Origin of the sequence: Mucilaginibacter sp. (assembly GCF_041088075.1) — a bacterium.
In the GTDB taxonomy this organism is placed as follows: Bacteria; Bacteroidota; Bacteroidia; order Sphingobacteriales; family Sphingobacteriaceae; genus Mucilaginibacter_A.
Window position 1 is genome coordinate 1 of sequence record NZ_JBGCVY010000069.1, and the last position, 57,671, is coordinate 57,671.

Here is a 57,671-nt window from a genome sequence, read left to right on the forward strand (position 1 = left end):
TCTTCCTTTGGTTTAAACGCTTCAATTTCATTTTCTAAATCTTCCTTTGGTAAAGATTTTAGTTTTTTTATCAATTCTCCAACCCTTTTTACTGAGCTGTCATTAGAAAAAATCAGATGAGGAGGAGAATAAAAAACATCTCCACCTGGTTTTTTTCTATATTTATCAAAGTACTCGTCAATTTTATTCCAGTGTAACAATGCTTCGTCTACACTGCTAACTTCTATATAAGTAAGTTCTGACAACTTTTTAACAAATAATTGTATTGGTGAAAAAAACTTTAAATCATTCTTTACACTTTCCCAAAGAGCCTCTGACAATAGCTGAATTTCCTTAATTATCATTATATTTTAACTTGTTTGTATCGACTACAAACGTACCGTTATAAACATCCTTTTACATTAACATTATAAATTTAATTAAACTTTTACGCAATTTCTTTCTAAATCATCCCGCCCAACCTTCTCTGTCCAAACTTCTAAATTGTATCGCTTCGGCCAAATGCTCAATCTGGATGTCTTCTGTTCCGGCCAGATCGGCAATGGTGCGGGCAACTTTTAAAATTCGGTCGTAAGCGCGTGCACTTAAACCTAATTTTTCCATGGCTCTTTTCAGGAGAATTTGTCCGGCTTCGCTAATTCTACAAACTTGCCGTACCATTTTGGATTCCATTTGTGCATTGCAATGCAAATCCGGTTTTTCGGCAAAACGCTTTTGCTGTATTTCCCGGGCTTTGATCACACGTTCGCGGATAACTTCACTTTTTTCGGATAACCTTTCCGAAGATAACTCGGAGAAATTGACCGGCGTTACTTCAACATGCAAATCAATCCGGTCTAACAACGGGCCTGAAATTTTGCTTAAATATTTTTGCACGATGCCCGGGCCGCAAACGCATTCCCGTTCCGGGTGATTGTAATAGCCGCAGGGGCAAGGGTTCATGGAAGCCACCAACATAAAACTCGAAGGATAATCTACGCTCATTTTTGCGCGGGAAATGGTTACTTTCCGTTCTTCCAGCGGCTGGCGCATCACTTCTAAAACGGTTCGTTTAAACTCCGGCAATTCATCTAAAAACAAAACGCCATTGTGTGCCAAAGAAATTTCGCCAGGTTGCGGGTTTCCTCCGCCGCCAACCAAAGCCACATCCGAAACGGTATGGTGCGGAGAACGAAACGGGCGCACAGAAACCAAGGCATCGGCAGCGGCAAGCTTTCCGGCCACCGAATGTATTTTCGTGGTTTCTAAAGCTTCTGACAGGCTTAGCGGCGGCAGGATCGAAGGCAAACGTTTGGCCAGCATCGTTTTTCCGGCTCCGGGCGGGCCAATCAAAATTAAATTATGACCGCCGGCTGCCGCAATTTCCAACGAGCGTTTGATGTTTTCCTGTCCTTTTACATCTGAAAAATCCGCTTCGTACAAACTGATACTGCGGTAAAATTCGTCGCGCGTGTTCACCACTTCTTCTTCCAGCGGCTTGTCGCCGTTTAAAAAATCAACCACTTCGGTAATCGAACTCACCCCAAAAACCGCTAAACTATCTACAATCGCCGCTTCCCGTGCATTTTGTTTGGGCAGGATAAAACCTTTGTAACCTTCTTTTCGGGCTTGGATTGCAATGGGCAAAGCGCCACGGATGGGCTGCAATCCGCCATCTAACGATAATTCGCCCATAATGAGGTATTTATCCAATTCATCAGGAACAATTTGCCCGGAAGCCGCTAAAACGCCAACAGCAATGGTCAAATCATACGAAGAACCTTCTTTGCGGATATCGGCAGGTGCCATGTTCACCACTACCTGCTGTTTGGGCATGTGGTAATTGCAGTTTTTTAAGGCGGATTTTACGCGGAAATAGCTTTCTTTAATGGCATTATCTGGCAAGCCAACCACGTAATATTTGGTGCCGCCGGTTATGTTTACTTCAACAGTAATGGTGGTGGCCTCGATACCGTAAACAGCACTGCCAAAAGTTTTTACAAGCACAGGAATTTAGGATAAAAATTTCCTGAAATTAATTATAAATTAAATAAAAGCAAGTTTTAGAAGAATTATATTGATAAAAGAAGTATCGGAAACAGAATCAGAAAAAAGCCAATGCTTCTTTTACCACATAAAAAAAGCCGAAACTTTCGTTCCGGCTTTTGCTATTTTATCGGCCTTGCTTGGGCATGTTCTTCATCATTTTGGCCATTTGCGCGGGGTTTGAAAACTGCTTCATCATTTTACGCATATCGTCGAACTGTTTGATCAAGCGGTTCACTTCTGCCAGTTCGTTGCCCGATCCTTTTGCAATCCGCATACGGCGGCTTTGGTTAATGATGTCCGGGTTTTCTTTTTCTTTCGGCGTCATGGATTGGATGATGGCTTCGATAGATTTAAAAGCATCATCCTGAATATCAATATCTTTCATCGCTTTTCCAACGCCGGGGATCATGCCCATCAGGTCTTTCATGTTGCCCATTTTTTTGATCTGCTGGATCTGGCCGTAAAAGTCGTTAAAGTCGAACTTGTTTTTACGGATTTTCTTTTGCAGTTCGGCCGCTTCTTTCTCGTCGAATTGTTGCTGTGCGCGTTCTACCAAGGAAATCACGTCGCCCATTCCCAAAATCCGAGACGACATCCGGTCCGGGTGGAAAACATCCAGCGCTTCCATTTTTTCTCCCGTTCCAATAAATTTGATCGGTTTGTTGACGACGGATTTGATAGACAAAGCTGCACCGCCGCGTGTATCGCCATCTAATTTGGTTAAAACGGCGCCGGTAAAATCCAAACGGTCATTAAAAACTTTGGCGGTGTTTACGGCATCCTGACCGGTCATTGCATCCACCACAAACAAAATTTCGTTCGGGTTCAATGCTTTTTTTACCTGCTCAATTTCCACCATCATGGCTTCATCCACAGCGAGACGGCCGGCGGTATCTACAATTAAAACGTTGTTTCCGTTTTGTTTGGCCTGCGCCAAACCTTCCAAAGCAATGGCAACCGGATCTTTCGATTCTAAATTAGCATAAACGGGGACACCGATTTGCCCGCCCAAAACTTTCAGTTGTTCAATTGCAGCCGGACGGTAAACGTCATCCGCAACCAGCAGCGGCTTTTTGCCTTTTTGTGTTTTTAGGAAAAGTGCCAGTTTGCCTGAAAAAGTGGTTTTACCGGCACCGTTTAAGCCGGCAATCAAAATGATGGTTGGGTTGCCTTGAAAAGTTAATTCAGCCGTAGTCCCGCCCATCAGTTGCGTCAGTTCGTCGCTCATGATTTTGGTGAGCAACTGGCCGGGAGAAATGGAAGTCAGAACGTTCTCGCCCAAAGCCTTTTGCTTCACATCATCGGTAAAAGCTTTGGCAGTTTTATAGTTAACGTCGGCATCGAGCAAAGCTTTGCGGATTTCTTTCATGGTTTCGGCCACGTTGATTTCCGTGATCGAACCTTGTCCTTTTAAAACCTTGAATGCGCGGTCGAGTTTATCCGAAAGATTATCAAACATCTTTTAAAATCAATTTAATTGGAACACAAAGTTAAGGGTTTGATGCCATCAATGCCAGTATAATTAATTAACTTTTAAAACATAAAAAACAATTTTAGGAAATTTAACTTACTTTTAAGAGCCTGTTTCCATTTCTACCATAAATATTCCCGATACTTCTTTTATGCCTATAAATCTTGTATGGTTTACAAAACCGGTACAAGAAAATATTTGGTTTAATGATTTTTATGCGGTAAAAGAAGCATCGCAAATAATCAAAAGCTCATAAAAAGTTTCTAACTGTTTTTTACCTTAATTATGAATAAACTATTTACGCTTGTTCTGTTGCTAATTTTAGGTATAAAAGCCAATGCACAAAATACCGATAGTTTAAAATTAAAGGTATTTATAGATTGCAGGACCGGATGTGATCTTGATTTTATTAAAACAGAAATCCCGATTGTTGATTTTGTGTTGGACAGGCTTGCCGCAGATGCGCATGTTCTTGTTACTACGCAACCTGTTGGAAGCGGCGGCACGCAATACCAACTGAACATTTACGGACAGCACCGGTATAAAAATACAAGCGACACGCTTACGTTTGCCACAACTGCCAATGCCACGGCTTCGGAAACCCGGCAAAAACTATTGCAATATTTGATGTTTGGCCTGTCTCCGTTAATAGCAAAAACGCTTTATTCTAAAACCGTTAAAATAACGATGAAAGACGAGGCAAGCGCCAATACTGTAGTTGCCGAATCTGTTAAAAAAGACAAATGGAATTTATGGGTTTATAACGTTTCGGCAAGCGGTAGTGTAAGTGCCGAACAAATTTATAAAAACAATGTGTTGAGCTCTAATTTTTCTGCCGACCGTATCACCAATAAATTAAAGGTACATTTTAACCTGAATGGCAACTTACATAATTCTATTTTTGATTACGATACTGTTAAATATACCGTAAAAAACACAGACTACAACTTTTACCATTACCTTTCAAAGTCTTTTAGCCCGCATTGGAGCTTTGGCTACCAAACAAGTTTTTCTAATAATACATTTAATAACATTAAACGTTCGCTATATTTTGGCCCGGCCATTGAGTTTAATGTTTTTAAATACAAAGATGTAAACGACCGGTTTTTTGTTCTCCGTTATGGCCCTGATGTTACCAATAACCATTATTACGACACCACAATTTATAACAAACAAAAAGAAACCATTTATGGCCACCGGTTTTCGGCAGCACTTATTTTGAACAAAAAATGGGGGACTTTTACCAGTGGCATTTATTACCGTAATTATTTTTTGGGCGGCAAGCTAAATTCAAAAGGTATAAATGCCAGGGCAGATGTAAAAGTAACCGGCAGCCTTTCTTTTTTTGTATATATAGATGCCAACATCATACACGACCAGATAAACCTGGTAAAAAGCGGGGCAACAGAACAAGAGGTATTAACCAGGCAGCGGCAACTGGCCTCTAATTATAACTATAATACTTCTTTCGGGCTAAATTTTCGGTTTGGCAGCATCCTGAACAATTTTGTTAATCCGAGTTTTCAAAGCTATCATGGTTTTTGATTGGCTTTAATGGCGATGCTTCTTTTACTGGGTAAAAATTGGTATAATTACGCTACCTGAAGGAAGGAAATTTATAAGTAACCCCTAATGCCAAACTTTGGTAGGCTTGTATCCTGTCTGAAGTATTCGGATCGTAAAGCAAAGTTCCGTTAAGCGTTACATTAATCAACCTGTTGATTTTGGCAGTCAGCGTGGCATCAATACGGTGTGTCATTTTAAATGGTGTATCGTAAGGAATAAATATCAGGTAACGCGCCTTTAAGTTCATGTTTTGGGCAATGTCTTTATCAATATTAGAAACGATTTGAAAAGCAAGCTGGTTTAAAACATGCCTGCCGGGAAGTACGCCATAATTGTTGGTTGCCTGGATATTTGGGTCCAGCACAAAAGTCTGGCGGGCCGTGCCCGTGCCAAAACGGGCGCTGAAATAAGTAACCGGTTTATACTCAAAACCCACAGATTCGGTCAAATAGCCGGGCGACATAAACCTGGAAATGAGCGTAGGCGCAACGTTTACATCGCTGGAATAATTAAAACCTTCATCAAACTGCGATTCAAAACTGAGCGAGCCGTAAAAATTCCAGTGTTTGGAAAAAGCAATGGAAACTTTATTGTCCCAAAAAATGCGGTCGTTGGTTTTTCGCTGTATCTGCCCGCGGTTTTTCAATTTTCCGTAAAGCAAAATAAGTTCCGAGGTAAAATCTTTCCCTTCTTTGTTGTACTCGGTTTTATAATCAAAATTAGTCCCTACGGCGATAGAACTGATCCCGCCGCCACTCCAGTTGTTGCTAAAAGCAGATTGGTTGAGGTTGAAGCCGAAGATGATGTTTTTGCGCCAGTAGCTTACTTTGTAGTCCAGTTCCGGTACCGGGATATATTCCGGCCGCAGGTTTAACGGCTGGATATGTACCGGCAAAATATTTTTTCCGGGTTCGATGCGGTAACGGTTGAGCTGGTTGGTGTCAATTTTAACGGTATCGGTCCTCACCGTATCGGTTTTAACCGTGTCTTTTCTAACAGTATCAATCCTTACCGAATCTACTTTTTGGGCAATTGCTTTCTGAAAAACAAGCGATAAAAGAAGCATCAATACAAAAACCGGAAGCTTGCGCATAAGGCACAAAGAAAAGCAAAAAAGGTTTTTCTCCGAAGAAATTTTCAACCCAAAAACATTTAATTTTTAAAATACCTGATCCAGGAAAAGGGTTTTCTCCGCTGCAAATAATCCGAAAAAATATCATTGGCATAAGCTTCCCGCTCAAACACAATGTTCATGTAAGCTTCGTGGTGATTGTTGAAGATGGTTCGGTTGTACAAATAATTGATGAGGTAAAAGAAGTAAAAAGGCAAAACCAACAACTCGATTTGCTGCCGCAGATGGATGATTTCGTGGCGGATGATCACTTCATCAAACTTTGAAGATGCTTCTTTTACCAGTATAAAAGGGAACAAAGCCATGCCATTTGCCGGCAGTTTCGGAACGGTTAAAACCGGATATTGCCACTTCATTTTATCGTATCGGATGGTTGTAAAGGCACCAAAAAATAGTTTGACGGGTTGCGCCTGAACCGGTTGTAGCTTGATTTGATGTAGGAAATGAAATCGTAATCGTTCAGCATCACCACCAAATTGTAATCGGGCCGGTAGCGGTACATAAAATTAGTCAACTGTTCTCCTTTTAACCCGGTAATGGAGCCAACAATGATTGGGTTAAAACGGTCATCCACCACTTTTGCTTTGTAATCGCGGTCAATAATTTCCCGCAGCTTGGTTGCATTCCGGCCGCGCCTGCTCAGCATATTGTAAATGGCATCAATCCCAATCCCGGCACCGTTGCTGCCCACCGTTAACAAATCTTTATTGGCCAAAGCGCCATAAGCCTGGCCAAATTCTTTTTTATTGGCGTCGCGTTGTTTTTCTGCCGTTAGTGCCGAATCTCTAATGGTTACTTCGCGCAAAATGATGCTGGAACGTTTTAAATAAACCGGCAAAGTTTGCAGCACGGTAACCTTTACGGTGTCGTTAAAATAACCGGTTTTGGTAAAGATGAGCACATCGTTTAAACGGACGTTGACGGTAAACTCGCCTTTTAAATTGTTATAAATATTGGCTTTTGTACGCGTATTGACAACAAAAACCTTGGCAATACGCTCTTTGGTATTGTGATCAAAAACAATTCCCTGGATTTGCTTTTCCTGTGCGTAAACCTTTCCGAAGAATAGAAAAAAGCAGAAAAGCCATAGCAAATATCGGATCATTATAATACAAAACTACCTTACTGAAATGATATTTTGCATCGCCTTAACATTTATTAACCTATTAATGCGCGATGATGAGCTGCTGGCCGATTTTGATCTGGTCGTCGCCGATGGAATTCAAAGCTTTCAGTTCATCAACCGTTAAATTAAACCGTTTGGAAACATTGTACAGCGTATCGCCTTGTTTTACCTGGTACATTTTGTTGAGCGGGATATATTGCGGTTTTACAGCAGCAGGCGTTGCAACTGAAGTGATTTGCTTTAAAGAATCTTTGCTGTTTTTACCGATGTTTTTATTGATTTGCGCCAATACGCGGTCTTCCCGTTTAATTTTCTGGTAATCGGTTTCGCTCATATCGTACTGATCCAGGTTGTATTTTTTGATCAGGTTGATCAAAAGCTGCGGATATTGCGGGTTGGTGGCATAACCGGCCGCTTTTAAACCTTTGGCCCAGCCTTCGTAATCGTTTTTGTCCAGCTCGAACAAGGGCGCGTAACGCTTTCTTTTCAAAAATTCAGAATGATCGCGGAAGGAACTTTCAGGGTTATCATAAACGCGGAAACAATCGTTGATCTTGTCGTCGTTTTTAAAATAAGATTTCCCTTTCCAGTCCGAAGTGCATTTGATGCCGAAATGGTTATTGGCCACAACTGCCAGTTCGCCGTTTCCGTTTCCCGATTCGAGCAGGCCCTGCGCCAAAGTAATACTGGCCGGGATACCGTAAGTATTCATTTCCTGAACGGCAATACTCCGAAAACGGTCTATGTACTGGCCAACATCGCCAAAAGTAGTGTAATGGGCAATGGCTTCATTATTAAGCTTTTGTACTTCTTTATTGTTGCGCGTTGCCTGATGGCTGGTAATCCCTTTTTTCCTGGATTTGCACGAAACGATGATCACCAGCAGGATAAAAAATGCCCATTTTTTATACATAAAAACAGTATTGAGTGGGCAAATATAAATTGTTTTTGGAAACCGGATAAAGCATCAGCCTGCTTAAACGTAATTATTGTGCGGCAAGTTCGGGCTTTTCGTCTAAACTGTTTAACTGGAATTTTTTAATAAGCGAAAGTACCTGTGCAGACCACCTGCTGCTGCTGGCGTAGCCGCCACGCTGGATGCCTTTTGCCCAGCTTTTGTAATCAAAAGAATCGAATTTATCGGCCAGATGGCTAAATTGTTTTCGTTCGGTCATCATCCGGGCAAAATCTTCAAAAGACTCCAGAACAGAATCGTATTTTTTGTAAGAACGCCTTCCTTTCATGCCAAACTGGTTGTTTGATTTTTGCGCCAGCTTGCTGTTTCCGCTTGCAGATTCGTGCATGGCGATGGCTAAAGTAACGCTGGCCGGGATTCCGTAATCGTGCATGATACTTATGGCAGCATCTTTGTACTTCTCAATATAAGATTGTGAGGTGTTTTGGGCTTTTGCAAAAAAGCAGGCAAGGAGCATTAACGGAAGCAAGGCTTTCTTCATAATTGTTTTTTTCGGATGATCATTAGTCCGTCCCTTATCGGCAGGATTAAATTTTCTACCCGTGAGTCCACAGTTATTCTATCATTAAATTCCCGGAGTAAACGTACGTCGTTCTCCTGGTTTTCCGGGTTCAATATTTTACCTTTTCGTAAAATATTGTCCACAATTATTAAACCACCGGGTCGGATATTGTCGAGTATTAACTCGTAATATTTGTAATTATTGCGTTTATCGGCATCAATAAACGCAATATCGAATATTTTATGCGATAATACAGCGAAAATATCAAAAGCTTCACCAATATATAATCGAATTTTATCTACGTAACCGGAAGCCAGAAAGTTACTTTTTATGCGTTCTTCCAGTTCCGGGTTGGCTTCTATCGTATAGATTTCGCCGTTTTCGGCCAGTCCTTCTGCCAGGCAAATGGTGGAATAACCGGTAAAAGTCCCGATCTCCAATACTGCTTTTGGCTGCATTAATTTGCTGAAAAAACTAAGCAACCTTCCCTGATAATGACCTGAAATCATGTGCGGACGTAGTACTTTTAAATGCGTTTCGTGGGCAATTTTTTGCAGGACCGGCGGTTCCGGGTCGCAATGTGTTTCGAGGTAGGCTTGCAGCAAATCGGATGTGAAGTCCATCCGCCAAAGATATAAATTTCAAAATAGTAGTCAGCTTGTCTGTTTTTTGGTGCAGATGCTTCTTTTACCGGCTATTTTTTTCGAGGTACGATTGTAAAATTATGATGGCTGAAATGGTATCAATCCGCGATTTGTCCTGACGGTCTGTTTTTTTCATTCCGCTTTGTGCGATAACGGCCGAAGCCATTTTAGAAGTAAAGCGTTCGTCCATCATTTCTACAGGAACTAGCGGGAAATTCTTTTTCAAAATCGTTACAAAACCTTTGATCATCGGTGCCGATTGCGAAGGCGTGCCATTCATTTGCTTGGGTTCGCCCACCACAAATTTCTCGACTGCTTCTTTTACCAGGTATTTTTTGAGGTAATCCACCACATCTTTCGGATGGATGGTTTCCAGTCCGGTAGCAATAATTTGCAGCGGGTCGGTTACGGCAATGCCGATGCGTTTGGTGCCGTAATCAAAAGCCATAATTCGGGGCATTATTTATTTCTTTTTGAATTGAAAGCAATGATTTTTGCCCAATCAATAGAACCATCTTTCAAACAAAACTCTTGTAAAAATTCTGCTGTAAATTTATTAAGCATATGAGCATATGCAATTTGAAAATCATCATTGCTTTCTTTTGCTTTATAACCAACAGGTTCTATAATTTCTTTGTATAATTCTGAATCTCCAGAGATAAATTCCCAAAAATTTTGTCCACAATATTTAAAATAATCTGTACCGTTTTTAGGAAATTTATGTGGTTTACTATCTTTTCCATAGCAACATCCATTTACTGCATGTACAATTAGTTTTGATCCACTCGTAGCTAACGTCCTTTTTGCTTGAGCAAAATCATGAAGCATTTTTTCTTGTTGACTTTTATTTCCCCAACTTGGCCCAGATTTAATTGTAACTATAAATCTTATATTTTCATTATCAAATTCTAAATCAATTCCATTAATTCCCGATTTACGTCCGCCATAAACACTTTGATTTATAAAAATTGCTAATCCTTCCATCCAATTCCCAAAAACTGTTTCCTCTTTAGAGGATAAAAAAGCATCAACTATACTTTTAACTATTTCGCTCGCTGTTAAAACATATTTTGCTTTAAATAGATATGGATTCTTTTTCTTTAAAACCTCTTTGAGCTTTAATTCTTTTAGACTTTCTATCCTACTTTTATGAAAATATGATATATTCTGTTCAACGTACTCAATTACATCTTTAAGATCCAGTTTGTTCATATTCAGATTTTGATTCTAATAAATAGTATTGGGTAGGAATTAATTTTTCTGTGATCATTTCATAGTATTCCTTCATAATTTCAATTCCAATTGAATTACGTTTCATTCTATTAGAAACAAATAAGGTAGTACCAGAACCAGCAAATGGATCTAATACCAGATCGTTTTCTTTTGTAAAAAGCTTGATAAACCATTCTGGCAATTCTTCTGGAAATGCAGCACTGTGGTTTTTATTATTACATTCAGTAGCTAAATGAAGTACATTAGTAGGATACGCTTTATCTCTTTCTAACCAATTCGAAATGTTTTTTCCAAAGCCACTTCCAACTTTAGAATTATCTCTTTGTTTATCCGTTTCACTTAAATTTTTCAATCTGGATTTTGCCCAATTGCCCATAGGAACCATTACTTCTTCCTGATACATGTTGAACTTCTTAGTTTTATTAAATTGAAGTAGTCGTTCCCAAGAGTCTCTAAATCTATTAGGCCATTTCCCCGGATAGGAATTTTTTTTATGCCATATAAATTCTTCTGTCCATAACCATCCTTGCTTTTTCATAGCTAAAATTAACTCCATCACATAAGTACTTCTTTCTCCATCAACAACTTTTTCCTTAATATTTAAAACAAAAGTTCCTGTTGGCTTGAGAACTCGTAAAAGTTCTTCAGAAATCGGCAAAAACCATTCAACATATTTGTCTGAATGTATTCCTCCATAAGTCGATTTTCTTTGGTCAGCGTAGGGAGGAGAAGTTATTATTAAATCAACTGTATTGTCTAATATATTTTTTAGTTGATCTTTTGAATCTCCTAAATATAGTGTTGAATCTATTTCCATTTATATTAAAATATGTTCAAAGCTAACTAAAATTTTTAGCTTAGTTTATACTTCCAAAGATACTTACCAAATATCATTACTTTTTCAATACAAAGCTTTTCCTACTATTTTCTTAATTTGCAACGATGCAGTTTAAAGAAATCGTTGGACAGGAAACCATCAAGCAAAAGTTGTTAACTACGGTTAAAGAAAACCGGGTAAGCCACGCGCAATTGTTTTTAGGGCCGGAAGGTTCGGGCAGTTTGGCACTGGCGGTTGCTTATGCGCAATACATTTCCTGCGAAAACAAATCGGATGAGGATTCCTGCGGAGAATGCAATTCCTGCCGCAAATACCAAAAGCTGGTGCACCCGGATTTGCATTTTTCGTATCCGTTTTTTGCGAAGCATAAAGACGACACCGCACTCACTTTTATTGATCAATGGCGGAAAGCTTTTCTGCATAACCCGTACCTGAACCTGCATGAATGGCGTACATATCTGGAGGCCGAAAACAAACAGGCTAACATCAACATTGCCGAATGCCATCAGATTATCCGGAAGCTGAGTTTTAAGCCGTTTGAATCAGAATACAAAATCCTGATTATGTGGCTGCCGGAATATTTGGACAAAGAAGGCAACACGCTTTTAAAGATCATTGAAGAACCGGCACAAAAAACACTTTTTCTGTTGGTTGCTGAGTCGCAGGATGATATTCTGAACACCATTCTTTCAAGAACGCAACTGGTTAAAATTCCGGCATTAAAAGATGCTGATGTGCAGGCTTATTTGGAGCAACACCATCAAACCGAACATTTAGCGGCACAAATCGCTTACCTTAGTAATGGCAATTTAACGGCTGCGTTGCATATGATCAGTCGCGATGACAGCAGTTACCACGAACTTTTTGCCCGCTGGCTGCGCTTGTGCTTTACCAACGATGGTTTAAAACTGATTGAATTTACAGAGACTTTAGCAAAATTGGGCCGCGAAAACCAAAAGAATTTTTTGCAATACGGAATGTGTTTTATTCGCGAATGCGGAATGCTGCTTTCTGGTGCCGGAAGTTTAGTCCATCTACCCGAAAAAGAACTGGTTGTAGCGCAAAATATGGCGGCCAAAGTGCTTACTTTAGCAATGGTAGAAGTGATTGCAGATGAGCTGGATAAAGCGCATTATCATGTGGAGCGGAATGCCAATCCGCGGATATTGTTTTTAGATGTATCTTTGCAATTGGTTAAGATTTTAAAATTTAAAACGTTCCCGCAAGGGACTCAACATATATTGTATTAATCATGGGATGTGGAAGTTGTTCCTCAGGCGGCGGATGTGCGCCTGCGGGCTGCAAAAGTAACGGCGCTTGCCTTACCAATGGCTGCAGCAAATTAGATGTTTACGATTGGCTATCCAATATGGATATGCCTTCCAATTATAGGCCTTTTCAAATAGTAGAAGTAAAATTTAAAGGTTCGCGCAAAGATTTTTACCTCAACAACGATAACCTTTACTTAGAAAACGGCGAACTGGTAGTTACCGAAACCACAACCGGCGGTTTTGATGTGGGCCACGTTTCCATCACCGGCGAACTGGTGCGGATGCAGCTTGTAAAAAAGCATGTAAAAGAAGCAGATGTAACCAAAAAAATCTTTCGAAAAGCAACGCCTGCGGACGTTGACAAATGGAAAGCCGCGAAAGAGCAGGAGTGGGAAACCATGCACCGTGCCCGCAAACTGGCTTTGGATTTGAACCTTTCGATGAAGATCAGCGATGTGGATTACCAGGGCGATAAAACCAAAGCTACTTTTTATTACACGGCTGAAGGAAGGGTTGATTTTAGGGAACTAATCAAAAAAATGGCCGAAGCTTTTCGGATTCGGATTGAGATGCGGCAAATCGGAATGCGCCAGGAAGCCAGCCGTTTAGGCGGAATTGGTTCTTGCGGGAGAGAACTTTGCTGCTCTACCTGGCTCACTGATTTTAAAACGGTTTCTACGGCTGCGGCACGTTATCAAAACCTGTCTTTAAACACCTTGAAACTAGCCGGCCAATGCGGCAAGTTGAAATGCTGCCTCAACTATGAGCTGGACAGTTACATGGATGCGTTGAAAGATATTCCGGACGATGTGCATATTCTGCGTACCGAAAAAGGAGATGCCCGTTTGCAGAAAACGGATATTTTTAAAAAGCTGATGTGGTTTAGCTATCCGAAAGAAGAAAACTGGGTTCCGGTGCCGATAAAAGAAGTACGCGAAATTCAGCGAATTAATAAAAGTGGCGAATTAGTGCTCGATTTAGGCGAAGGAAAAGCCGCAGAACTGGCGCCAACCGTGAAAGCTTTTGATTACGAAAACGTAGTAGGGCAGGACAGCTTAACGCGTTTGGATGACCGCAGCAATGCCAACAAACGCAAAAAGAACAATAACAACCGCAACAAGCCGAAACCAACTTTGGCCGATCCTGCTGCACAAAAACCAATAATTCAGGTGGTAAAAACAGTAGTGCAGGTTAAAGCGGTGCAGCAAAATGTGCCGGTTGTTCCGGCAGAAGGCGCGGCCGTAGTGGCGCGTGAAGGCGGACCGAACCGTAGGCGCAACCGTCACCGGCCAAACCGAAACCCAAACAATCCAAACAACCCCAATCAGCAAAACAATAATAAAACAGAATGATCAGGCTGAAGTATTTTTTGAATACTGTTTTTATCGGTGTTTTTTTGGTGTTCTCGGCTTGCAACGAGCCGGGGACTTTGATTGACCAGAATACAGAAATCAGCAACCACAACTGGTCGTACACCGATAAAATTAAAACTGACGTTAAGATCACCGATAATACGCAGCCCTACAACATCTACTTTAACTTTCGCCATTCTGCCGATTACCGGTACTCCAATATTTTTGTTTTGGTGCATCAAACCAACCCAAACCATCAAACCAAAACCACCCGTTACGAATTTAAATTGGCCAACCCGGATGGCGAATGGCTGGGCAACGGCTCCGGTAATTTATACAGTTACCGCTTGCCTTTGCAAACTAATTATCGTTTTCCGGCTCCAGGAACTTACTCGTTTACTTTGGAGCAGAATATGCGGGATAACCCGTTAAAAGAGGTTTCGGATGTGGGGTTGCGGGTGGAAAGGGCGAGGTAGATGCTGTTTTTATCCCTAATTTTTCAATATTTCCATCAATTCAAAATTCAAATACAGCTTTTCTTTTCCCACCAATTCACTTTTTAAAAATCCTGCTTTCTCCAAATCATTTAAGTAATTACCAACCGTTTTTAAATTTCCTAAGCCTGCTTTTTCTAAAAAAGAACGTTTGGTATAAGGTAGTTTAAAAAGTACTTCCATCAAATCTTTTGAATAAATTCTGGGCAATGCTTTGTGTATTTCAGAACCCATTTTGGCCATCAGCAACTCTATTTTTGCAATTTGCTGCCGCCCTTTTATAGCTGTTTGTTCTACCATATCCAACATGTACATAATCCAGGTTTGCCAGTCGCCTTCTTCTGTAACCCTTCTTAAATTTAAATAATAATCACTTTTATGGTCAATAATATAATCACTTAAATATAATGCCGGCAATTCCAGCAAACCAACCAGTTTTAAATACAGCAGTAAAATAATCCTTCCTGTTCTGCCATTTCCATCAGAAAAAGGGTGGATAGCTTCAAATTGATAATGGATCAGGGCCAATTTGATGAGTGGATCAATGTTATCTTCTGCATGTATAAAATCTTCCAGTTCTTTTAGCTTTTGGCGGATGATTTCTTCTCCCTCTGGCGGCGTGTAAACAACTTGTCCGGTTGCCGGGTTAGTCAGTTTTGTTCCCGGCGTATTTCGTATGCCCGATTGGTTCTCTTTGATTAGCTGCATAATGGAAATAAAGAGATTGGTGGTTAGTATTGGCCGTTTTTCTAATTGTTCAAAGCCAAACCACAACGCATCTTTATAATGGATTACTTCTTTTACCGCTATATTTTCGGTGCTTCTATCCGTTATGGTTGCTTTAAAAAGTTCATCCTGCGTGGTAATGATGTTTTCAATGGCCGAACTTGCCTGGGCTTCCTGTAAATAAATCGTATCAATAAACAAAGTTGGATTAGGCAAATTGGTAATTGCCCCTTTCAATTCCGACAAAGCCCTGCTTGCAGCAATCGTTTTTTTTAGGATTACGGTTGTTTCTATTTCGATCTTAGGAGGTAAAGCTGGTAGATCGTTATAAGGTTTTTGAGGATGATAAGCCATTTTCAATTTTTTAACGAAGGTAAATTTCGCCCTCGTTTGTTTTTCGAGAGTAAATATAACTTTTTTTTACCCTCGAAAATTTTTCAGGAGTAAAATCTACCTTCGTTATTTTTATAAGATAATTCAATTTCAATCACTTACTTTTGATAAAATTCTTAGTAAATGAACACTATTCTCCTCGTTGCCGTTCTCGTTATTTTGCTGGTTGCTGTTTTTATCCTGCTAAAAAAAGCATCGCCCATAACTACTTTTTCTGTGGAGGATTTGAAGCGTTTGCAGGAAGAGAATGTCGCGCTTAAAATCAGTTTGGGCAAAGCGGAAGAACGTGCGGCAAACTTGCATCAGGAGAAAGAAAATACCAGCAATTTGCTGCGCGAAGAACAAGACCGTTTGATTGCCGATTTGGCCGAAGAACGCGAAAGCCACAACGAGACCAAGCAAAAATTAGATCGTGCCGATGCTTTTTTTACCGCACAAAAACAGCAATTGGAGCAGCAGAAAGTAGAAATGGAGCAAACCCGGCAGCATTTTCAGCGGGAGTTTGAAAACGTGGCCAACAAAATCCTCGACGAAAAAACACAGAAATTTACCGAATCCAACCGATCCAATATGGATTTGCTGCTCAATCCGCTTAAAGAAAACATCAAAGCGTTTGAAGCGAAAGTGGACAAGGTTTACAAAGACGAATCCAACGAACGTTTTACGCTGAAAGGAACGATTGACGAGCTGATCAAACAAACCAAAATCATCCAAGACGATGCCACCAACCTCACCAAAGCGTTAAAAGGCGATACCAAAATGCAGGGAAATTGGGGCGAAGTGATTTTGGACCGTGTGCTGGAAGCTTCGGGTTTGGTGGAAGGCGAGAGCTACACCAAACAAGGCAAAAACATGAATTTGACGGACGATTTGGGCAATCGTTTCCAGCCGGATGTGATCGTTCATCTTCCAGAAAATAAACATCTGGTTATTGATTCTAAAGTTTCGCTGATTGCTTATGAAAGGTTGGTTAATTCTATCTCCGAAGAAGAAAAAGAAAACCATTTACGGCAGCATGTGCTTTCAGTAAAAAACCATATTTCGGGTTTAAGTGCTAAAAGCTACCAGAACTTAAACGGCTTGACTTCGCCGGAATTTGTACTGCTTTTTGTGCCGATAGAATCTTCGTTTTCCATCGCCATTCAGCACGATCTGGAACTGTTTGAGTTTGCCTGGAAAAAGCGCGTTGTTTTGGTTACGCCTTCTACCTTGCTGGCTACTTTAAAAACCATTGCTTCCGTTTGGAAACAGGAACAGCAAACCCGAAATGCACTGGATATTGCCACAAAAGCCGGTTTGCTGTACGATAAATTTGTGGGTTTTACCGAAGATATGAAGAAGATTGAACAGCATATAGATGGCAGCAAAAAAGCTTACAACGATGCTTTTAACAAACTGACCACAGGCAGCGGAAACTTAACAGGACGTGCAGAAACACTTCGAAAATTAGGTGCTAAAAACAGTAAGCAATTGGATCCAAAATTATTGATTGATGAGGAATAAAGCGATGCTTCTTTTACCGGTACTTTTTTTACTTCATGCTAATAGCATCAATCTTAATAACAGAAATGTTATTGGATAGAAGTCCGCAACTATATTTCGTATTTAACAATCCATAGCTCACAATTACCGGAAGTTTATCTTTTTGAAAATCAACAGGCAAATTATCAGCATGGTAACTGGTGCCGGAACCGTCAATTTTAATCAAAAAACCAAAACCATCTGCTGCAATAGCTCCTGTAAAAATGATCGTTGCCGGAACATTTTCTGCCGTTAGCCGATCTGATTTTTTACAACTTGTACTTATAAAAATCAGTAAAACAAAGGCAATCAATAGCTTTTTCATCATCCGTTTTTTTTAAGCAATACGTGCTTTCTTGTGCAAACGCTACAAAAAACATCACTGAGCTTGTTTAAACTTATTCTTTTGCGCTTTACGCCATGCTTCTTTTATCGCATAAAAATTGGTATTGCCTGGTTTTTTGATTTGTTTTAGACCGGTAAAGGCACCAATTTTTATAGGGTAAAAGAAGCATCAACCAAAAAAATACGGCCAGAAAAAAAGTTTAAACAACTTTACTTATTAAAAGCATTCCAGCCCTGCGCTTTCAACTCGTGCACCTTGCCGGATTTTGAAACCAGATTACAGCCCGCAGCAGGCTCGGTAATGTGTCCGATGATACTGATGTCGGCATCATACCTGATCTTCTCGTAATCCGCTTGTTTAATGGTGAAAAGCAGTTCGTAATCTTCGCCGCCACTTAGCGCACAAACGGTAGGGTCGAGGCCAAACTCACGTGCAGTTTCATAAGTCATCGGATCAATCGGGATTTTATCTTCGTAAATCGTACAGCCTTTGTTGCTTTGCGTACAGATATGCAACATTTCGGAAGCCAAACCATCCGAAACATCAATCATCGAAGTTGGCTTTACTTTTAATTCTTTCAAAATCGAAATGATATCGCCGCGCGCTTCCGGTTTCAACTGGCGTTCTACAATGTAATCTTTGCCTTCCAAATCAGGCTGAATGTTTGGGTTAGAAAGATAAACCTGTTTCTCGCGTTCCAGCAATTGCAAACCCACATAAGCACCGCCCAAATCGCCGGAAACACAGATTAAATCGCCTTCTCCGGCCGTGTTTCGGTAAACCACATCGGCTTCATCGGCATAACCAATGCTGGTTACGCTGATGACCAAACCTTGCTTGGAAGAAGACGTATCGCCGCCAATCAAATCCACTTTGTATTGTTTGCAAGCCAGCAAAACGCCCTGGTACAATTCCTCCACCGCTTTCAACGGAAATTTACTGGAAATACCCAAAGAAAAAGTGATCTGGCTTGCCGTGCCGTTCATCGCGTAAATATCACTTAAATTAACTTGCACAGCTTTGAAACCCAAATGTTTAAGCGGAACGTAAGCCAGATCAAAATGTACGCCTTCCAGCAATAAATCGGTAGAGATTAGTGTTTTTTTGCCTTCAAAATCCATTACGGCAGCATCATCGCCAATGCCTTTTACCGAGGTTTTGTCCAGCAACACCACATTTTTGGTGAGATGATTGATCAGGCCAAATTCGCCTAAAGCTGCAATTTCTGTTTTTTCTTTATTATCAAACATGATTTGGATGTAGTATAATTGTGTTGATTTGGATTTATTGGATTGTGTTGATTCTTTGAATTAGGATTCGTCAGATTATTAAAATGATTTCACAGATTTTTTTTAAAATTATTTAGATTAATTTTTCTGATTCTTTTCCAAATCCTGATGCTTCTTTTATCACCTAAAAATCATTAAATCATTTTTTCGATCTATACAATCATTTTTAAAAATCGGTGTAATCATCTTTCAAAAAATCCGTGTAATCATTCTAATAATCTGACGAATCCAAATCACAATCCTAATCGTGCCGAAATTTCTAGCATCCGTTCAATTGGCACCACGGCTTTTTCGATAATGTGTTCCGGTACAAAAATTTCCGGTTGCTCATTTTTCATACATAAATAAAGCTTTTCCAACGTGTTCCTGCGCATATGCGGACAATCGTTGCAAGCACAACTGTTGTTTGGCGGTGCCGGAATAAAGGTTTTTGTTGGATTATCCCGCTTCATTTGGTGCAAAATTCCGGATTCTGTAGCCACGATAAATTCCTTCGCCGGATTGTTGATCGTATAATTTAACAAACCGGTTGTCGAGCCAATGTAATCGGCCATTTCTAAAATGGCATCTTCACATTCCGGGTGTGCTATAAATTTTGCTGCCGGATAACGCTCTTTTAACCGTGTAATTTTCTCTCTCGAAAAAATCTCGTGCACCATGCAAGCACCGTTCCATAAAACCAAATCCCGGCCGGTTTTTTTTGCCACAAACCGACCTAAATTCCGGTCCGGGCCGAAGATTATTTTTTGTTCCGGCGGCAAACTTTGCACGATTTGAACTGCATTGCTCGAGGTACAAACGATGTCGCTCATCGCTTTTAATTCGGCTGTGCAATTCACATAAGTGATCACCAAATGATCCGGATATTGCTCCTTAAACTTGGCAAATAAATGCGGCGGACAACTATCGGCCAGCGAACAGCCAGCTTTTAAATCGGGCAGCAGCACTTTCTTTTTTGGCGACAGAATTTTGGCAGTTTCGGCCATAAAATGCACGCCGGCAAACACAATTACGTCGGCATCAGTTTTTGATGCCTGCTGCGAAAGGCCCAAACTATCGCCGATATAATCAGCAATGTCCTGAATATCACCTTCTTGATAATAGTGCGCCAGTATAATTGCATTTTTTTCTTTCTTAATTTTTTCGATTTCATCAAACAAATCGAGCGACGGGTCAATGTATTCGTCCACAAATCCGTTCACTTGTATTTCTTCAAAAGTATCCATTTTTAACATTTCAATAAAAACAACTTATTCTTTAAATAAAAAAACTATGATTTGTTAGTGTGTTGGTTTCGTTTAAAAGTTACATCTATTTTTTTTGCAAAAGTAGTTGATGTATTCTTATTAACATCTTGTTCACACAATGTTTACTTTATCGTGCTGATTCACTGCTGTTTTTATCTGGCAAATTTTTTTTCGGAAGTTTTCCTGTGAATTAGTAATTGCTTTTCAAATGTTAGCGCAAGCCCGGAAAACTGTTCATAACTCAAGAGGAATAAAAACGGCATCCGCGGTTATCCACACTAATTCCCGCAAAAATATTTTTCCTGATTTTTTATCACCGCTAATTTAACATCTTTACGGCTGTTATTAACAATGCGTGCAGAACGCTGTTTTTAAGGACAATTTTTATGGGCAGAAATGTTGATTACTTAGTTATCGGTTCCGGGATTGCAGGATTGAGTTTTGCGTTAAAAGCGGCCCAACATGGTCAGGTTCTGATTGTTACAAAATCAAACGAAGACGAATCGAACACTAAATATGCGCAAGGCGGCGTAGCGGTTGTTGTGGATAAAGAGGAAGATTCGTTCGAAAAACACATTGAAGACACGCTGATTGCCGGCGATGGTTTGTGCAATGAAGAAGTGGTGAAAATTGTTGTAGAAGAAGGGCCGCCCAGGATCAAGGAAATTATTGATTACGGAACCAACTTTGATAAAACCAACCAAGGCATCTTTGACCTGGCGAAAGAAGGCGGACATTCGGAAAGCCGCGTGCTACATTATAAAGATATTACCGGTTTCGAGATTGAACGTGCGCTGCTGGAGCAAATCCATCAAAACAAAAACATCGAAATTTTAACGCATTATTTTGCCATTGACCTGATCACGCAGCATCATTTGGGCGAGTTTGTAGATCGGTCAAGCAAGGATATTACCTGTTTTGGTATTTATGCCTTGAACCATTTGACGAATGAAGTTGAAAAGATTTTGTCGAAAATAACGGTCATGGCTTCCGGTGGTGCTGGCCATATTTATTCCATTACCACCAATCCAACCATTGCAACCGGCGACGGCGTGGCGATGGTTTATCGTGCAAAAGGGAAAGTTCGGGACATGGAGTTTATCCAGTTTCACCCAACGGCTTTGTATAATCCGGGCGATTATCCGTCGTTTTTAATTTCAGAAGCTGTTCGTGGTTTTGGCGGGATTTTGAAGCGGCGGAACGGGGAGGAGTTTATGCAGGAATACGATCCTCGGAAATCTTTGGCGCCGCGCGATATTGTTGCCCGCGCCATTGATGCCGAAATGAAAAAATCGGGCGATGATTTTGTTTACCTTGATATCCGGCACCGAAGCAAGGAAGATTTGCTGGCTCATTTCCCGAATATTTATGCCAAGTGTTTATCTATAGGAATTGATATGACGAAGGATATGATTCCCGTTTCTCCGGCCAGTCATTACATGTGCGGCGGCGTGATGGTTGATACGAATGGCCAATCTTCCATCCAACATTTGTATGCCTGTGGCGAATGCTCGTCAACCGGTTTACATGGCGCAAACCGTTTGGCTTCCAATTCTTTGCTGGAAGCTTTGGTTTTTGCCCATCGGATTTATGAAGATGCCATCCAAAAAGCCAATGCTTCTTTTATGCCACTAAATATTCCGGACTGGAACGAGTTTGGCGTTGCCCAGTTGAACGAAGACATTTTGGTAACGCACAACATCCGTGAAATGCAAAAAATTATGAATGATTATGTTGGGATTGTACGATCAGATTTCCGGTCGGAACGGGCTTTGCGGCGGTTGCGTTTGCTGTATGAAGAGACCGAGGATTTCTACAAAAAAACCAAACTTTCTGTGAAATTGTGCGAATTGCGAAACTTGATTCAGGTTGCTTATTTAGTTGTAAAATCTGCCATGATCCGCAAAGAAAGCCGAGGATTACATTTTACAACGGATTATCCAAACCATGCAGCAGAATTAAAAAATACAATATTGTAACAAAAAATAGGTGCTAAAAGAAGCATCAAAACAATGAGCGGAAAACGGGGTTCGAACCCGCGGCCTTCAGTTTGGGAAACTGATGCTCTACCAGCTGAGCTATTTCCGCAGAAAAAAGGAAGAGACTATTTAAACGCATGCTTCTTTTATCGCACTAAAATTAGTGTTTGTATTTTGTCTTTACAAAAAATTAAAAAATACTTTACCGTTTTTTATGCGGTAAAAGAAGTATTGATTGCTTCTGATTTTAAAAATAATTGATTTATGCCACTTATCCTTCCTGTAAAAGATAAATTTCCGGTTATCGGTTCCGGTTGTTTTATTGCCGATAATGCCACCATTGTTGGCGATGTAACGATTGGCAGCCAATGCTCTGTTTGGTTTAATGCAGTTATTCGCGGCGATGTAAATTCAATCATCATTGGCGATCAAACCAATATCCAGGATGGCGTTGTTGTTCATTGTACCTATCAAAAAGCTGCTACGGTTATTGGCCACCATGTTTCTGTTGGCCATAACGCCATTATCCACGGCTGTACGCTGCACAATTATATTTTAGTAGGAATGGGGGCGATTGTGATGGATCATGCCGTTGTAGAAGATTTTTGCATCATTGCGGCAGGTGCCGTAGTTTTAGAAAAAACCATTTGCGAAAGCGGTTTTATCTATGCAGGAACGCCGGCCAAAAAAGTAAAAGCTGTTTCAGCAGAACAATTGCAAATGCTAAAACAGCTTCCTTTAAATTACAATTTGTATTCGAGCTGGTTTACGGATTTGTAACCGGTTTTGGAACTTCTATTGTTTCGTTCATTTCCCAGTTTGCACGCAACGAAAACTCTTTGTTATAATACCAGATTGGTTCGGGCAAAGTCCGGTTTTTGATATTTCCGGTGTCCCATTTTCCATTTTTGTTCAAGTCGTAAATTATCCTAACGTAATATTTTGCAATGGCATAATTGTTAAATGATAACGATTGGTTCCGGTTTATATGAATGCTTTTGATCGGTTTTTTATCAAAATTCAACAGTTCAAAAATATAGGCTTTAGAAGTATCCGGCAAAACAACTTTGTAAACCATGGAACCATAATTTTCGTCTTTGTTCAACTGAAAAGAAATGTTCGTTTTCCTGTTTTTGTTGCCATAAATATCAATAAAAGTACCTTCGTTCAAAACAACATCGTAGTGCTTGCCGGCCTTCCAGGGATATTTCAAAACATAGCTTCTCAACAGCGAAGTGTCTTTGTCTAAAGTAATACCATATTTAGGGACAGAATCCTCCGCCAAAGTGATTTGGGCTTCGTTGGTTGATTCTATCGGATAGTTTGCCGTTAACTGCAAATTTGTTTTTGGTTTTAGCAAACCGCCCGTTGCCGTGTTGCTGATACTCAAATTTCTTTTGAAAGTCTCGCGTTTGCCTTTTCGCAAAGTAACCGTATCCAACGCTTTGCTGCCCGATAAAATAGCAACTTTAATAGAATCAAAACCCATATCGCGCAAGTACAACCTTGCCGAATCAGCCGTTCTGCTAAATTCTACAATCTTTTGTGCGTTTAAATTTTCGTTTTGGATAATGCGCAGTTCTGGCCGTTCAATTCCTTTGTTAAACGTAAAAGACAGTTTTCCGTCTGCATCAATTTTTCGGTCTATCACCCTAAACTTTGCCGGTATTGGTTTAAAAAGCGTTAGTAGGATATTTGCTGTATCTTTTCGAAGCTGGATATCTTTTGGCAAAAGCGCGATCAGTTCGTTTTCGTTATCCAAAATCCGGTTTGGCGATGCTTCTTTTATGGCATAAATTCGGTAAGTATTTGCATGAAGATTGCTGATCTTAAAATTTCCTGCCGTATCTGTGGTTGCATAATACGAAGGCTTTTTTTTGCCGAAAAGGGCAGAGTCTTGCTTGGCGGTAAAAATAAAAGCGGTAACTTCTTTTTCCGGTAATTGTGTTTCCGAATTGATCACTTTACCGGAAATACTTAGCGAATCAATTTCAGTTCCCGTGGTAAAAACGTAAGTGAAATTTTTTAAGATGTTGTTCTCGTTTACATCACCGATCGCTTTTCCAAAACTAATAACATAGGTTGTATTTTTCCGCAAAGAATCCTTTAGATTGATCACCAAACTTTTTTGCCTGATGCGGAATTCGGGCAATTTCTCCTGTGCAGGTGAAATGGTAATTTCCTGGTATTGGTTGTTCAGTTTAAAGTATTCGTCAAAATCTAATACAATTTGTTTTGCCACAAACCTTTTCGATTTGTTTTCCGGCGTTGCTTTCAAAAGTTTTGGCGGCGTTTTGTCTCTTGGGCCGCCTTGGGGCTTTTGTACGCTTGCACAACTGTAAATGAAAAAAAGGGTGCTAAAAAAAGCACCATAGCAGCTATAAAAAAAGGACGTTTTATTTGAGGCCATTTACGTGGGCTATAATCAAAAATTTATTTTGGATGAAGGTTATCATTAAAAAAAATAAATCTCCTTTTATAGCTAATTATTTTATTAAGTAAAAATTGCTGTTTTTATGCAAAAGAAAGGTTATCTGCTAATATGAACCATCAAAACGGAAACATCAGACGGAGAAACACCAGAAATCCGGGAAGCTTGTCCTAAAGTTCTTGGTTTGATACGGATCAGTTTTTCGCGTGCTTCTTTTGACAGGGAATTTATTTCATTATAATTAAAAGATGGATTGATCTCTTTGTCTTCCATTTTTTTCATCTTGTTTACAATTTCCAATTCTTTCTCAAAATACGATTCATATTTAATCTTGATTTCTGCCTGTTCAATTGTTTTTTCATTAAAAGCAGAAAGGAAGTTTTTCAATAATGGCGATGCTTCTTTTAGCACACTAAAACTGATCTGGGGCCGGCCAATAATTGCTGATAATTTTACATTTTGGCTGATTATGCTGGTTCCGGCTTCTTCCAGTAAACCATTTACTTCTTCCGGTTTGATGGAATTTGATTTTACAAACTTTACAATCTCGTCTGCATTTTTGATTTTATCGTTTACGGCTTGCATCCGTTCATTATTGATTAAACCTATTTTGTAGCCAAGGGGAGTGAGGCGAATATCCGCATTATCCTGGCGCAAAAGCAAACGGTGTTCTGCACGAGAGGTAAACATGCGGTAAGGTTCTTCTGTTCCTTTCGTAACCAAATCATCAATTAAAACACCGATGTATGATTCGGCTCTTTTCATAATCAATGCTTCTTTTCCAGCAACATTATTATGTGCGTTGATTCCGGCAATAAACCCCTGGCAGGCTGCTTCTTCGTAACCTGTCGTTCCATTGATTTGTCCGGCAAAAAATAAGTTGTCAATCAGCTTTGTTTCCAAAGTTAATTTCAATTGGGTAGGAGGGAAGTAATCGTATTCAATGGCATAACCCGGCCGAAACATTTTCACGTTTTCAAATCCCGGAATCAATTTTAAAGCTTTATATTGAATGTCTTCAGGCAAAGAAGTTGAAAAACCATTTACATAAATTTCTACCGTGTTCCAGCCTTCCGGTTCAACAAAAATCTGGTGTCGGTCCCGTTCTGCAAAACGGTTGATTTTATCTTCTATGGATGGGCAATAACGTGGGCCAAGTCCTTTTATCCTTCCCGTAAACATTGGCGATTTTTCAAAACCTTCTTTTAGGGTTTCGTGTACTTTGATGTTGGTGTAGGTAATCCAGCAGCAGCGTTGTTCTGTTGTTTTTTGTATCCCTGTATATGAAAACTCGCCTCGCTCTTCATCGCCCCATTGCTCTTCCATTTTGGTGTAATCCAGGCTTCTTCCGTCCACACGTGGTGGCGTTCCGGTTTTCATTCTTCCGGCTTCAAAACCTAATTCTATCAATTGTTCGGTGATGCCGTAAGCCGCTTTTTCGGCAGTTCTTCCGCCGCCAAATCGCTTTTCACCGATATGGATCAAGCCGTTTAAAAAAGTTCCGTTTGTTAATACAACGGCTTCTGCCTCAATTTCAATTCCTAATGAAGTTACTACGCCGCAAGCCTTTCCATCTTTTACGATTAAAGCATTTACCGTATCCTGCCAAAAATCAACGTTTACGTTTCTTTCCAACATCAAACGCCATTCTTCTGCAAATCGCATCCGGTCAACTTGTGCACGCGGACTCCACATAGCCGGGCCTTTTGAACGGTTTAGCATCCGAAACTGAATGGTTGTTTTATCCGTTACAATCCCAGAACCACCACCCATAGCATCTATTTCCCGCACAATTTGCCCTTTGGCTACACCGCCCATAGCCGGGTTGCAGCTCATTTGTGCAATTGTTCCCATATTCATGGTAACCAACAGCACTGATGATCCTAAATTTCCTGCTGCCAATGCGGCTTCGCAACCTGCGTGCCCGCCTCCAACAACAATTACATCATATCTTTTAAACATTTCTATTTAAGTTTCACGTGAAACATTAATACTAAAAACAGTTATTAACCTTCTTTTAACTCTGTCAACATCAACCAACGCTCTAAGTAATTATCCAATTCTTTTTGATTAGATTGAATAGTTTCAGAAGCTGAGACTAAATCTTCTGCTTTAGTAGCTGGATTATTAAGAACGAGATTTAAGTCTGCTATTGTTTTTTCAATAGAAGAAATTTTGCTTTCCAACTCTTGTAATTCTTTTTCCTGTTGAAAAGCAAAAGTTTTTTTTGGTTCTGCAGATGCCGTTTTTATCGTCTTTTCTTGTGTTTTTTCCTTTTGTTTTGCAGCAGCTTCTTCCAAGCGAAAATCTGTATAATTGCCATTATAAACCTGCAAATGCCCGTTTTGGGTAAAGATAAAAAGCTGTTCCGTCAGCTTGTCAATCAAATAACGATCGTGAGAAACCAGGATAATTACGCCGGAAAAAGAAGTAAGAAAATCTTCTAATACGTTTAATGTATCCGTATCCAAATCATTCGTCGGCTCATCTAAAATTAAAAAGTTAGGATTCTTGATTAGAACCATTAAAAGCTGCAATCTTTTCTTTTCGCCGCCACTTAAATTACTGATAAAACCATGTTGTTTTTTAGGCGGAAACAGGAATTGCGTAAGCAGTTGCGAAGCAGAAAGCAGCTTTCCATCTGCCATCGTAATGTATTCTGCTACTTCTTTTATCACATCAATTACACGGTCAGCATCGTTAAAATTTAAACCGGACTGGCGATAGTATCCAATTGAAGTAGTCTCACCAACATCAATTTTACCAGCGTCAGGTTGTATTTCTTCGGTTAGTAGGTTTAAAAACGTTGATTTTCCACTTCCGTTTTTACCGGCCAAACCAATCCGGTCGCCTTTTTTAAACACGTAACTAAAATCATTGATGATGATTATTCCGTTAAATGCTTTTTTTAAATGGTTAATTTCAACAATTTTATTTCCTTGCCGCGCTGATTTGATGCTCAACTCCAGTTGCTCTTTTTGCCCGTTATTTTGGGTTTTGCTTTGCAAATCATAAAACGCATCAATCCTAGATTTTGATTTGGTACTACGTGCCTGAGGCATCCGGCGCATCCACTCTAACTCCTTCTTCAACAAGTTTGAATTTTTTTGATAACGAACCTGGTCTGCCGCTTCCCGCTCTGCACGTTTTTCTAAATAATAGCTGTAATTTCCCTGGTAAGGAAATATCTTTTGCTGATCAATTTCTAATATTTCGTTACAAACATTATCCAAAAAATAACGGTCGTGCGTTACTAACAAGATGGTTTTGTTGCCAGAAGTTAAAAAGCTTTCCAACCACTCAATCGTTTCGATATCCAAATGGTTGGTTGGCTCATCCAAAATATACAGTTCCGGGTCGCTAATCAGCAATTCGGCCAAGGCCAAACGCTTCTTTTGCCCGCCCGAAAGGGTTTTAATTTGCTGGTCTAAATGATGAACATCCAAGCGGTCCAAAATATTTTTGATCTTATATTCATATTCCCAAGCTTCCAGTTCGGTGATTTTTGTGGTAATGATTTCGATCTGGTCATAATTCTCGGGGTCGTTTTCTAGCAACAATTCATATTCTTTGATTAGTTGCTGCTGCTCGTTATCTGATTTAAAAATAAAATCGTTGATTGTTTCATCCGGGTTGAACAAAGGATCTTGTTCTAAATAACCCATCGAAAGAAACTTGCTCTTGACCACTTTTCCTTCTGTTGGCTTAAATTTTTCGGCCAGTAGTTTCAACAAAGTAGATTTCCCGGCGCCATTTGCACCAACCAATGCAATTCGTCTTCCGCTATTGATACCAAAAGTTTGTTGCCGAAACAACCAGTTATCATGAAAGGAGTGGCCGAGGTTTTCGGCTGAAATTAATGTACTCACGCTAATTTTTTTATTTGATCTGATGGATAAGTGAAAATGCCGGAACCGTTTTTTAAAGATTGATTAACCATCGCTTTGGCAACAGTTTCTGCAGAAATACTTTTATATTTTTTTAAGGAGCCAATTAATAACGGATCAACCAGTTTAAACAAATTGGTTGCAACATGCTCGGCAGTCCGTTTTTCTTGTCTGTTTCCGGTTAACAAAGAAGGCTGATAAATACAAATGCGTTTAATTGCTATCTGTTTAATATCCGCTTCGGTTTCCCCTTTTAGTTTGGGGTAAAAAAAAGACGAGTTGATATTGGCTCCAAGCGAGGAAACTAAATGCAATTGCGGCATACTGTTTTTAGCACCTATTTTTCCTAATTGTACTGGATAATCGTGGTCTATTTTTCGGTAAGTTTTTAAATCAGGTGTTTTGCTACGCGTTGTGCCTAAGCAACAAAACAAAGCGTGGCCGTTAACCTCGTTTTGATAATCGTTCAAACGATCAAAATCTACCAGTACTTGTTTAAGTTTAGGGTGCTGTACTTTTAGTTTTTTTCGGACCAAAACACTAACTTCAGCATACGCAGGATGGCCAAGCAGTTGTTCGAGCAGCAAATTTCCAACTAAACCGCTTGCTCCGGCAATTACGGCTTTGTAATTCATTAAAATATATTTACTGCAAAAGTAAGCATTCTACAAGAGGAAAACCGATCAAAAAGAAGTAATAAAATCAGCTTAAAGCCGGATCATATTTATTCCCAAAAAATGTTAATGCTTCTTTTACCACCTAAAAATTGGTGTTGGCAAATTTAAAAACAATCAAAAAACCAAATTCGCCCACCAACTTTTAGGTAGTAAAAGAAGCATGGAAAATAAGCCGTGTAAAAGTTAAACACGCGCTTAAACAAGCCTGTAAATAAAATGTAAGCTAAACCTCAACATAAATAAATAATAACCGTTAAAAGAAAATATTCCAATCAAGCAATATTAAATTCAGATACTAAAAATGGCAGAACAGGTAATCCCTGCATGGAAAAGAACTTTTGAAGAAGTGGGTTCCCAAATCCTGTTTTTCGGAAGTTTTGTTAAAAATATATTCAAAAGTGGGTTCGAGTGGTCCGAATTTATACGGCAATGTTATGAAATCGGCTACAAATCTCTAACCCTTGTTGGCTTAACCGGCTTTATCATGGGTTTGGTCTTAACGCTGCAATCTCGCCCAACTTTGGCAGATTTTGGTGCCGAAAGCTGGCTTCCCGGCATGGTTTCTTTGTCTATCGTTCGCGAAATTGGCCCGGTAATTACCGCTATCATTTGTGCAGGCCGTGTGGCTTCCAGCATCGGTGCCGAATTAGGAAGCATGAACGTAACCGAACAGGTTGATGCCATGGAAGTATCGGGTGCAAACCCAATGCAATATTTGGTGGTAACACGTGTTTTGGCTACCACTTTGATGGTTCCGATCCTCACTTTCATCTCGGATGCGGTTGCTTTGTTTGGCGGTTTTTTGGCCGTTAATATTGATGGAAAGGTAAGTTTCTATTTATATTTCACTAAATCCATTTCAGTTTTGGGCTTTAGTGATATTTTTCCGGCCACGATCAAAACTATATTTTTTGGATTGGCCATCGGTTTTATTGGCTGCTACAAAGGCATCAACTCCAACAAAGGGACAGAAAGTGTTGGCCTGGCGGCAAATTCTGCGGTGGTAACTTCTTCGTTGTGGATTTTTGTGATTGATGCGATTGCCGTTCAATTAACCAATATTTTGGCTTATCATTAATATGGCAACTCTCCTAAACCATCCTTTAAACGAAGCTGCCCCAACTTCTCCCGCAAAAGAAAACGTTGTCGAAATCAGGGGGCTAAAAAAAGCATTCAACGGTTTTGAAGTACTTAAAAATATCAACGTAGATTTAAAACGGGGCGAGAATTTAGTCGTGCTGGGGAAATCCGGGCAAGGAAAATCGGTTACGATAAAATGTATTGTTGGCTTATTAAAAAAAGACGAAGGTTCTGTTAAAGTTTTTGACGAAGAAGTATCTGATTTAAATGATGAAGAACTGAAGCAGTTGCGTACCCGGATTGGCTTCCTTTTTCAAAACTCAGCTTTGTACGATTCGATGACTGTTCGCGAAAACCTTTCTTTTCCTTTAACCCGAGTTTTAAAATTGAAGGACGAAACCGAAATAAACTCGCGAATTGAAGAAGTTTTAGAAGGCGTCGGTTTATTGGATGCCATTGATAAAATGCCTTCCGATCTTTCCGGCGGGATGCGGAAACGGATCGGACTGGCGCGGACACTGATTATGAAACCGGAAATTATGCTGTACGATGAACCCACAACAGGCCTCGACCCAATCACTTCCAAAGAAATCAGTCAGTTGATTTTAGAGATGCAAAAGAAGTATAAAACTTCTTCCATCATCATTACCCACGATATGCCTTGTGCCCAAATTACGGCCGACAGGATTGTGGTAATGAACGATGGCGAATACATAGCCGAAGGAACGTATAAAGAGCTTGAAACTTCTGATAACGAATTGGTTAAAGCTTTTTTTAATTAATAAAAATGAAAACAAATAGCGGACAAAAATTAAAATTAGGGATATTTACTTTCGTTGGCGTGCTGATTTTGGTACTCGCCATATTTTTTATCGGTAAATCAAAAAGCTTGTTCAACAACACATTTAATGTTTACGGCATGTTTAAAAACGTAAACGGTTTGCAGGTGGGCAACAATGTCCGTTTTGCCGGGATCAATGTCGGCGTAATTCAAAACATCAAAATTGTATCAGATACGGCCGTTCGTGTTGATTTGACTTTGAACAAATCTGTCCAGGAATTTTTAAGGAAAGATGTAAAGGCAACCATTGGCAGCGATGGTTTGATGGGCGATAAACTGGTGGTGATCAACCCTGGAACTGCAGGAAGCGGAGAATTAAACAACGGCGACCGCGTAACTACCGTTAACCCGATTGATGTAGATAAAATTATTGGCCGGGTAACCCGCGTTGCCGATAACGCGGAAGTTTTAACATCCAACCTTTCTGAAATTGTTTACAAAATTAACCATGGTAAAGGAAGCATCGGCAAGTTGTTGGCCAGTGATAAATTGGCCAATGATTTGGAAGGAACGGTTAGGCAAGCCAAAAGCACTTTAAAAACAGTGAAGCAAGGCACGCAAGGTTTCAGCGATAACATGGAAGCCGCCAAACACAACTTTTTGTTGAGAGGGTTTTTTAAGAAGAAAGCAAAAGCAGCGCAAAAGAAACAGGATTCCATCAAAGCCGCAAAAGAACCCAAGGAAAAACTTACATCAACAAATCCCTAATATCTTCCGGCGTAAGCGATTTGATAAAGTTTCCTTCCGTCGTGATCAACGAATTGGCCACATGTATTTTTTGTTGCTGTAAAAGAAGTATCTTTTCTTCGATGCTGTTTTTAGTGATGAATTTATAGATAATCACTTTCTTGGTTTGCCCGATCCGGTGCGTGCGGTCAATGGCTTGCTGCTCAACGGCCGGGTTCCACCAGGGATCTAAAATAAAAACGTAATCTGCTTCGGTCAAATTTAAACCAACGCCGCCGGCTTTAATGGAAATCAGAAAAATGCGCAACGATTCGTTGTCCTGAAACTTGTTGATCTCTTCTTCCCGGTTTTTTGTTTTGCCGTCGAGATACGCATAAGGAATATTCTGCCCGTCCAGTTCTTTACGAAAAAGGGTAAGTTGCCGTACAAACTGCGAAAACACCAAAACTTTGTGTCCGCCTTCCAAAGCGTTGGTCAGCATTTGCCAAACGTCATCAAATTTTCCGGAGCCGCCTTCGTAGGTTTCGTCAATCAATTTTGGATGGTTGGAAATCTGCCGCAGCTTAATCAACCCTTGTAAAACATGCAGTTTTGCTTGCGCGAAAGTACCTTCTTCGATGCTTTTTAAAAGCTCGTTCCGGTATTCCGATTTTACTTTTTCGTATTCGTCGGCTTGGTCATCGCACATTTCAGAATAAAATAAATGCTCTGTTTTCGATGGAAGTTCCGTGGCAACTTGTTCTTTCGTACGCCTCAAAATAAAAGGCTTGATCAAAACCTGCAAACGGTGCGCTTTGTCTTCATCTTTTTTCTTTTCAATCGGGATGACAAAATTGTTTTGAAAGTAAGATTGATTACCCAGCAAACCCGGATTAATAAACGAAATCTGCGTCCACAAATCATTCACCGAATTTTCAACCGGCGTTCCGCTTAAAATCAATTTGTAGCGCGATTTTAATTCTGTTGCCGCTTGAAAAGATTTGGACGAAGCATTTTTAATATTCTGGCTTTCATCCAAAATAATATATTCAAAAAAGAAATCTTTCAGCAAATTAATATCAATGCGCATGATGCCATAAGTCGTGATCACCACATCATAATTACTGAAAGTCGTTGCGTCGCGGTTACGCATTCCGCCAGTATAAGTCAGGATTTGCATTTCCGGCGTAAACTTTTTTGCTTCGTTTATCCAGTTATAAATCAAGGAAGTAGGCATAATAATCAGGGAAGTTGTTTTGCCTGATGATCCTGAATCTTCTTTACTTTTTTGCAGCAAAGCCAATGCTTGAATCGTTTTTCCCAAGCCCATGTCATCGGCCAAACAACCGCCAAAATGATATTTTTTTAAGAAGTGGAACCAATCATAACCGGCCTTTTGGTAAGCGCGCAGTTCGCCGTTAAAGTTTTCCGGCAGCGGGATTTCTTCCAAACTTTCAAAATCATTCAGCTTTTGCAGTTTCCGGTTCATCGTAACTTCGGCATGATCGCTGGCTGCCAATTCGTTTACCAAACCAATATGGTGCTTTTTAAGCTGTAACTTATCCGTATGGTTACTGAAATACAATAAGTTGCTGTATTGCGAAAACCATTTTTCGGGAATGACCGCAATCTCGCCGGAAGGCAAAACAAACTCGCGCCGTTTGTTTAAAATGTGTTGTTTCAGTTCGATAAACGGAATGGCGAAACTGCCAAAATAAACCATGGCGTAAATATCAAACCAATCGTTTCCTTCCCGTATTTCGAGGTTGATTTTCGGGCTGGCAAACAAAAAACGCTTTTCGCCTTCGGGCTGCTCAATTTCAAAACCATTGGCAATCAGCTCGTCGTGATGCTCGTTCAACCACGTAAAAACAGAAAGCGAAGCGTCTTCTTCCTCTTCCAAAGCCGCAACTTCCAAGTTTTGAAAAAGGTTGGATACTGTTTTTAGCCCTATATTTTCAAGCTCCAAATACTTCTTTTTCTCCCAGGCAATGCTTCTTTTAATGCGGTAAAAACAGTATTGGTCGTCTTTATTTTCGATGCGAACTGAAACCTGCCGGCCATCTCCATAAGGAAAAACTGCTTCTCCGTAACGAAACAAAAGCTGGATTTGTGAAACGCCGCCTTCCGTGTAAACCGGTTTTAAAATCGGTTCGGCATTATAACGTTCGCTCACAATCTCGAAACCTTGCGCATAAACCGGATACTTTTCAATCAGCGGCGCCACAAACTTTTCGTAATACGTTTTCTCCGAAGATTTCGGGATCGAAATGTAACGCTTCTCTAAAAACGGAACCAGCTTTTTGCCTTCAATGTCTTTTTCAAAATAATAAAGCACATCTTCCAGCAGCAAATACGCGGGATGGTTGCAAATGATGTCCGCATTTTTGAACATAAACTCAATCCGCTGGCCTTTGTATTTAATGGTTGGATAATAGCGTGTTTCGTTTTCGTTTCTGCGGAAGTGGAAAAGCACGGTTGCAGGTTCGGTTGCAATCGTAACAAAACGTTCGGCCGGATAACCTTCGCGGCTCATCACGCACAATTCTTTTCCGGGAAGCAAAGTCAGCGCTTCGGCCATTTTTTTTTCGATTTTTGGCCGAAGCGTATCAAAAAGATCCTCAGTATAAATCTTGGAGAAAAACTCGACCGGGCGGATTGGCTTTTTATAATATTTCAGGATGATGTGGCTCTGCTCGGTTTCCTGCAAAATACGGATCAGTTTGCGGTCGGTATCGTCCAGGTATTCGGCAAATTCTTCGGCCGTATTGGTAAAAAGGCGTTGGTGCGTTAACGAAAACTCGCCGTTTGGGTTAAGTTGGACAACATGCGGCTCGATCAAATAAGATAGATAATCATGCCGGCAAATGGCATAAATAATCTTACAAGGTTTGCTGCTGTCAACTCTTACCATACGGTCTTTATGATAACTGCCAAAAGGCGATTATGCTTGGGCAAAGGCTCCAAACGTAATCAGAATTAGCTTAAAAGAAAAATACTTTATGCAATTTTTGTGGGGAAAAAGGTCGGGAAGACCGGAAGTCTGGAAGACAGGAAGTTGTAAAGCTAAATATACGATGCTTCTTTTACCGGCATAAAATTGGTGTAAGTGAATTAGTTAAATTGAAATTTCTCCGGAGAAAACCTGAAAGGCCGGACCTTCTAAAAATATATCGGTAAAAACAGTACCGTCATAATTAAATTTTACGCTTAAATCTCCGCCCAACACTTTTATAGGGGTAAAAACAGTACCGGTTTTTTGCTGATGTTTGGCCATGGCGAGGGCAACTGCGGTAACGCCGGTTCCACAAGCATAAGTTTCATCTTCTACGCCGCGCTCAAACGTACGCACGAAAAAGCCATCTTCTATTGGTTCAACAAAATTAATGTTGATGCCGTCTTTCTTGTAAACCGGATTGTTTCGGATGGCAAAACCGTCCTGAAAAACGTTTTTTTGTTCCAAATTCTCCACCAATTCAACATAATGCGGCGAACCGGTATTTAAAACGAAAGCTTCACCATCGCGGTTTATGGTATCCACATCAATCATTTGCAAACTTACCCAATCGCCGCTTTCGGAAATTTTGGCATAGTGCGGGCCATCAACTGCCAGAAAGTTAGTTTCCCGGTCAATCAAACCTAAAAACCTGGCGAAAGCAACGATGCAACGGCCGCCGTTTCCGCACATGCTGCTTGGTTTTCCATCGGCATTGTAATAAACCATTTCGAAATCAAATGCTTCTTTTACCTGCAAAAATATAATGCCATCGGCGCCGATACCAAAACGGCGGTCGCACAAACGGGAAATCAGCTCCGGCTGTTGGTGGTTAAATTGCTGTAAACGGTTGTCTATCAGTATAAAATCGTTTCCGGCTCCCTGGTATTTATAAAAAATTTGTTTCACAATAATTGATTCTATTATTTAGCACAAAGTTGCGCTTATCTGCCTAAAAACCAACACCAATTAGGGTTTAACATTTTTTAACATTGCCATAAGTAACATTGGGTTGGTTATAACGTCAATAAGGCATTAAATTTGATTAAGTTATTTCAAATTCAGCAAGAGAAAAAACAACATATGAAAAAAGTAGGATTATCATTGATGACGGCCATTTTGGGAGGCGCTATTGCCGTAGGTGCCTACAAAATGGTTGAGGTTAAAAACACAGATGCTTCAACATTTGAAGACCGGCAAAAAGTATATTTCGCAAGTAATCATATCGCTCCGCTGGTATCATCGGCCGGAACGGTAGATTTTACACAGGCGGCAGCAGCGGTTACGCCAGCCGTGGTTTATATCCGTACTACTTATTCTTCGCAGCAAAGCGGCGGCGGTGGACAAGACCAAATGGAGCAAATGTTTGGCGATATGTTTGGCATGCGCCGCCAAAGGCCGTCTGGTCCGCAACGGGCTTCCGGTTCGGGCGTAATTATTTCTACGGATGGTTACATTGTTACAAACAACCATGTGGTAGAAAAAGCAGACAAGATTGAAATCACCACAAACGATCACCGCCAGTTTAGTGCAAAAGTGATCGGGACAGACCCAAACACGGATTTGGCTTTGATTAAAATCAACGCAACAAATTTGCCGATCGTTAAATTTGGCAATTCTGATGATGCCAAAGTAGGCGAGTGGGTTTTGGCCGTAGGCAACCCTTTTAACTTAACTTCAACCGTAACTGCTGGTATTGTTAGTGCAAAAGGCCGTTCGGTAGGAATTATCGGCAGGGGCGACAACGATGATGACGAAAACCCTTTTTCCAGCCCTAATTTAGATCGTTCACGTGCACAAACGCCGGTTTTAAACAGAGGGATTGAATCCTTTATCCAAACAGACGCGGTAATTAATCCCGGAAACAGTGGCGGCGCTTTGGTAAATACCAGGGGAGAATTGATTGGCATTAACTCTGCAATCCTTTCACACACCGGTTCTTACGAAGGTTATGGTTTTGCCATCCCAATCAACCTGGCCAAAAAAGTGTTGAACGATATTGAAAAATTTGGTAAGGTAAAACGTGGTTATGTTGGCGTGCAATTCCAAGAATTAAATCCGGATGCTGCTCAAGCATTAAATATTAAAACTACTAATGGTTTATTGGTAAACGAATTGGTTCAAGGCGGTGGCGCACAACAAGCCGGTATTAAAAAAGGTGATATCATTACCAAAGTTGATGGCAACACGGTTTATGAATCCTCTGATTTACAGGAAAAAGTTGCCCGTTTGCAACCTGGCGATAAAGTTAATTTAACTGTTTTGCGTGATGGAAAAGAGCAAACTTTTGCTGTAACCTTAAAAGCGGACAACGGCAGCACGTTGGCAAGCAATGGCAAAACTAAATCTGCCGAAGAGATTTACAATAATCTGGGTGCAAGTTTTGCCCCGTTAAGCAGTGCCCAAAAACAAAAATACCACATGAACGGTGGTGTTGTGGTTACACAAGTTCGTCCGGGACGTATGTTTGACCAGTTGGGAATTGAAGAAGGTTCTGTCATTACAAGCATCAATAAAGCACCCGTAGGCTCTCCTGAAGCGCTTGACAAAGCAATTTCTAATGTAAAAGATGGCATCCTGATCATCGCCGGTGTAAGCCCTGATGGCAGTGTGTTTACCAACCGTTACAAAATGGACAAGTAAAATATAGTGCTAAAAGAAGCATCGAAACCTGCAATGTAAAACTTGCAGGTTTTTTTGTTTTATGGCTATTTTTGCGGCAATGACTTGCGACGGGATTAACTTCTTTTTTAAACAACAAACACTTCTTTTACTGCCTCAAAAAGCAATTTACTGGAAAGACCAAAAAGCTTTGATTGTGGCCGATGTGCATTTGGGAAAGTCCGGGCATTTTAGAAAAGCCGGAATTGCGGTGCCGAATGAACTGGCGCAAAAAGATCTGGAAGTGCTTTCTGCTTTGATTGACGAACATCAGCCTGAAAAAATTTACTTTTTGGGCGATTTGTTTCATAGCGATAAAAACAGCGACTGGCATTGGTTTAGTTTATGGCGAAACAAATATGCAGCTGTAGAAATGGTTTTGATCAAAGGAAACCATGATATTATCGAGGAAAACAATTTTGCCGATTTAAATATTTTGGTTGAAGGGGAACTATTGGTCGAGCCTTTTCGCCTGGCCCATCATCCTTTAAAAAAACAGGAAATCGAAAACACGCAAGGTTACACACTTTGCGGCCACATCCATCCGGGCGTTTATTTGCGCGGAAAAGGGCGCGATGCCGTAACGCTTTCCTGTTTTGCTTTTGGTGCGGATCAGGCCATTTTGCCGTCGTTTGGAAAATTTACCGGAAGAATTGCCATCCAGCACCAGGAAACCGATCGTGTTTTTGGTATTTTAAACGATAAAGTGATTGCTTTTTGAGCCATTGAACCTAATTAAAATATCCTTTTGTCGTTTTTACACGATGCTTCTTTTACCACATAAAAATTGGTATTGCCTGTTTTTTGATTTTTACCAACGGGTAAAGGCACCAATTTTTACCCGATAAAAGAAGTATCAACCCAAAAAAGAAATATCCGGGAATAAGTTTAAACTGTTTCAATGCCTTAAATCTTCCTGCCAAAATATTTAGATTGTTTCTAAATAGCTATTGGTTGGGATATTGGCCGGATGCTTTGTTATCTTTTCGGCTATAATAAATACTTTTGTAGAAATAATAATCCTAAAATTTATTAATCAAATGAGTGGTTCTACACAAACCCTTTCTTCTTCGATAGGAAAAAAATTGATCATGTCATTAACCGGCCTGTTTTTGTGCCTTTTCCTGATTGTGCATTTAAGCGGAAATTTTCAGTTGTTTAAGGATGACAGCGGCCTGGCTTTCAATGATTACTCGCATTTCATGACGCATTTTCCACCGATAAAAGTAGTATCGTATTTGCTTTACCTCACCATCATCGTCCACTCCATTTATGCTTTGGTTTTGACCATTAACAACCGCAGGGCAAGGCCGGTGAATTATGTGATCCAGCCGAAATCGCCGAGCATTTGGTCGTCCCGGAATATGGGCATTTTAGGTTCGGTTTTGTTGCTGTTTATTGTGATCCATATGGGAAACTTCTGGTTTAGCTACCATAAAGACGAATGGTTTAAAAACCACGAAGGCCCGAAAATGCCGTTTAAAGAATATCGCACTGATCTAAAAACCGGGAAATTGGTATCGGCCAAGCAATTGCCACAGGGCGAATACGAATACGCCAAATATGTGGACGTAAATGCGCAGCAGGAAATTACCATTGCTAAAGATTTACAGGCGCAGGTCATTTTCTCGTTCAGTTCGCCGCTGTATGTGCTCTTTTACGTTATTGCGATGGCTGCTTTATCGTTCCACTTGTTGCATGGTTTTCAAAGTAGCTGGCAAACGATGGGCATGAACCACCGCAAGTACAAACCGATTGTAAACCAAATCGGGATCTGGCTTTTTGCGGTGATTATCCCAATCGGTTTTGCCGTGATGCCAATTGTTTATTATTTCACCAAAAGATAAAAACCGCATTAAGGTTTCAAAAACCACCGATGCTTCTTTTATAGCTAAAAAATTATCAAATGGAATTAAATGCCAAACTGCCGGAAGGCCCGTTAGCCGAAAAGTGGAACAAGCAAAAGTTCAACCTTAAATTGGTTAACCCGGCCAATAAGCGAAAGTACCACGTAATTGTAGTAGGAACAGGCCTGGCCGGTGCTTCTGCCGCAGCATCGCTGGCCGAACTGGGTTACAACGTTACCGCTTTTTGTTTTCATGATAGTCCGCGCCGTGCGCACTCTATTGCAGCGCAAGGCGGTATTAATGCCGCAAAAAATTACCAGAATGACGGCGACAGTGTTTTTCGCTTGTTCTACGATACGATAAAAGGCGGCGATTACCGTTCCAGGGAAGAAAACGTTTACCGCTTGGCCGAAGTTTCGGTCAATATTATTGACCAGTGTGTGGCGCAAGGCGTTCCTTTTGCCCGCGAATATGGCGGTTTGCTGGATAACCGTTCTTTTGGCGGTGCACAGGTTTCCAGAACGTTTTATGCACGCGGACAAACTGGGCAACAGCTTCTTTTAGGGGCCTATTCTTCGTTAAACCGTCAGATTCATTTGGGCAAAGTAAAAATGTACACGCGTACTGAAATGCTGGATCTGGTGGTTGCCGATGGAAAAGCGCAAGGCATTGTTACCCGTAATTTAAGGACAGGCGCAATAGAAACCCATGCTGCCCATGCCGTTTTGTTGTGTACCGGCGGTTACAGCAACGTGTTTTATTTGTCAACAAACGCCATCGGTTCCAACGTTACGGCAGCTTGGCGGGCGCATAAACGCGGTGCTTATTTTGCCAATCCTTGCTTTACACAAATTCACCCAACTTGTATTCCGGTTTCCGGCGACCATCAGTCTAAATTAACCTTGATGTCTGAATCGTTGCGGAACGACGGACGTGTTTGGGCACCAAAAACCGTAGCCATAGCCGAAAGATTGCGCAAAGGCGAAATCAAGGTAACCGACATTAAAGAAGAAGACCGCGATTACTTCCTGGAACGCAAATACCCTTCTTTTGGTAATTTGGTTCCGCGCGATGTGGCTTCCAGGAATGCAAAAGAAGTATCGGACGAAGGCCGTGGCGTGGGCGCTTCAGGAAAAGCTGTTTTCCTGGATTTTGCCGAAGCGATCAGCCGTTTAGGCGAAGATACCGTTGCTGCAAAATACGGCAACTTGTTTGATATGTATTACCAGATCACCGACGAAAACCCGTACAAACAACCGATGCGGATTTACCCGGCCGTACATTACACCATGGGCGGCCTTTGGGTTGATTATAACTTAATGACCACGATTCCGGGTTGTTATGCTTTGGGTGAAGCCAATTTCTCCGATCACGGCGCAAACCGTTTGGGTGCTTCTGCTTTGATGCAGGGCTTGGCCGATGGTTATTTTGTAATTCCTTACACTTTGGGCGATTACCTGGCTACGATCGGCCCGAAAGCGGTTGATCCAAACCATCCTGCTTTTGCAAAAACCAAAAAAGATGTGGAAGTGCGTGTGGCCAAATTCTTGTCTATGAAAAAAGGCACAAAAACAGTAAACGAATACCACCGTGATTTAGGCCATATCATGTGGGAATATTGCGGCATGGCGCGTAACGAAGCCGGTTTGATCAAAGCAAAAGGATTGATCCAGGCGTTGAAAGTTGATTTCTGGAAAAACGCTTTGGTTATGGGCGAAAACGAAGAGATTAATTTTTCTTTGGAACGCGCCGGTCGTGTGGCTGATTTTATCGAATTGGGCGAACTGATGGTGGACGATGCTTTGATGCGCCGTGAATCATGCGGCGGCCACTTCCGCGAAGAATCTCAAACAGAAGAAGGCGAAGCAAAACGCGATGACGAAAACTTCTCTTTTGTGGCAGCCTGGGAATATACAGGAGAAAACCAACCCGAAAAGCTGAACAAGGAAGACTTGTATTTTGAAAACGTTAAATTAACACAAAGAAGCTATAAATAAGTAGCAGGTAGCAAGTATCGAGTAGCAAGACCACTTGCAATTACCTGATACCGGATACCTGATACCCAATACTTTAAATATGAGTAACGGAAATATGAACCTGACGCTGAAAGTTTGGCGCCAGAAAGATGCAAAAACGGCCGGCAAAATGGTTACCTATCCGGCAAATGATATATCTCCGGATATGTCCTTTTTGGAGATGCTGGATGTGGTGAACGAAAGTTTGATCCACAAAGGAGAAGACCCGATTTATTTTGACCATGATTGCCGCGAGGGAATTTGCGGGACCTGTTCTTTGTATATCAACGGCCGTCCGCATGGGCCAAAACAAGCCATCACTTCCTGCCAGTTGCACATGCGCAGTTTTTACGACGGGCAAACCATCACCATAGAACCTTGGCGGGCTGCGGCTTTTCCGGTGGTGAAGGATTTGGCGACAGATCGTTCTGCGTTTGACCGTATCCAACATGCCGGCGGTTACGTTTCTGTAAATACAGGTGGCGTACCGGATGCAAACGAAATAGCAATCCCTAAACCAATTGCTGATGAGGCTTTTAACTCTGCAACTTGCATCCAGTGTGGTGCTTGTGTAGCGGCTTGTAAAAATGCTTCGGCCATGCTGTTTGTATCGGCAAAAATTTCGCAATTGGCTTTGTTGCCGCAAGGCCAGCCGGAGCGTTACCAGCGAGTGCAAAATATGGTGGCGCAAATGGACGAAGAGGGTTTTGGCAACTGCACCAATACCGCAGCCTGCGAAGCAGAATGCCCCAAAAGCATCAAGCTGACCAACATTGCCCGGTTAAACGGGGATTTTTTAACTGCTAAAATCTTTAAATCTGACGAAGTTCACGCTTGAACAAGAATATTAAATGTCAACAAAAAGCTCTGTCAATTTTGGCGGGGCTTTTTGTTTGATATGGATTTTGTGCTTTCTTGCTAATGCTTCTTTTACCATCATAAAATTGGACAGATCAGTCAAAATGACAAACCCCAAACCCGAAAGCAGTTTTGTTATACTATTTTTATGCCGGTAAAAACAGTACGACAAACCTCAACAAACAAAATGCAGCTTGCTTTCAACCTGAAAAAAACAATTTTTTCCCTGCTATTTTTAAGCTTTTTATTGGCTTTTCAGAACAAAAGCTATGCAATTCAAAAAGCTGCTGTGGATACCATTTCGACTGCGGATGTTGATTTTTCTCCTTTGCCTGCCGATACTTCAACCCCAACAAAGGCAGCAGCACCGGTAAAAAAAGAAGTGGTTAAGCAAAAAGCCAAGGCCATCGAAGCAAAGCAAGAGCAGCAAAGTTTGTGGGCAATATTTTTAGCCGGTTTGCTGGGCGGGTTTGCGGCGTTGATTATGCCCTGCATTTTCCCGATGCTTCCTTTAACGGTTAGTTATTTTACCAAAACTGCGCAATCAAGAGGAAGCGCCATCACCAAAGCCTTAATTTACGGGCTTTCGATCATCGTTATTTATGTGGCTTTTGGTTTGGTTATCACCGTAATTTTTGGTGCTGATGCTTTGAACGACCTGGCCACAAACGGTGCTTTTAACCTCATATTTTTCCTGCTGCTGATTGTTTTTGCCGTATCTTTTTTTGGCGCTTTCGAAATCACCTTGCCATCGGCCTGGGCCAACAAAATGGACGAACAATCCGACAAAGGCGGCTGGCTCGGTCTGTTTTTTATGGCAGCCACGCTGGCTTTGGTTTCGTTCTCCTGCACCGGTCCGATTATCGGCACTTTGCTGGTTCAGGCGGCAACTTCCGGTGCTTTACTGGGGCCTGCAATCGGCATGTTTGGCTTTTCGTTAGCACTGGCCATCCCTTTTGCTTTGTTTGCCATGTTCCCTTCCTGGCTAAATTCACTGCCAAAATCCGGCGGCTGGTTAAACAGTGTAAAAGTGGTTTTAGGGTTTTTGGAACTGGCTTTAGCATTGAAATTCTTATCAAATGTAGATTTGGCGTATCATTGGGAATGGTTCGACCGCGAAATCTTTTTAGTTCTTTGGATCGTGATTTTTGGTTTGATGGGTTTATATCTCCTGGGAAAACTTAAATTTTCGCATGATTCGCCAGTTGAATATCTTTCTATTCCAAGATTGTTCCTCGCCATTATCGTGTTTGCTTTTACGGTTTATATGGTTCCCGGATTATGGGGCGCGCCTTTAAAATCCATTTCTGCATTTTTGCCGCCGCTGCAAACACAGGATTTTGATTTGTACACGCCAAGCCTCACTGCAAATAACCGTAATCAAAATACTTCAACCCAAAACAATAACGAAGCACCGCACAAATACGCCAATCTGTTTAAAGCGCCTTTGGGCTTAAACGCTTTTTTTGATTATGATGAAGCTTTGGCTTTCGCGAAGAAAAACCATAAACCGGTAATGATTGATTTTACCGGCCATGCCTGTGTAAACTGCCGTGAAATGGAAGCCAGTGTTTGGACGGACAAAAAGGTTTATGATCTGATCAGCAATGATTTTGTGCTGCTGCAATTGTATGTGGATGACAAAACCGATTTGCAGCCGGGCGAACAAACCGTAACGCCGCAAGGCAAAAAGATCAAAACAATTGGTAAAAAATGGAGCGAATTGCAGGCTTCTCGTTTCAAAGCCAACTCGCAGCCTTTTTATGTTTTGCTGGACGATGACGGAAATTTGTTGGTGCCGCCGCAAGGGGCAGATAAAAATGCAACACGTTACAGTCAGTTTTTGCAAAGCGGTTTAACGGCTTTCGGCAAAAAGTAGCTTGAATTTTAATTGGGTTTGAATTTTTTTGATTGAAGTTTAAGGCAATCTGATTAAAAGTATTTTTCAGATACTGTTTTTATGCCGGTAAAAACAGTATTCCATTAATTCCTTAAAAAATTGAAAACTATTGAGTTACAGTTATGTTAACATGCAACATAAACCCTTAAAATTATTAAATCATGAAAAATTCTGTCGAAGGCTTAGGCGTATTTCTGTTAGGAACAGCCGTTGGCGCTGCTTTAGGTATATTGTTTGCACCGGATGCAGGCGAAGAAACCCGCAGTACTTTGGTTGAAACCGCAGCCAACAGTTGGGATACGATCAAGGAAAAAGTAAAATCAGGCGAGGAACAACTGAACAATTATAAAAACCAGGCATCCACATACACAACTGAAGTTGTTGACCAGGTAAAATCAAAAGCGAAAGAAACAGCGGATGATTTAAAAAATTATAAAGACGAAGCGGTTGACCAGGTAAAATCAAAAGCGAAAGAAACAGCAGATGATTTAAAAGGTTATAAAGACGAAGTGGTTGACCAGGCCAAATCAAAAGTAAAAGAAAAGTCTAACGATCTGAACAACAACATCCAGCAGGCATAAAAATAAATCATTGTCTTTTATGGTCCCAAATAGCAGGGTTTTTTCTCCTGTTGTTTGGGATTTTTATTTTTATTGAACCTCAAAAGTTTGGCAGGCTGAACGGCAAATGATAATAGCCGCAATATTCAGGGGTGTTTAAATTTCTGGTCGTAAAAAAATTTAACATGCTTCTTTTATGCCTATAAATTTAGTGTCCGGCTGTTTTTATCGGTACAAAAAACTACAAAAGGCCAATGATTTTTATGCGGTAAAAGAAGCATCGAAATTGGGCCTGATAAAATTTAAGCAACTTAAAATCAACAGTAGCAATAATTATTTTTGAAACAGGTTCACGAAGAAAAAGGTTGCCGGGATAAAAGTTTGGCAGTAAGCGAGTTGCCATAATGGAATTGTTACACGAAAGGTTGTAAAGGAAAAGTGCCTTAACAGGGTTAAAAAACAAGAATCAGGGCAAATCACATCAATGTTACAGGTGTTTCAATAAACTATTGTGAAACTTTTTCGATTTTGTAACATCGTAAGGTTAAAACTGAAAATTACCCGGTTTATTATGAACAGCAAAAAATATATGAAACGAACATTACTCTGCATCATTATACTCCTGCTTGCTTCGGGCCTAACAAAAGCGCAAACCCTGCACGAAGTGCGTGGTGTAATACAAGACACGACCGGTGCTTCTTTGCCCGGCACCAGTATCAGATTGGTCTCGGGAACGGATACTTTGGCTACTGCCGCTAATGTGGACGGGGCTTTTGTTTTTCCGAAAGTAAAAGCAGCAGAGTTTAGCCTGACGATTGACCTGATCGGGTTTACGCCAATCAACAGGCATTATATCCACGATAAAAATGTTGCGAACATCAATATCGGTATTCTTAAGATGAAAGTTGCCGCTACGCAATTGAAAGGCGTAACCATTGTTGGAACAAACCCGATTAGGATTAAAGAAGACACGGTTGAATTTAATGCAGGTGCTTATAAAGTGAGGGAAAATGCACCAACAGAAGATATGATTAGAAAACTTCCCGGGGTAGATGTGGACAAAGACGGAAATATTACTGACCGTGGTAAATCCGTAACAAAAATCCGCATCAATGGCAAGGATTTTATGGGTGGAGATGTTAAATCGGTAACCAAAAACCTTCCTGCGGATGTGATTGAAAACATCCAAATGATTGATGATTATGGCGATCAGGCAAACCTGACGGGCGTAAAAACCGGAGAACCGGACCGTATCATGAATATCACAATCAGGAAAGATAGAAACGTGGGATATTCATTGCAGGCCACAGCGGGCGATGGGCGGGATGCATTGCCAGCTACCAATAGTGCAAGTGTAGATCCAAGTCCGACTAATCCTGCGGCAATAAATAATAATGAAAACCACAATCGTTATTTAGGGACAGTAAATTATTTTAGTTTTAAAGGCAACCGGCAAATTTCTGTTCTGGGTAATATCAATAATACAAACATCAACACTTTTACTTACGGTGGCGGCGGGCGTGGCGGCGGCGGCGGTTTTGGAGGAGGTGGCGGCGGCCGGGGAAATGCACTTAGGGGCGCAAGCACAACTACAAACCAAAACGGAATTACCGATGCCCATGCAATAGGTTTAAACTATCGGGATCAATGGGGCAAAAAGCTATCTGTGTACGGAAGCTATAGTTTTTCTGATAACCTGGGCAGCACAATTAGTAATAGTTATCAGCAAGGCATAAATGCCGGCGAAACAAATAGTGTGTTGCAAAACAGCACTCAAAGCACCCGTAACATCAACCACAGGCTTACCTGGAACATGGAATACAAGCCCGATACCATAAATTATTTTAAGTTTACACCAACCTATTCGTATGGTAGTGTAAGCACGAACGCAGATGGCAACTTTAGCAGTTTTCGTGAGGAGATAGCTAACGTTGCTTACCGGCAGTTTAGTACAGATATATCAAAATCGCCAAACATTGGGGCCACTTTGCTATACAATCATAAGTTTCCCGGACGGCGTAATTTAAGTATCAACTTAACAGCTAATTCTGCAAAAACAGATGAATCTGATAATCCTACCACACTTTATTCACCAGGTAGTCCGATGGCATCACCTAAATACCAATTAATCAACACCAACAGCAGAACCAACAGCTTTGGTACAAATGTTTCGTTTTTGCAACCGATAGGAAAGGTTTCTTACCTGGAGTTTAATTACAATTTAAATCATTCTTACACTACCAGCGATAAACGGACAGATACACTTAACGCAGCTAATCAGGATGTTTTTTATCAAAGGTTTAGTAATAATTACAATTACACGTTCACTACAAACAAAGTTGGGTTAAGTTATAGGGTGGTAGAAAGTAAATACAATTTCACGGTAGGTTTAGGCTTACAACCAGCAGTTTTAGACGGCTATTCTCCGACAACCAATCAAACTACACATGTTTCAACGCTTAATTTTGCGCCGGTAGCCCATTTTAATTATAATTTTTCCCGAACTCAGGCAATTAACCTTAATTATAACGGATCAAGCAATCAACCAAACTTCAATTACTTACAGCCGGTAATTGATTTTTCTAACGCATTATATCCGGTGCAGGGAAACCCAAACCTGATACCTGAATTTAATAACAATGTTAATTTGAGGTATAACCGCTTTAGTTTTGCTACCGGAGATATATTGTTTACTAATTTGAGCTTTAACCAAACCAGCAATAAAATTGTAGCCAATTCTATCCAGTATCCAAAAATAGATCCGTTAAACCCAACTTTGGCAGGTACTTATCTAACTAAATATCAAAATGCAGACGGATATTATAGTTCTTCAATTTTTGGGGCATATTCTAAACCCTGGGCAAAACGTAAGTACACTTTAACATTTAATGCAAATGCAAATTATACAAACAATATCGGTTATAGCAGCAGGGTTACCTATGATGCGGTTTCAAATACTGAAACATTAAATACAGAAAGAAACGTGGCAAAATCTTTGGTTGTTACGCCTGGTGTAAGGTTTAGAACAGATATAACAGATATTATTGATGCAGAACTAAATTCCAGCTACAGCATTAATACAATTAATAACTCCATCATTTCTTCTACCTTTCAAAACACAGTGGCCAGAACGCTTTCGCTTGGTTTGAACGGTAAAAATTATCTTTGGAAAAATTACACCGTAAGCTATGATTACACTAAACTTGTTTACAGTGGTTATAACGGTGTATCGCAAAAAAACCCTAATATTTTAAATGCTTATGTTGAGCGTCGTTTCTTAAAAGCAAATGCTGCAACTATCCGGATTGCAGCGTATGATTTATTTAACCAAAATACGGGTTACACTTTTACCCCAAATAATGGGGCTGCAGGTTATACCGTATCTAACGTAAACAGGTTAGGCCGTTATTATTTATTAAGCTTTAGCCTGAGGTTACAAAAATTTGCAGGCAAGGCACCTTCAAACCCGGATGATTTTAGGGGCGGCGGCGAAAGGCGGGGCGGCGGCGGATTTGGCGGCGGCCGTCCGCAATAGACTAAAAAAGTATTGATAAAAAGAGCATCTGATTATTATGGATGCTTTTTTTATAGGCGTAAAATTACGTTTGCTGCTGCTCAAACTTATTGTGCCGAAAGTAGTTGATTGATGAGAACGATCAAAAACCCTCGCCCCAATATTATGAAAGCCGAATGGAACAACCAGGTTATTGCCGAAAGCGATGCTACAATTGTAGTTGAAAACAACCATTATTTCCCGCAGGAAAGTGTAAAAAAAGAATTTTTAAAGCCGTCGTCCACGCATTCAACCTGCCCGTGGAAAGGTTTGGCCTCGTATTATTATTTGGATGTTGACGGAAAGCAAAACCCGGATGCGGCCTGGTTTTATCCGGAACCAAAGGATGCGGCCAAACAAATCAAAAATTACGTAGCCTTTTGGAAAGGTGTAAAAGTTGCCCAATAAACACAATTAATGAAAACTTACGATGCCATAATTATCGGTTCTGGCCAGGCAGGCACGCCGCTGGCCAAAAAACTGGCCAAAGCAGGCAAAAAAACAGCGATTATTGAGAAACGGTTTGTTGGAGGAACGTGCGTAAACGATGGCTGTACGCCAACAAAAACGTTGATTGCTTCGGCCAGGATGGCTTATATGGCCACCCGAAAAGATTTGGGCGTGGAGATTAAAGATTATAAAATTGATTTCCCGGCCATCATGCAACGCAAAGAAAACATCGTTTTGAAATCCAGGAACGGCGGACAAAAAGGTTTGGAAGAAACCGAAAACCTGGGCCTTATTTTTGGCGATGCTTCTTTTACCGGCATAAAAACAGTATCAATCAATTTAAATGATGGCGGCGAAGAAGAATTAACAGCCGGACTAATTTTTATTGATACCGGCGCCAAAACCACCATCCCCGAAATTGATGGCATAAAAACAGTACCGTATCTTACTTCAACCACCATTTTGGATTTAAAAGAATTGCCGGAAAGCCTGATCATCATCGGCGGCAATTATATCGGGTTGGAATTTGGGCAGATGTTTTCCCGCTTCGGTTCAAAAATAACAATTCTGGAAAAAGGCAAAAGGATTATGTCTAAGGAAGATGAAGACGTAAGCGAAACGGTAACACAGTTTTTAACCGAAGAAGGCATCACCATAATCAGCGATGCAGAAATCAGCAAAGCGGAAAAATCCCCCGAAGAAAAAATCACGGTAACTATAAAAAAAGACGGCCAGCAGCAACAAGTTACCGCTTCTCATTTGCTGATTGCTGCCGGACGTTCGCCTCAAACCAAAACCCTCAACTTAGACAAAACCGGTGTTGAGGTTGACGAAAAAGGCTACATCAAAGTAAACGACAAATTAGAAACCACGGCCGAAGGAATTTATGCTATGGGCGATGTAAAACCCGGCCCGGCGTTTACGCATATCGCTTACAACGATCATTTGGTGGTGCTGAAAAACCTGTTGGAAAATGCCAATGTTTCTATCAAAGGGCGCCCGGTTCCGTATTGCATGTTTACCGACCCCCAATTGGGCCGCATCGGTTTATCCGAAGACGAAGCCCGAAAGCAAGGTTTGGATATTAAAGTGGCAAAATTGGCAATGAGTCATGTAGCACGCGCGGTTGAAACCGATGAAACCAAAGGCTTTATGAAAGCAGTGGTTGATGCTAAAACGGACCAGGTTTTGGGTGCAACGGTTTTAGGTTACGAAGGCGGTGAAGTAATGTCGGTTCTTCAAATGGCGATGCAGGGAAAAATAACCGCACATCAACTGCGTGAAAACATTTTTGCGCATCCAACGCTATCAGAATCAATCAATAATTTGTTTATGACGATAGAAGAAGCGTAAATTGCTTTTATGATTGTAGCCGAACACCTGCGCAAAGATTTTGGTAAAACTGCTGCGGTTGACGATATTTCTTTCGAGGTGAAAGAAGGCGAAACGCTGGTACTTTTAGGCACAAGCGGCTGCGGAAAAACAACCACGCTGAAAATGATCAACCGGCTGACGGAACCTTCGGGCGGACGGATCAGCGTAAATGGAAAAGATGTTTTAGAACAAAACCCCGACGAGTTGCGGCGAGGAATCGGTTATGTGTTGCAGAACAACGGCTTGTTTCCGCATTATTCTGTGGCCGAGAATATGGCGATCGTTCCGAAATTATTGAAATGGGACCAACAGAAAATCTCCCAAAGAACTAAAACTTTGCTGGAAAAACTGCATCTTCCCGAAAAATATTTAGCCTTATATCCAAACGAATTAAGTGGCGGCCAGCAGCAACGCGTTGGCTTGGCGCGCGCTTTAATGGCCGATCCGCCGGTATTGTTGATGGACGAAGCTTTTGGCGCTTTGGATCCGATTACGCGTTCGGCAATCCGCAAAGAGTTTAAACAGTTGGACGAGTTTAAGCGGAAAACCATCGTGATGGTTACGCATGATGTGCAGGAAGCTTTTGAAATGGCCGACCGGATTTGCCTGATGGATGCCGGAAAAATCAAACAAATTGGCACGCCTGCCGAACTGCTTTTTAATCCTGCCGATGCTTTTGTCGCTTCTTTTTTGGATGACCAGCGTTTTCAGTTGGAGTTGAAAGCCGTTTCGTTAAATGACCTTTGGGAACGTCATGCTTCTTTTACCGGCATAAAATCAGTGCCTTTTGTTTCTTCGGAAAGCAGTGTTTGGGAAACAGTTTCTATCATTCAAAAAAATAATTTAAAGCAAATCAGCATTCATCAACCCAAAACCGATAGCTGGAAACAAACCAGTTTAAAAGAATTAATGGATGCTTTTTTTACCCTGCAAAAATCAGCATGAACAACCAGCAGCAAAGTTTATGGCAATTTATGCGGCAGGAACACGAAAAATTGTTGCAGCAAACCATCGAACATTTGGGCCTGACGTTTACGTCGTTGTTGCTCGCCATCTTAATCGGTTTGCCGCTGGGGATTTGGATTGCGCGTAAAAAACAATTTGCCGGCAGCGTTCTGGGTTTTGCCGGTGTGCTGCAAACTATTCCAAGCATTGCGCTGCTGGGTTTTATGATCCCGCTGTTGGGCATCGGCCCAAAACCAGCTATTGTTGCACTGTTTTTATACGCGCTGCTGCCCATCATCCGCAATACGTTTACCGGCATCAGCGAAGTAAATGCCACGGTAAAAGAAGCAGCGCGCGGCATGGGCATGAGCAGTTGGCAAATATTGTTCAAGGTAGAATTGCCACTGGCGATGCCGGTTTTGCTGGCCGGAATACGCACGGCAACCGTGATCAATGTTGGCGTGGCCACGTTAGCGGCTTTCATCGCGGCCGGTGGTTTGGGCGAATTTATTTTCGGCGGCATTTCCCTCAACAACACCAACATGATTTTGGCTGGTGCCATTCCGGCAGCTTTGCTGGCCATAATTTTAGATTTTTTGCTCTCGCGGATACAAAACCTCAGCTTTAAAAAAATCAAGGTTTTTTTGTGGCTGCTGCCGGTTGCCATGCTTCTTTTATCGTCCTTTTATTTTATTCCGAATTTGGGAAAAGGCAAATTGCTGGCCGGTTTTACGCCCGAATTTATGGGCAGAAGAGATGGTGATTTAGGTTTACGTGAAATCTATGGCTTAAAAATCAAAACCGTTGTCATCAGCGATGCCGTAATGTATAAAGCGGCTTTTGAAAAGCATTTGGATGTGATCAGCGGTTACAGTACAGACGGTCGGTTAAAAGCTTTCGATTTAACGATTTTGGAAGACAACAAGCACATTTTTCCGCCTTATTATTGTGCGCCGGTAGTTCGGAAAGATGCCTTGCAAAAATTCCCGGAACTGGAAAAAACGTTAAATTTATTGTCGGGAACGATCAACGATTCCATCATGACGGATTTAAACTACAAAGTGGATTACCTCAAGCAATCGCCCGAAAAAGTAGCACACGATTTTTTGGTGAAACAGCAACTTTTTCGCCCTTCCCGGAACGGAAAAAACGGGACGGTGCGCATTGGCTCCAAAATTTTTGGTGAACAATATATTTTAGCAGCGATGTATGCCGATCTGATCCAAGGCTACACCAATTATGCCGTTGCCACAAAAACCGGTTTAGGCGGAACGAAGATTTGTTTTGATGCTTTGACCAACAACCAGATTGATTTTTATCCCGAATACACCGGCACTGGTTTGCTCGTGATCTTGCAGCCTCCGCAAAAAACCACCGATTCCATTAGCGGCAGCAAACCCAAAGTATATAATTTTGTTAAAAAGATGTTTGAACAGCAATATGCGCTGGAATGGCTGAAACCGATTGGTTTTAACAACGCTTACGCTTTAATGATGCGCAGTAAACAAGCGCGCGGACTTCATATCAAAACAATTTCCGATCTAAAAAAATACCTGCAAAAAGAGTAGCATGAATTTATTACAAGCCTACGAAACCGTCCGCCAGCGGTCAAAACAAATCTGTGCGCCGCTGCAAACCGAAGATTACGTGGTGCAGCCGATACCGGATGTGAGTCCGCCAAAATGGCATTTAGGGCATACCACCTGGTTTTTTGAAACCTTTGTCCTCAAACCCAATGTTGTTGGCTACCAGGAATTTAACCCGGATTATAACTACGTTTTCAATAGTTATTACGAAACGGTTGGCGCACGTGTCATCCGGACCAACCGTGGTAATTTGAGCCGGCCAACCGTTCAGGAAGTTTACGCCTACCGGGATTATGTGGACGAGGCGATGGAAAAGCTGCTTTCTTGTCCTGTTTCCCCGGAACTGCAGGAATTGCTGACCTTGGGTTTTTACCACGAAGAGCAGCACCAGGAATTGTTGTGGACGGATATCAAATACATTTTGGGCCACAACCCTTTGTTTCCGGCGTATGCCGAGCAATATCCGCAGGGAGAGAACTTTGACGGCGATACTGTTTTTATCCCTATAAAATCAGGCTTGTACCAGATTGGGCACAAAGGCGACGGTTTTTATTTTGATAACGAACTGGGCCGGCATACCGTTTTTTTGCATGATTTTGAGATCAGTAACACATTGGTGAGCAATGAGGAATACCTGGAATTTATCAACGATGGCGGTTATCAAAACTTCCGTTTCTGGCACGCAGAAGGCTGGGACTGGGTAAAAAACAACGAAATCAAAGCACTGCTTTACTGGCACCAGATGGATGGCGAATGGTTCAATTATACGTTAGGCGGATTAAAACCCGTAAAACCGGAAGAACCGGTTTGCCACGTCAGTTTTTATGAAGCCGCTGCTTTTGCCGCCTGGAAAGGGTTTCGTTTGCCAACCGAATTTGAGTGGGAAGTTGCTGCCAAACAATTAAATTGGGGCAGCCGCTGGGAGTGGACCAACAGTGCCTACTTGCCTTATCCCGGTTTTATTACCGCGCCCGGTGCCATCGGCGAGTACAACGGCAAGTTTATGGTGAACCAGATGGTGCTACGCGGCGCTTCTGTTGTTACTTCGCCAAACCACAGCCGTAAAACCTATCGTAATTTTTTTCAAACCAATGCGCGCTGGCAATACACCGGCATCCGCTTGGCCAAATAATTTTATCCCGATGAACCCTGATACTTTTACCCAATCTGTTCCTGAACCATTTCCTGCCGAAACAAAAACACAAAGCTCTTTTTACCGAGATGTGCTTGCCGGTTTAACCGCTTCCCCCAAAAAGCTGCAATCCAAATATTTCTACGATGCGGCGGGCGATAAACTGTTCCAGGAAATTATGAACTGCCCGGAATATTACCTCACCAACTGCGAAATGGAGATATTTTCGGAACAGACCGCAGTTTTGGCACAAACTTTAACTAATCGTTTTGAGGCTTTCGATTTGATTGAGCTGGGTGCAGGCGATGCCACAAAATCAATTTACCTGCTGCAGTATTTGCTGGAGCAAAAGGTTGATTTTACGTATTTGCCGATTGATATTTCTTCCAATGTAATCGGGCAATTGGGGCAAAACCTGCCGCAAAAACTGCCGGGCCTGCACATGCGCGGTTTAAACGGCGACTATTTTGATATGCTAAAAGAAGCATCGCAGCTTTCATTGCGCCCAAAAGTGGTGTTGTTTATGGGATCCAACATCGGAAATATGCCGGTAAAAGAAGCACAGGAATTTTGCCAGGCAATGCGCCATCAACTATCACCTAACGACTTACTGATTATCGGTTTTGATCTCAAAAAAAACCCGAAAACGATTTTGGCTGCTTATAACGATGCGGCTGGAATCACTAAAAACTTCAACCTCAATTTATTAAAACGGATAAACCGCGAACTGGAAGCCGATTTTGATTTGAATCAGTTTGACCATTATCCAACTTACAATCCCGAGACCGGTGCCTGCAAAAGTTATTTGGTCAGCTTAAAAAAGCAACAAGTGAAGTTGGGCGAACATTTGATTGCGTTTGAAGAAAACGAACTGATTGACATGGAAGTTTCGCAAAAATACAACCTGCAGGAAACGGACGCGCTGGCAAAGCAAGCTGGTTTTGAACCTATTGCGCATTTTTTTGATGGTAAAAAGTGGTTTGTGGATGCGCTTTGGGAGTGTGTTTAGAAGGAATAGTAAGCTTTGACTTTTAGAGCCTGTTTAAATTTATACAAGTAAAAATGGCAATGCTTCTTTTACCGTATAAAAATTGGTGTTTGCATCAATTTAAATAAATCAAGAACTTGATGTTTACTGTTTTTTAAGGGGATAAAAGAAGTATGGAAAAATTCGACAAAATTTAAACAGGCTCTTAATGTTTGAATAAATGTATTTTAGAAATTAAATAGAACTTTATTACAATTTGGTATAGAACGTTAAATACAAATCAGCACAAAGATGATTTCTTCACCATTGATTCAACGTATTAATCACGTCGCACCACTTTCCAAAGAACTGGAAGAATGTATTGTTGCCAGCTTAAAAGAAGAAGAATTTTGCAAGCGTGATTTATTGTTGAAAGAAGGACAAATAGCCAGGCAGATTTACTTTATTCAAAAAGGTTTTTGCCGGGCTTTTTATTCGAAAGAGGATAAAGAATACACCACTTGGTTTATGGGCGAAGGCGATATTATGATTTCCGTTTATAGTTTTTTTACCCAGCGGCCTTCCGTAGAAAGCATCGAAGTTTTGCAAGACGCAACTTTCCTTTCCATGTCATGGCAGCAATTGCAAAAAATCTACCATGATTTCCCTGAGTTTAACCTTTTTGGCCGGATCATCACCGAGCAATACTATATTAAGAGTGAAGAGCGAGCCATTGCTTTACGCACTTTATCTGCCAAAGACCGGTATGAAAATTTATTAAAAACTTACCCCAACATTCTTCAAAAAGCATCTTTAGGACAAATTGCATCACATTTAGGCATGAATCTGGAAACTTTAAGCAGAATTAGGGCAAAAGTTGTTTTTTGACTTTTGTCAAAATTATTGTGATTTCTTTTCTGTCATTTTAAATCAAATTAATTAAAAGACATTATGAAAAAAAATTACATCTCCCTGCGGCATATCATAGCCCTTGTGCTTTTGCTTGCCGCCTTTACTATTAATAGCTGTCGAAAAGAATCAACCCAAACAGACCCAACAGCTTCTGAAGATGCCAAACTAATTGCAGATGCCAAAACTTACTTTGAAAGCAGTGGCCTGAAAACAGGTTCGGTAAAAGCCAATGCGTTAAATGCTTATAAAACACCTATCCAATTATTGACCAAAACCATAAATTGGGATTCTGCCTATACCCAAACCATCTCTACAGGTAAAATAGTTGTGCTGCCGGTACATTATAAAGAAAACAGTTATATGAAGGTGGGCGTAAACGAATTGCCTTTAAGCTCGTTGACACGTCTGTTTATTTACAAAAACAAAAAAGGGGTTATGTGCACAGAAGTGGTAACGCGTATACCTGATACCACTTGCCTTAACAACAGGGGCAGGGACAGGCCTTTTTCGGGCATAATCAATGTTTGGGACTGGCATGGTAATTTCATTAAGGGCTACAGTATCAAGAATGGCACCGAAAAACACTTGGGCGCACCCGATTATACAGCCAACAGTAGCAGCCCACTTAAAGCAATGAATCTTAAAACGGATGCCTATGACGAAATATGCGTTACGGAACCATATGGGGTTTGTGTTTCCGTAGATGGAGGGCTAACATGGTACTGCCATGATCAGGGATATTATCTGCAATGCACAATCAGTTGGATAGACTTTGGCGATGGTACTGGTAGCGGGCCTACCGGGGTAGATTATAGTGGCGGCGGAGGTGGCAGTGTTGGCAGCTCAAGCCCTACTCTTTCATCTACTGATATTGCAAATTCTACCTATGTTAATGATGGAAAGCCTACAATTGATCCAGTTAAATATTTCAATTGTTTTAATGATGGGAAAACCGCAAGCCAGTATAAAATGACTTTATATGTTAATCAACCATCACCGGGAACTAATGCCCCATATGCGATTGCTACTTACGCACAAGGACATTGGGAATTACCAGATGGAAAATGGTTTGATGTAGGGCATACGTTCGTAGGATTTGAAAAAATAAATACCGACGGAACATCTGTTACACAAGTTATGGGCTTTTATCCTGGAGGAAATGGTATTTATTCTAAAGGAGTTATAAAAGATGATAGCAATCATCCATATGACGTTAGCTATACCTCTTCGGTAAATGCATCACAATTTAATGCGGCTTTACAACTTGTAGTTGATAACGGTAATTTAGCTCAATATCAACTTTCTGTAAATTCGATTCTTGGAATAAACGAATATAATTGTACGGATGCCGCCATACATTGGATGTGGCAAGCAAACGTCAATGTACCAAATGGGGCACCAAATGGATCATTAAATACATCGCCTGGTCAATACGGGCAAGACTTACTTTCAATGCCAGGAGTTAGTACTACCTCTTCTCAAGCACCAAGCAGTCATGGAGCCTGTAATTAAAACTAATATGTTATGAAAGCTTTACTTTTATTATTGATATTATTATCTTTTATTATTGCTATACCAACCAATCTCGGTTGGTGGGGGTTGTTTAGCAGCGAATTTTTAGCACCAATGTCGATGATTAAGGCCGGGTCGATTAGTGCCGAAAGGCTGTTAGCTTGGATAATATTGATAATATCACACTTGTCGGTCTTAAGTTTGATTTTTTTAACCAAAAAGCCATTTTTTTTCACTACGCTATTTTGCTTCCCTGTAGTATTTATTTTTATTTTTATATTATTTGATTTCTTGTCGGCATTTTTTTTAGTACCCTTTATTATTATATGGATCATCGCACTTATTAAACAATGGATTAAAAGTAAAAAGGCAGGTTTGACATTAAAAGTAACAGAATGAAAGGATTGCTTTTTTTGATGATCGTATTTTCGTTCTTCTCCAATTTTACTGTTAATGAGTTTGGCTGGATGGTCGTTTACAAAATGGAGTTCCCCAATCTAACAGATTTCATCAAATCCGATTATTATGACTTTTCGATATTTATCATCTGGGCTTTGCTTTTAGTAGCACATGCTATTACAATAAGTTTGCTGTTTTTAACCCGTAAAAAGCACTTTCCGGAGTTGTTGTTTTGTGCACCGTTACTATATATCATCTTTTTTGTGTTCTTCAATTTGCTGGCAATTCC

50 protein-coding genes and 1 tRNA gene (1 of these 51 running past the window's edge) are annotated in these 57,671 nt (G+C 40.9%); 27 read left to right on the forward strand and 24 right to left on the reverse strand.

The genetic code is table 11. The features are described from left to right. From V5804_RS16845 to ffh, 3 genes are all read right to left on the reverse strand, one after another. Positions 1 to 344, reverse strand: a 344-nt coding sequence (locus tag V5804_RS16845) for a hypothetical protein (protein WP_369592577.1), incomplete at its 3' end; no start/stop codon positions are given. 103 nt (positions 345 to 447) lie between these two features. After that, complete coding sequence (locus tag V5804_RS16850) at positions 448 to 1,986, reverse strand: YifB family Mg chelatase-like AAA ATPase (RefSeq protein ID WP_369592578.1); 1,539 nt, start codon at positions 1,984 to 1,986, stop codon at positions 448 to 450. Positions 1,987 to 2,152: 166 nt separating this feature from the next. Continuing rightward, complete coding sequence (ffh, locus tag V5804_RS16855) at positions 2,153 to 3,487, reverse strand: signal recognition particle protein (RefSeq protein WP_369592579.1); 1,335 nt, start codon at positions 3,485 to 3,487, stop codon at positions 2,153 to 2,155. Positions 3,488 to 3,784: 297 nt separating this feature from the next. Between ffh and V5804_RS16860 the strand changes: the two genes are divergently transcribed. Then, the gene (locus V5804_RS16860) at positions 3,785 to 5,044 is read left to right on the forward strand and encodes a hypothetical protein (RefSeq protein ID WP_369592580.1); all 1,260 of its coding nucleotides are present in this window, start codon (positions 3,785 to 3,787) and stop codon (positions 5,042 to 5,044) included. 52 nt (positions 5,045 to 5,096) lie between these two features. On the opposite strand, the gene V5804_RS16865 is transcribed toward V5804_RS16860, so the two are convergent. From V5804_RS16865 to V5804_RS16905, 9 genes are all read right to left on the reverse strand, one after another. After that, complete coding sequence (locus V5804_RS16865) at positions 5,097 to 6,158, reverse strand: DUF3078 domain-containing protein (protein ID WP_369592581.1); 1,062 nt, start codon at positions 6,156 to 6,158, stop codon at positions 5,097 to 5,099. Positions 6,159 to 6,217: 59 nt separating this feature from the next. After that, positions 6,218 to 6,553, reverse strand: a complete 336-nt coding sequence (locus V5804_RS16870) for a hypothetical protein (protein ID WP_369592582.1) — start codon at positions 6,551 to 6,553, stop codon at positions 6,218 to 6,220. Next, positions 6,550 to 7,302, reverse strand: a complete 753-nt coding sequence (locus V5804_RS16875) for a hypothetical protein (RefSeq protein ID WP_369592583.1) — start codon at positions 7,300 to 7,302, stop codon at positions 6,550 to 6,552. The genes V5804_RS16870 and V5804_RS16875 overlap by 4 nt, the downstream gene beginning before the upstream one ends. A 61-nt stretch (positions 7,303 to 7,363) precedes the next feature. Further along, positions 7,364 to 8,236, reverse strand: coding sequence for a glucosaminidase domain-containing protein (locus V5804_RS16880; RefSeq protein WP_369592584.1), 873 nt, complete (start codon positions 8,234 to 8,236; stop codon positions 7,364 to 7,366). Between the two features lie 73 nt (positions 8,237 to 8,309). After that, a complete protein-coding gene (locus V5804_RS16885; RefSeq protein ID WP_369592585.1) occupies positions 8,310 to 8,780 on the reverse strand; it encodes a glucosaminidase domain-containing protein in 471 nt (156 codons plus the stop codon). Beyond that, entirely contained in the window at positions 8,777 to 9,424 is a 648-nt protein-coding gene (locus V5804_RS16890) for an O-methyltransferase (RefSeq protein ID WP_369592586.1), read from the reverse strand. Before V5804_RS16890 ends, V5804_RS16885 begins: the two co-directional genes overlap by 4 nt. A 64-nt stretch (positions 9,425 to 9,488) precedes the next feature. After that, complete coding sequence (gene ruvX / locus V5804_RS16895) at positions 9,489 to 9,905, reverse strand: Holliday junction resolvase RuvX (RefSeq protein WP_369592587.1); 417 nt, start codon at positions 9,903 to 9,905, stop codon at positions 9,489 to 9,491. Then, positions 9,905 to 10,657, reverse strand: a complete 753-nt coding sequence (locus V5804_RS16900; protein ID WP_369592588.1) for a PmeII family type II restriction endonuclease — start codon at positions 10,655 to 10,657, stop codon at positions 9,905 to 9,907. The genes ruvX and V5804_RS16900 overlap by 1 nt, the downstream gene beginning before the upstream one ends. Further along, a complete protein-coding gene (locus tag V5804_RS16905; protein WP_369592589.1) occupies positions 10,638 to 11,495 on the reverse strand; it encodes a site-specific DNA-methyltransferase in 858 nt (285 codons plus the stop codon). Before V5804_RS16905 ends, V5804_RS16900 begins: the two co-directional genes overlap by 20 nt. 125 nt (positions 11,496 to 11,620) lie before the next feature. On the opposite strand from V5804_RS16905, the gene V5804_RS16910 reads away from it, so the two are divergent. Genes V5804_RS16910 through V5804_RS16920 form a run of 3 tightly spaced genes read left to right on the forward strand, consistent with a single transcriptional unit; the run spans position 11,621 to position 14,615 of the window. Beyond that, positions 11,621 to 12,766 (forward strand): ATP-binding protein, encoded by a 1,146-nt coding sequence (locus V5804_RS16910; RefSeq protein ID WP_369592590.1) that lies wholly within the window; start codon positions 11,621 to 11,623, stop codon positions 12,764 to 12,766. 2 nt (positions 12,767 to 12,768) lie between these two features. Next, positions 12,769 to 14,139 (forward strand): stage 0 sporulation family protein, encoded by a 1,371-nt coding sequence (locus V5804_RS16915; RefSeq protein ID WP_369592591.1) that lies wholly within the window; start codon positions 12,769 to 12,771, stop codon positions 14,137 to 14,139. After that, positions 14,136 to 14,615, forward strand: coding sequence for a gliding motility lipoprotein GldH (locus V5804_RS16920; protein WP_369592592.1), 480 nt, complete (start codon positions 14,136 to 14,138; stop codon positions 14,613 to 14,615). The genes V5804_RS16915 and V5804_RS16920 overlap by 4 nt, the downstream gene beginning before the upstream one ends. 15 nt (positions 14,616 to 14,630) lie before the next feature. Here the strand turns inward: V5804_RS16920 and V5804_RS16925 are convergent, their stop codons facing one another. Then, positions 14,631 to 15,713, reverse strand: coding sequence for a Fic family protein (locus V5804_RS16925; protein WP_369592593.1), 1,083 nt, complete (start codon positions 15,711 to 15,713; stop codon positions 14,631 to 14,633). A 162-nt stretch (positions 15,714 to 15,875) separates the two neighbouring features. Here V5804_RS16925 and rmuC point away from each other — a divergent pair, with 162 nt between their 5' ends. Then, entirely contained in the window at positions 15,876 to 17,255 is a 1,380-nt protein-coding gene (rmuC, locus tag V5804_RS16930) for a DNA recombination protein RmuC (protein WP_369592594.1), read from the forward strand. Positions 17,256 to 17,283: 28 nt separating this feature from the next. On the opposite strand, the gene V5804_RS16935 is transcribed toward rmuC, so the two are convergent. From V5804_RS16935 to nadA, 3 genes are all read right to left on the reverse strand, one after another. Next, positions 17,284 to 17,598, reverse strand: coding sequence for a hypothetical protein (locus V5804_RS16935; RefSeq protein WP_369592595.1), 315 nt, complete (start codon positions 17,596 to 17,598; stop codon positions 17,284 to 17,286). Positions 17,599 to 17,828: 230 nt separating this feature from the next. After that, on the reverse strand, positions 17,829 to 18,869 hold the full coding sequence (thiL, locus tag V5804_RS16940) for a thiamine-phosphate kinase (RefSeq protein ID WP_369592596.1): 1,041 nt from the start codon (positions 18,867 to 18,869) through the stop codon (positions 17,829 to 17,831). 272 nt (positions 18,870 to 19,141) lie between these two features. Beyond that, a complete protein-coding gene (gene nadA / locus V5804_RS16945) occupies positions 19,142 to 20,134 on the reverse strand; it encodes a quinolinate synthase NadA (protein WP_369592597.1) in 993 nt (330 codons plus the stop codon). A gap of 407 nt (positions 20,135 to 20,541) precedes the next feature. Between nadA and nadB the strand changes: the two genes are divergently transcribed. After that, the gene (nadB, locus tag V5804_RS16950) at positions 20,542 to 22,134 is read left to right on the forward strand and encodes an L-aspartate oxidase (protein WP_369592598.1); all 1,593 of its coding nucleotides are present in this window, start codon (positions 20,542 to 20,544) and stop codon (positions 22,132 to 22,134) included. Between the two features lie 36 nt (positions 22,135 to 22,170). Here nadB and V5804_RS16955 read toward each other — a convergent pair. Beyond that, positions 22,171 to 22,243: transfer RNA gene (locus V5804_RS16955), tRNA-Gly, on the reverse strand. Positions 22,244 to 22,398: 155 nt separating this feature from the next. Here V5804_RS16955 and V5804_RS16960 point away from each other — a divergent pair. After that, a complete protein-coding gene (locus V5804_RS16960; protein ID WP_369592599.1) occupies positions 22,399 to 22,914 on the forward strand; it encodes a gamma carbonic anhydrase family protein in 516 nt (171 codons plus the stop codon). Here V5804_RS16960 and V5804_RS16965 read toward each other — a convergent pair. The 4 genes from V5804_RS16965 to V5804_RS16980 form a co-directional block, all read right to left on the reverse strand. Then, entirely contained in the window at positions 22,901 to 24,544 is a 1,644-nt protein-coding gene (locus V5804_RS16965) for an Ig-like domain-containing protein (protein ID WP_369592600.1), read from the reverse strand. The two genes, V5804_RS16960 and V5804_RS16965, sit on opposite strands and share 14 nt — an antisense overlap. Before the next feature lie 120 nt (positions 24,545 to 24,664). Next, positions 24,665 to 26,527 (reverse strand): tRNA uridine-5-carboxymethylaminomethyl(34) synthesis enzyme MnmG, encoded by a 1,863-nt coding sequence (gene mnmG / locus V5804_RS16970; protein ID WP_369592601.1) that lies wholly within the window; start codon positions 26,525 to 26,527, stop codon positions 24,665 to 24,667. A 44-nt stretch (positions 26,528 to 26,571) separates the two neighbouring features. Next, entirely contained in the window at positions 26,572 to 28,434 is a 1,863-nt protein-coding gene (locus V5804_RS16975) for an ABC-F family ATP-binding cassette domain-containing protein (RefSeq protein WP_369592602.1), read from the reverse strand. After that, on the reverse strand, positions 28,431 to 29,087 hold the full coding sequence (locus V5804_RS16980) for a nucleoside-diphosphate sugar epimerase (RefSeq protein ID WP_369592603.1): 657 nt from the start codon (positions 29,085 to 29,087) through the stop codon (positions 28,431 to 28,433). Before V5804_RS16980 ends, V5804_RS16975 begins: the two co-directional genes overlap by 4 nt. A 343-nt stretch (positions 29,088 to 29,430) precedes the next feature. On the opposite strand from V5804_RS16980, the gene V5804_RS16985 reads away from it, so the two are divergent. From V5804_RS16985 to V5804_RS16995, 3 genes are read left to right on the forward strand one after another with little or no spacing between them, the layout of a single operon-like run. Further along, entirely contained in the window at positions 29,431 to 30,207 is a 777-nt protein-coding gene (locus V5804_RS16985) for an MlaE family ABC transporter permease (RefSeq protein WP_369592604.1), read from the forward strand. Position 30,208: 1 nt separating this feature from the next. Continuing rightward, complete coding sequence (locus V5804_RS16990; protein WP_369592605.1) at positions 30,209 to 30,991, forward strand: ABC transporter ATP-binding protein; 783 nt, start codon at positions 30,209 to 30,211, stop codon at positions 30,989 to 30,991. A gap of 5 nt (positions 30,992 to 30,996) precedes the next feature. After that, complete coding sequence (locus V5804_RS16995; protein ID WP_369592606.1) at positions 30,997 to 31,758, forward strand: MlaD family protein; 762 nt, start codon at positions 30,997 to 30,999, stop codon at positions 31,756 to 31,758. On the opposite strand, the gene V5804_RS17000 is transcribed toward V5804_RS16995, so the two are convergent. Together V5804_RS17000 and dapF are read right to left on the reverse strand one after the other, a co-directional pair. Further along, complete coding sequence (locus V5804_RS17000) at positions 31,739 to 34,630, reverse strand: DEAD/DEAH box helicase (RefSeq protein ID WP_369592607.1); 2,892 nt, start codon at positions 34,628 to 34,630, stop codon at positions 31,739 to 31,741. The genes V5804_RS16995 and V5804_RS17000 overlap by 20 nt on opposite strands. Before the next feature lie 204 nt (positions 34,631 to 34,834). Then, positions 34,835 to 35,620, reverse strand: a complete 786-nt coding sequence (dapF, locus tag V5804_RS17005) for a diaminopimelate epimerase (protein ID WP_369592608.1) — start codon at positions 35,618 to 35,620, stop codon at positions 34,835 to 34,837. A gap of 174 nt (positions 35,621 to 35,794) precedes the next feature. Between dapF and V5804_RS17010 the strand changes: the two genes are divergently transcribed. The 16 genes from V5804_RS17010 (at position 35,795) to V5804_RS17085 (ending at position 56,983) form a co-directional block, all read left to right on the forward strand. Further along, positions 35,795 to 37,354 (forward strand): trypsin-like peptidase domain-containing protein, encoded by a 1,560-nt coding sequence (locus V5804_RS17010; RefSeq protein WP_369592609.1) that lies wholly within the window; start codon positions 35,795 to 35,797, stop codon positions 37,352 to 37,354. Between the two features lie 61 nt (positions 37,355 to 37,415). Next, positions 37,416 to 38,093 carry a ligase-associated DNA damage response endonuclease PdeM gene (pdeM, locus tag V5804_RS17015; protein WP_369592610.1) on the forward strand — a complete coding sequence of 226 codons (678 nt, stop codon included), beginning with the start codon at positions 37,416 to 37,418 and terminating at the stop codon, positions 38,091 to 38,093. Positions 38,094 to 38,412: 319 nt separating this feature from the next. After that, positions 38,413 to 39,219 (forward strand): succinate dehydrogenase cytochrome b subunit, encoded by an 807-nt coding sequence (locus V5804_RS17020; protein WP_369592611.1) that lies wholly within the window; start codon positions 38,413 to 38,415, stop codon positions 39,217 to 39,219. 59 nt (positions 39,220 to 39,278) lie between these two features. Beyond that, a complete protein-coding gene (locus V5804_RS17025) occupies positions 39,279 to 41,216 on the forward strand; it encodes a fumarate reductase/succinate dehydrogenase flavoprotein subunit (protein WP_369592612.1) in 1,938 nt (645 codons plus the stop codon). A gap of 79 nt (positions 41,217 to 41,295) precedes the next feature. Then, entirely contained in the window at positions 41,296 to 42,072 is a 777-nt protein-coding gene (locus V5804_RS17030) for a succinate dehydrogenase/fumarate reductase iron-sulfur subunit (protein ID WP_369592613.1), read from the forward strand. A gap of 207 nt (positions 42,073 to 42,279) precedes the next feature. After that, entirely contained in the window at positions 42,280 to 43,971 is a 1,692-nt protein-coding gene (locus V5804_RS17035; RefSeq protein ID WP_369592614.1) for a protein-disulfide reductase DsbD family protein, read from the forward strand. Positions 43,972 to 44,153: 182 nt separating this feature from the next. Further along, entirely contained in the window at positions 44,154 to 44,573 is a 420-nt protein-coding gene (locus V5804_RS17040; RefSeq protein ID WP_369592615.1) for a YtxH domain-containing protein, read from the forward strand. A gap of 568 nt (positions 44,574 to 45,141) precedes the next feature. Continuing rightward, the gene (locus V5804_RS17045; RefSeq protein ID WP_369592616.1) at positions 45,142 to 48,087 is read left to right on the forward strand and encodes a TonB-dependent receptor; all 2,946 of its coding nucleotides are present in this window, start codon (positions 45,142 to 45,144) and stop codon (positions 48,085 to 48,087) included. Between the two features lie 111 nt (positions 48,088 to 48,198). Next, positions 48,199 to 48,513 (forward strand): DUF427 domain-containing protein, encoded by a 315-nt coding sequence (locus V5804_RS17050; RefSeq protein WP_369592617.1) that lies wholly within the window; start codon positions 48,199 to 48,201, stop codon positions 48,511 to 48,513. 9 nt (positions 48,514 to 48,522) lie between these two features. Next, entirely contained in the window at positions 48,523 to 49,908 is a 1,386-nt protein-coding gene (locus V5804_RS17055; RefSeq protein ID WP_369592618.1) for a mercuric reductase, read from the forward strand. Between the two features lie 9 nt (positions 49,909 to 49,917). Then, positions 49,918 to 50,874 (forward strand): ABC transporter ATP-binding protein, encoded by a 957-nt coding sequence (locus V5804_RS17060; protein WP_369592619.1) that lies wholly within the window; start codon positions 49,918 to 49,920, stop codon positions 50,872 to 50,874. Next, positions 50,871 to 52,442, forward strand: a complete 1,572-nt coding sequence (locus V5804_RS17065; protein WP_369592620.1) for an ABC transporter permease/substrate-binding protein — start codon at positions 50,871 to 50,873, stop codon at positions 52,440 to 52,442. The genes V5804_RS17060 and V5804_RS17065 overlap by 4 nt, the downstream gene beginning before the upstream one ends. A 1-nt stretch (position 52,443) precedes the next feature. Then, positions 52,444 to 53,592: an ergothioneine biosynthesis protein EgtB gene (gene egtB, locus V5804_RS17070; protein WP_369592621.1), complete on the forward strand. Its 1,149-nt coding sequence runs from the start codon at positions 52,444 to 52,446 to the stop codon at positions 53,590 to 53,592. Continuing rightward, positions 53,552 to 54,601: an L-histidine N(alpha)-methyltransferase gene (egtD, locus tag V5804_RS17075; RefSeq protein WP_369592622.1), complete on the forward strand. Its 1,050-nt coding sequence runs from the start codon at positions 53,552 to 53,554 to the stop codon at positions 54,599 to 54,601. The genes egtB and egtD overlap by 41 nt, the downstream gene beginning before the upstream one ends. Before the next feature lie 270 nt (positions 54,602 to 54,871). Further along, on the forward strand, positions 54,872 to 55,447 hold the full coding sequence (locus V5804_RS17080) for a Crp/Fnr family transcriptional regulator (RefSeq protein WP_369592623.1): 576 nt from the start codon (positions 54,872 to 54,874) through the stop codon (positions 55,445 to 55,447). Positions 55,448 to 55,510: 63 nt separating this feature from the next. Continuing rightward, complete coding sequence (locus tag V5804_RS17085; RefSeq protein ID WP_369592624.1) at positions 55,511 to 56,983, forward strand: hypothetical protein; 1,473 nt, start codon at positions 55,511 to 55,513, stop codon at positions 56,981 to 56,983. 2 nt (positions 56,984 to 56,985) lie between these two features. Here V5804_RS17085 and V5804_RS17090 read toward each other — a convergent pair whose 3' ends face one another. Next, positions 56,986 to 57,318 (reverse strand): hypothetical protein, encoded by a 333-nt coding sequence (locus tag V5804_RS17090; protein WP_369592625.1) that lies wholly within the window; start codon positions 57,316 to 57,318, stop codon positions 56,986 to 56,988. 219 nt (positions 57,319 to 57,537) lie between these two features. On the opposite strand from V5804_RS17090, the gene V5804_RS17095 reads away from it, so the two are divergent. Further along, positions 57,538 to 57,671: the 5' portion of a hypothetical protein gene (locus V5804_RS17095; protein ID WP_369592626.1), read on the forward strand. Its footprint extends 439 nt past the window's final position; only the first 134 of its 573 coding nucleotides appear in the window; the start codon lies at positions 57,538 to 57,540; its stop codon lies off the right edge, out of view.

Excerpts from the sequence above, each read along its gene's own strand:
- V5804_RS17000 (WP_369592607.1), bottom strand. The coding sequence starts at position 34,630 with ATGGTAAGAGTTGACAGCAGCAAACCTTGTAAGATTATTTATGCCATT.
- pdeM (WP_369592610.1), top strand. The coding sequence starts at position 37,416 with ATGGCTATTTTTGCGGCAATGACTTGCGACGGGATTAACTTCTTTTTT.
- V5804_RS17085 (WP_369592624.1), top strand. The coding sequence starts at position 55,511 with ATGAAAAAAAATTACATCTCCCTGCGGCATATCATAGCCCTTGTGCTT.
- egtB (WP_369592621.1), top strand. The coding sequence starts at position 52,444 with ATGAATTTATTACAAGCCTACGAAACCGTCCGCCAGCGGTCAAAACAA.
- V5804_RS16870 (WP_369592582.1), bottom strand. The coding sequence starts at position 6,553 with ATGAAGTGGCAATATCCGGTTTTAACCGTTCCGAAACTGCCGGCAAAT.
- ruvX (WP_369592587.1), bottom strand. The coding sequence starts at position 9,905 with ATGCCCCGAATTATGGCTTTTGATTACGGCACCAAACGCATCGGCATT.
- V5804_RS16910 (WP_369592590.1), top strand. The coding sequence starts at position 11,621 with ATGCAGTTTAAAGAAATCGTTGGACAGGAAACCATCAAGCAAAAGTTG.
- V5804_RS16900 (WP_369592588.1), bottom strand. The coding sequence starts at position 10,657 with ATGAACAAACTGGATCTTAAAGATGTAATTGAGTACGTTGAACAGAAT.
- egtD (WP_369592622.1), top strand. The coding sequence starts at position 53,552 with ATGCGCGCTGGCAATACACCGGCATCCGCTTGGCCAAATAATTTTATC.
- V5804_RS17010 (WP_369592609.1), top strand. The coding sequence starts at position 35,795 with ATGAAAAAAGTAGGATTATCATTGATGACGGCCATTTTGGGAGGCGCT.
- V5804_RS16890 (WP_369592586.1), bottom strand. The coding sequence starts at position 9,424 with ATGGACTTCACATCCGATTTGCTGCAAGCCTACCTCGAAACACATTGC.
- mnmG (WP_369592601.1), bottom strand. The coding sequence starts at position 26,527 with ATGTTTAAAAGATATGATGTAATTGTTGTTGGAGGCGGGCACGCAGGT.
- V5804_RS17090 (WP_369592625.1), bottom strand. The coding sequence starts at position 57,318 with ATGATCCATATAATAATAAAGGGTACTAAAAAAAATGCCGACAAGAAA.
- V5804_RS17030 (WP_369592613.1), top strand. The coding sequence starts at position 41,296 with ATGAGTAACGGAAATATGAACCTGACGCTGAAAGTTTGGCGCCAGAAA.
- nadB (WP_369592598.1), top strand. The coding sequence starts at position 20,542 with ATGGGCAGAAATGTTGATTACTTAGTTATCGGTTCCGGGATTGCAGGA.
- V5804_RS16925 (WP_369592593.1), bottom strand. The coding sequence starts at position 15,713 with ATGGCTTATCATCCTCAAAAACCTTATAACGATCTACCAGCTTTACCT.
- V5804_RS16995 (WP_369592606.1), top strand. The coding sequence starts at position 30,997 with ATGAAAACAAATAGCGGACAAAAATTAAAATTAGGGATATTTACTTTC.
- V5804_RS16860 (WP_369592580.1), top strand. The coding sequence starts at position 3,785 with ATGAATAAACTATTTACGCTTGTTCTGTTGCTAATTTTAGGTATAAAA.
- V5804_RS16880 (WP_369592584.1), bottom strand. The coding sequence starts at position 8,236 with ATGTATAAAAAATGGGCATTTTTTATCCTGCTGGTGATCATCGTTTCG.
- V5804_RS16965 (WP_369592600.1), bottom strand. The coding sequence starts at position 24,544 with ATGGCCTCAAATAAAACGTCCTTTTTTTATAGCTGCTATGGTGCTTTT.
- V5804_RS17045 (WP_369592616.1), top strand. The coding sequence starts at position 45,142 with ATGAAACGAACATTACTCTGCATCATTATACTCCTGCTTGCTTCGGGC.
- rmuC (WP_369592594.1), top strand. The coding sequence starts at position 15,876 with ATGAACACTATTCTCCTCGTTGCCGTTCTCGTTATTTTGCTGGTTGCT.
- V5804_RS16980 (WP_369592603.1), bottom strand. The coding sequence starts at position 29,087 with ATGAATTACAAAGCCGTAATTGCCGGAGCAAGCGGTTTAGTTGGAAAT.
- V5804_RS17055 (WP_369592618.1), top strand. The coding sequence starts at position 48,523 with ATGAAAACTTACGATGCCATAATTATCGGTTCTGGCCAGGCAGGCACG.
- V5804_RS16915 (WP_369592591.1), top strand. The coding sequence starts at position 12,769 with ATGGGATGTGGAAGTTGTTCCTCAGGCGGCGGATGTGCGCCTGCGGGC.
- V5804_RS16935 (WP_369592595.1), bottom strand. The coding sequence starts at position 17,598 with ATGAAAAAGCTATTGATTGCCTTTGTTTTACTGATTTTTATAAGTACA.
- ffh (WP_369592579.1), bottom strand. The coding sequence starts at position 3,487 with ATGTTTGATAATCTTTCGGATAAACTCGACCGCGCATTCAAGGTTTTA.
- V5804_RS17020 (WP_369592611.1), top strand. The coding sequence starts at position 38,413 with ATGAGTGGTTCTACACAAACCCTTTCTTCTTCGATAGGAAAAAAATTG.
- nadA (WP_369592597.1), bottom strand. The coding sequence starts at position 20,134 with ATGGATACTTTTGAAGAAATACAAGTGAACGGATTTGTGGACGAATAC.
- V5804_RS16885 (WP_369592585.1), bottom strand. The coding sequence starts at position 8,780 with ATGAAGAAAGCCTTGCTTCCGTTAATGCTCCTTGCCTGCTTTTTTGCA.
- V5804_RS16875 (WP_369592583.1), bottom strand. The coding sequence starts at position 7,302 with ATGATCCGATATTTGCTATGGCTTTTCTGCTTTTTTCTATTCTTCGGA.
- V5804_RS16920 (WP_369592592.1), top strand. The coding sequence starts at position 14,136 with ATGATCAGGCTGAAGTATTTTTTGAATACTGTTTTTATCGGTGTTTTT.
- V5804_RS16960 (WP_369592599.1), top strand. The coding sequence starts at position 22,399 with ATGCCACTTATCCTTCCTGTAAAAGATAAATTTCCGGTTATCGGTTCC.
- V5804_RS16865 (WP_369592581.1), bottom strand. The coding sequence starts at position 6,158 with ATGCGCAAGCTTCCGGTTTTTGTATTGATGCTTCTTTTATCGCTTGTT.
- V5804_RS17025 (WP_369592612.1), top strand. The coding sequence starts at position 39,279 with ATGGAATTAAATGCCAAACTGCCGGAAGGCCCGTTAGCCGAAAAGTGG.
- V5804_RS17050 (WP_369592617.1), top strand. The coding sequence starts at position 48,199 with ATGAGAACGATCAAAAACCCTCGCCCCAATATTATGAAAGCCGAATGG.
- thiL (WP_369592596.1), bottom strand. The coding sequence starts at position 18,869 with ATGTTTGATAATAAAGAAAAAACAGAAATTGCAGCTTTAGGCGAATTT.
- V5804_RS16985 (WP_369592604.1), top strand. The coding sequence starts at position 29,431 with ATGGCAGAACAGGTAATCCCTGCATGGAAAAGAACTTTTGAAGAAGTG.
- V5804_RS16905 (WP_369592589.1), bottom strand. The coding sequence starts at position 11,495 with ATGGAAATAGATTCAACACTATATTTAGGAGATTCAAAAGATCAACTA.
- V5804_RS17065 (WP_369592620.1), top strand. The coding sequence starts at position 50,871 with ATGAACAACCAGCAGCAAAGTTTATGGCAATTTATGCGGCAGGAACAC.
- V5804_RS17040 (WP_369592615.1), top strand. The coding sequence starts at position 44,154 with ATGAAAAATTCTGTCGAAGGCTTAGGCGTATTTCTGTTAGGAACAGCC.
- V5804_RS17035 (WP_369592614.1), top strand. The coding sequence starts at position 42,280 with ATGCAGCTTGCTTTCAACCTGAAAAAAACAATTTTTTCCCTGCTATTT.
- V5804_RS16990 (WP_369592605.1), top strand. The coding sequence starts at position 30,209 with ATGGCAACTCTCCTAAACCATCCTTTAAACGAAGCTGCCCCAACTTCT.
- V5804_RS17060 (WP_369592619.1), top strand. The coding sequence starts at position 49,918 with ATGATTGTAGCCGAACACCTGCGCAAAGATTTTGGTAAAACTGCTGCG.
- V5804_RS17080 (WP_369592623.1), top strand. The coding sequence starts at position 54,872 with ATGATTTCTTCACCATTGATTCAACGTATTAATCACGTCGCACCACTT.